The 57,671-nt window shown below is 41.5% G+C and carries 45 protein-coding genes (2 of these 45 cut by a window edge); 19 read left to right on the forward strand and 26 right to left on the reverse strand.

Annotation, left to right across the window (positions count from 1 at the left end; genetic code table 11):
- Positions 1–140, forward strand: partial view of a sulfurtransferase gene (locus tag QYC40_RS11700; protein WP_301990421.1) — the 3' portion only. The gene continues 703 nt to the left of window position 1, outside the view; the window shows 140 of its 843 coding nt (coding positions 704–843); its start codon lies beyond the left edge, outside the window; it ends in the stop codon at positions 138–140.
- Positions 141–182: 42 nt separating this feature from the next.
- Here the strand turns inward: QYC40_RS11700 and QYC40_RS11705 are convergent, their stop codons facing one another.
- Genes QYC40_RS11705 through hutH form a run of 5 tightly spaced genes read right to left on the reverse strand, consistent with a single transcriptional unit; the run spans position 183 to position 6,923 of the window.
- Positions 183–1,061, reverse strand: a complete 879-nt coding sequence (locus tag QYC40_RS11705) for a pirin family protein (RefSeq protein ID WP_301990422.1) — start codon at positions 1,059–1,061, stop codon at positions 183–185.
- Positions 1,062–1,108: 47 nt separating this feature from the next.
- Positions 1,109–2,080, reverse strand: a complete 972-nt coding sequence (gene hutG / locus QYC40_RS11710) for a formimidoylglutamase (protein WP_301990423.1) — start codon at positions 2,078–2,080, stop codon at positions 1,109–1,111.
- Between the two features lie 3 nt (positions 2,081–2,083).
- A complete protein-coding gene (locus QYC40_RS11715; RefSeq protein ID WP_301990424.1) occupies positions 2,084–4,096 on the reverse strand; it encodes a urocanate hydratase in 2,013 nt (670 codons plus the stop codon).
- A gap of 2 nt (positions 4,097–4,098) precedes the next feature.
- Positions 4,099–5,352: an imidazolonepropionase gene (gene hutI, locus QYC40_RS11720; RefSeq protein ID WP_301990425.1), complete on the reverse strand. Its 1,254-nt coding sequence runs from the start codon at positions 5,350–5,352 to the stop codon at positions 4,099–4,101.
- Between the two features lie 2 nt (positions 5,353–5,354).
- Positions 5,355–6,923: a histidine ammonia-lyase gene (gene hutH / locus QYC40_RS11725; protein WP_301990426.1), complete on the reverse strand. Its 1,569-nt coding sequence runs from the start codon at positions 6,921–6,923 to the stop codon at positions 5,355–5,357.
- Positions 6,924–6,997: 74 nt separating this feature from the next.
- On the opposite strand from hutH, the gene QYC40_RS11730 reads away from it, so the two are divergent.
- Positions 6,998–7,906: a LysR family transcriptional regulator gene (locus tag QYC40_RS11730; RefSeq protein ID WP_301990427.1), complete on the forward strand. Its 909-nt coding sequence runs from the start codon at positions 6,998–7,000 to the stop codon at positions 7,904–7,906.
- Between the two features lie 16 nt (positions 7,907–7,922).
- On the opposite strand, the gene QYC40_RS11735 is transcribed toward QYC40_RS11730, so the two are convergent.
- From QYC40_RS11735 to QYC40_RS11745, 3 genes are read right to left on the reverse strand one after another with little or no spacing between them, the layout of a single operon-like run.
- Positions 7,923–9,185, reverse strand: a complete 1,263-nt coding sequence (locus QYC40_RS11735) for an AI-2E family transporter (protein WP_301990428.1) — start codon at positions 9,183–9,185, stop codon at positions 7,923–7,925.
- Positions 9,186–9,191: 6 nt separating this feature from the next.
- On the reverse strand, positions 9,192–10,379 hold the full coding sequence (locus QYC40_RS11740) for an MFS transporter (RefSeq protein ID WP_301990429.1): 1,188 nt from the start codon (positions 10,377–10,379) through the stop codon (positions 9,192–9,194).
- A gap of 5 nt (positions 10,380–10,384) precedes the next feature.
- Complete coding sequence (locus QYC40_RS11745) at positions 10,385–11,140, reverse strand: RNA methyltransferase (protein ID WP_301990430.1); 756 nt, start codon at positions 11,138–11,140, stop codon at positions 10,385–10,387.
- Between the two features lie 7 nt (positions 11,141–11,147).
- Between QYC40_RS11745 and QYC40_RS11750 the strand changes: the two genes are divergently transcribed.
- A complete protein-coding gene (locus QYC40_RS11750; RefSeq protein ID WP_301990432.1) occupies positions 11,148–13,496 on the forward strand; it encodes a BamA/TamA family outer membrane protein in 2,349 nt (782 codons plus the stop codon).
- Here QYC40_RS11750 and QYC40_RS11755 read toward each other — a convergent pair.
- Positions 13,493–14,035 (reverse strand): hypothetical protein, encoded by a 543-nt coding sequence (locus QYC40_RS11755; RefSeq protein WP_301990433.1) that lies wholly within the window; start codon positions 14,033–14,035, stop codon positions 13,493–13,495. The genes QYC40_RS11750 and QYC40_RS11755 overlap by 4 nt on opposite strands.
- A gap of 114 nt (positions 14,036–14,149) precedes the next feature.
- On the opposite strand from QYC40_RS11755, the gene serS reads away from it, so the two are divergent.
- Entirely contained in the window at positions 14,150–15,421 is a 1,272-nt protein-coding gene (serS, locus tag QYC40_RS11760) for a serine--tRNA ligase (RefSeq protein WP_301990434.1), read from the forward strand.
- A 69-nt stretch (positions 15,422–15,490) separates the two neighbouring features.
- Here the strand turns inward: serS and QYC40_RS11765 are convergent, their stop codons facing one another.
- Together QYC40_RS11765 and QYC40_RS11770 are read right to left on the reverse strand one after the other, a co-directional pair.
- On the reverse strand, positions 15,491–16,495 hold the full coding sequence (locus QYC40_RS11765) for an endonuclease/exonuclease/phosphatase family protein (protein ID WP_301990435.1): 1,005 nt from the start codon (positions 16,493–16,495) through the stop codon (positions 15,491–15,493).
- 31 nt (positions 16,496–16,526) lie between these two features.
- The gene (locus QYC40_RS11770) at positions 16,527–17,552 is read right to left on the reverse strand and encodes an endonuclease/exonuclease/phosphatase family protein (protein ID WP_301990436.1); all 1,026 of its coding nucleotides are present in this window, start codon (positions 17,550–17,552) and stop codon (positions 16,527–16,529) included.
- A 207-nt stretch (positions 17,553–17,759) separates the two neighbouring features.
- Between QYC40_RS11770 and QYC40_RS11775 the strand changes: the two genes are divergently transcribed.
- From QYC40_RS11775 to QYC40_RS11795, 5 genes are all read left to right on the forward strand, one after another.
- Positions 17,760–18,935 (forward strand): glycosyltransferase family 1 protein, encoded by a 1,176-nt coding sequence (locus QYC40_RS11775; RefSeq protein WP_301990437.1) that lies wholly within the window; start codon positions 17,760–17,762, stop codon positions 18,933–18,935.
- Positions 18,920–19,957, forward strand: coding sequence for a lysylphosphatidylglycerol synthase transmembrane domain-containing protein (locus QYC40_RS11780; RefSeq protein ID WP_301990438.1), 1,038 nt, complete (start codon positions 18,920–18,922; stop codon positions 19,955–19,957). Before QYC40_RS11775 ends, QYC40_RS11780 begins: the two co-directional genes overlap by 16 nt.
- Positions 19,958–19,984: 27 nt before the next feature.
- On the forward strand, positions 19,985–21,214 hold the full coding sequence (locus tag QYC40_RS11785; RefSeq protein ID WP_301990439.1) for a glycosyltransferase family 4 protein: 1,230 nt from the start codon (positions 19,985–19,987) through the stop codon (positions 21,212–21,214).
- A gap of 243 nt (positions 21,215–21,457) precedes the next feature.
- Positions 21,458–24,154, forward strand: coding sequence for a DNA gyrase/topoisomerase IV subunit A (locus QYC40_RS11790; protein ID WP_301990441.1), 2,697 nt, complete (start codon positions 21,458–21,460; stop codon positions 24,152–24,154).
- A 301-nt stretch (positions 24,155–24,455) separates the two neighbouring features.
- Positions 24,456–25,196 carry a glycosyltransferase family 32 protein gene (locus QYC40_RS11795; RefSeq protein WP_301990442.1) on the forward strand — a complete coding sequence of 247 codons (741 nt, stop codon included), beginning with the start codon at positions 24,456–24,458 and terminating at the stop codon, positions 25,194–25,196.
- 93 nt (positions 25,197–25,289) lie between these two features.
- Here the strand turns inward: QYC40_RS11795 and QYC40_RS11800 are convergent, their stop codons facing one another.
- From QYC40_RS11800 to QYC40_RS11835, 8 genes are all read right to left on the reverse strand, one after another.
- On the reverse strand, positions 25,290–26,420 hold the full coding sequence (locus QYC40_RS11800; RefSeq protein WP_301990443.1) for a clostripain-related cysteine peptidase: 1,131 nt from the start codon (positions 26,418–26,420) through the stop codon (positions 25,290–25,292).
- 17 nt (positions 26,421–26,437) lie between these two features.
- On the reverse strand, positions 26,438–27,481 hold the full coding sequence (locus QYC40_RS11805; protein ID WP_301990444.1) for an endonuclease/exonuclease/phosphatase family protein: 1,044 nt from the start codon (positions 27,479–27,481) through the stop codon (positions 26,438–26,440).
- Entirely contained in the window at positions 27,481–28,836 is a 1,356-nt protein-coding gene (locus tag QYC40_RS11810; RefSeq protein ID WP_301990445.1) for a DUF5689 domain-containing protein, read from the reverse strand. The genes QYC40_RS11805 and QYC40_RS11810 overlap by 1 nt, the downstream gene beginning before the upstream one ends.
- A gap of 9 nt (positions 28,837–28,845) precedes the next feature.
- Positions 28,846–31,599, reverse strand: coding sequence for a carboxypeptidase-like regulatory domain-containing protein (locus QYC40_RS11815; protein ID WP_301990446.1), 2,754 nt, complete (start codon positions 31,597–31,599; stop codon positions 28,846–28,848).
- Positions 31,600–31,682: 83 nt separating this feature from the next.
- Positions 31,683–33,095, reverse strand: coding sequence for a fimbrillin family protein (locus QYC40_RS11820; RefSeq protein ID WP_301990447.1), 1,413 nt, complete (start codon positions 33,093–33,095; stop codon positions 31,683–31,685).
- A 36-nt stretch (positions 33,096–33,131) separates the two neighbouring features.
- Positions 33,132–34,700: a DNA/RNA non-specific endonuclease gene (locus QYC40_RS11825; protein ID WP_301990448.1), complete on the reverse strand. Its 1,569-nt coding sequence runs from the start codon at positions 34,698–34,700 to the stop codon at positions 33,132–33,134.
- A 252-nt stretch (positions 34,701–34,952) separates the two neighbouring features.
- Positions 34,953–35,468: a peptide-methionine (S)-S-oxide reductase MsrA gene (gene msrA / locus QYC40_RS11830; protein ID WP_301990449.1), complete on the reverse strand. Its 516-nt coding sequence runs from the start codon at positions 35,466–35,468 to the stop codon at positions 34,953–34,955.
- A gap of 43 nt (positions 35,469–35,511) precedes the next feature.
- Entirely contained in the window at positions 35,512–36,555 is a 1,044-nt protein-coding gene (locus QYC40_RS11835; RefSeq protein WP_301993706.1) for a N(4)-(beta-N-acetylglucosaminyl)-L-asparaginase, read from the reverse strand.
- A 233-nt stretch (positions 36,556–36,788) separates the two neighbouring features.
- Between QYC40_RS11835 and QYC40_RS11840 the strand changes: the two genes are divergently transcribed.
- From QYC40_RS11840 to QYC40_RS11855, 4 genes are read left to right on the forward strand one after another with little or no spacing between them, the layout of a single operon-like run.
- Complete coding sequence (locus QYC40_RS11840) at positions 36,789–38,000, forward strand: C40 family peptidase (RefSeq protein WP_301990450.1); 1,212 nt, start codon at positions 36,789–36,791, stop codon at positions 37,998–38,000.
- Between the two features lie 34 nt (positions 38,001–38,034).
- Positions 38,035–39,057 (forward strand): dipeptide epimerase, encoded by a 1,023-nt coding sequence (locus QYC40_RS11845; protein WP_301990451.1) that lies wholly within the window; start codon positions 38,035–38,037, stop codon positions 39,055–39,057.
- Positions 39,058–39,098: 41 nt separating this feature from the next.
- Positions 39,099–42,275: a TonB-dependent receptor gene (locus QYC40_RS11850; RefSeq protein WP_301990452.1), complete on the forward strand. Its 3,177-nt coding sequence runs from the start codon at positions 39,099–39,101 to the stop codon at positions 42,273–42,275.
- Positions 42,276–42,295: 20 nt separating this feature from the next.
- Positions 42,296–43,747, forward strand: coding sequence for a RagB/SusD family nutrient uptake outer membrane protein (locus QYC40_RS11855; protein WP_301990453.1), 1,452 nt, complete (start codon positions 42,296–42,298; stop codon positions 43,745–43,747).
- Between the two features lie 38 nt (positions 43,748–43,785).
- On the opposite strand, the gene QYC40_RS11860 is transcribed toward QYC40_RS11855, so the two are convergent.
- From QYC40_RS11860 to QYC40_RS11875, 4 genes are all read right to left on the reverse strand, one after another.
- Positions 43,786–45,294, reverse strand: a complete 1,509-nt coding sequence (locus tag QYC40_RS11860; RefSeq protein WP_301990454.1) for a M14 family zinc carboxypeptidase — start codon at positions 45,292–45,294, stop codon at positions 43,786–43,788.
- A gap of 1 nt (position 45,295) precedes the next feature.
- Positions 45,296–46,342: an LD-carboxypeptidase gene (locus tag QYC40_RS11865; RefSeq protein ID WP_301990455.1), complete on the reverse strand. Its 1,047-nt coding sequence runs from the start codon at positions 46,340–46,342 to the stop codon at positions 45,296–45,298.
- Positions 46,343–46,344: 2 nt separating this feature from the next.
- Positions 46,345–47,679 carry a dihydroorotase gene (locus tag QYC40_RS11870; RefSeq protein WP_301990456.1) on the reverse strand — a complete coding sequence of 445 codons (1,335 nt, stop codon included), beginning with the start codon at positions 47,677–47,679 and terminating at the stop codon, positions 46,345–46,347.
- A gap of 64 nt (positions 47,680–47,743) precedes the next feature.
- A complete protein-coding gene (locus tag QYC40_RS11875; protein ID WP_301990457.1) occupies positions 47,744–47,974 on the reverse strand; it encodes a hypothetical protein in 231 nt (76 codons plus the stop codon).
- Positions 47,975–48,233: 259 nt separating this feature from the next.
- Between QYC40_RS11875 and QYC40_RS11880 the strand changes: the two genes are divergently transcribed.
- From QYC40_RS11880 to QYC40_RS11890, 3 genes are all read left to right on the forward strand, one after another.
- Positions 48,234–49,277, forward strand: coding sequence for a hypothetical protein (locus tag QYC40_RS11880; RefSeq protein WP_301990458.1), 1,044 nt, complete (start codon positions 48,234–48,236; stop codon positions 49,275–49,277).
- A gap of 116 nt (positions 49,278–49,393) precedes the next feature.
- Positions 49,394–49,546, forward strand: a complete 153-nt coding sequence (locus QYC40_RS11885) for a hypothetical protein (protein ID WP_301990459.1) — start codon at positions 49,394–49,396, stop codon at positions 49,544–49,546.
- A 21-nt stretch (positions 49,547–49,567) separates the two neighbouring features.
- The gene (locus QYC40_RS11890) at positions 49,568–51,085 is read left to right on the forward strand and encodes a hypothetical protein (protein WP_301990460.1); all 1,518 of its coding nucleotides are present in this window, start codon (positions 49,568–49,570) and stop codon (positions 51,083–51,085) included.
- Between the two features lie 139 nt (positions 51,086–51,224).
- On the opposite strand, the gene QYC40_RS11895 is transcribed toward QYC40_RS11890, so the two are convergent.
- The 3 genes from QYC40_RS11895 to QYC40_RS11905 form a co-directional block, all read right to left on the reverse strand.
- Entirely contained in the window at positions 51,225–52,037 is an 813-nt protein-coding gene (locus QYC40_RS11895) for an SGNH/GDSL hydrolase family protein (RefSeq protein ID WP_301990461.1), read from the reverse strand.
- 201 nt (positions 52,038–52,238) lie between these two features.
- Positions 52,239–52,592, reverse strand: coding sequence for a hypothetical protein (locus QYC40_RS11900; protein ID WP_301990462.1), 354 nt, complete (start codon positions 52,590–52,592; stop codon positions 52,239–52,241).
- A 467-nt stretch (positions 52,593–53,059) separates the two neighbouring features.
- Positions 53,060–53,944: a serine protease gene (locus tag QYC40_RS11905; RefSeq protein WP_301990463.1), complete on the reverse strand. Its 885-nt coding sequence runs from the start codon at positions 53,942–53,944 to the stop codon at positions 53,060–53,062.
- 660 nt (positions 53,945–54,604) lie between these two features.
- On the opposite strand from QYC40_RS11905, the gene QYC40_RS11910 reads away from it, so the two are divergent.
- The 3 genes in view from QYC40_RS11910 to QYC40_RS11920 are tightly spaced (at most 6 nt apart) and all read left to right on the forward strand, a layout consistent with a single transcriptional unit that may run on beyond the window.
- Positions 54,605–55,342, forward strand: a complete 738-nt coding sequence (locus tag QYC40_RS11910) for an ImuA family protein (RefSeq protein ID WP_301990464.1) — start codon at positions 54,605–54,607, stop codon at positions 55,340–55,342.
- A 6-nt stretch (positions 55,343–55,348) separates the two neighbouring features.
- A complete protein-coding gene (locus tag QYC40_RS11915; protein ID WP_301990465.1) occupies positions 55,349–56,851 on the forward strand; it encodes a DNA polymerase Y family protein in 1,503 nt (500 codons plus the stop codon).
- 2 nt (positions 56,852–56,853) lie between these two features.
- Positions 56,854–57,671 carry the 5' portion of an error-prone DNA polymerase gene (locus tag QYC40_RS11920; RefSeq protein WP_301990466.1) on the forward strand. 2,320 nt of this gene lie beyond the right edge of the window, so 818 of the gene's 3,138 nt are visible here — the first part of the coding sequence; the start codon lies at positions 56,854–56,856; its stop codon lies beyond the right edge, outside the window.

A 57,671-nucleotide genomic window follows, 5' to 3' on the forward strand; every position in this document is an offset into this window, starting at 1 on the left:
TTACATGCGGGTCTGGTATTACAGCGGCTGTATTAGCTTTGGGCGCTTATGAGTTAGGATACAAGAATATTCGTGTATATGATGGCTCTTGGTCCGAATGGGGGTCAGATCCCGACACAATCGTGGATCAACATATTTAGAAATAAAAAAGGGATAGTCTGTCGATTATCCCTTTTTCTTTATTACTTTCTAGGAGCTGGCAATGGCACATAACCATCATCGCCAGGTACTTTGGGAAACTCATGGTTTATCCATTTCTGTTTCGCTTCCTCTATTATTTCTTTACTTGTCGCTACAAAGTTCCAATAAATGAATCGCTCTTCCGGGAATGGCTCTCCACCGAAGATATAAACCGTAGTACCGGCTTTCATTTCAAAAGAACATAAATGCGCGTCTAGGGTGATCAGAATTTGCTTTGGACCATAATTATAACCATTGCTAGCAATTTCGCCCTCAAGGATGTATAAGCCACTTTCTCCATAAAGTTCTCCACGAATATCAATTAGCGCATCTTTCGTTGCCTTAATTTCCATCATGTAAAGTTTGCTATGTACCGGCACAGGTGATTTCTTCCCGAAAGCTTCGCCGGCAATCAGCTTGTAAGCTACGCCGTCTTCTTCCCATGCTGGGATTGCGTCAGCCTCTACGTGATGAAATTCGGGCTCTTGAAACTCTAATTCCTTGGGCAATGCTACCCAGATCTGTAGTCCATGGAGGAACTTGTCTTTCTGTCTTAAATATTCAGGCGTGCGCTCGGAGTGGACAACCCCTTTTCCGGCAGTCATCCAATTGACTGCTCCTGGTTTTATTTCCATTGCGGAACCAAGGCTGTCGCGATGGAAGATAGAGCCTTCAAATAGATAAGTAAGCGTGGATAATCCGATATGAGGGTGAGGACCAACGTCTAAGTTTTCATGATCAGCGAGACAAGCGGGTCCCATATGATCGATAAATACAAAGGGCCCAATGGAACGTTTTTGACGGAAAGGCAACAACCTTCCTACTAAAAAATTACCTATATCGGCCGCTGTTTCTTCTCTGATGAAATCTATATTTGACATGCTTTCTGCTTTAACGTGATTGAAGTATAAAGATACCCAAATTCGGTCTACTTCTGCAATACCCTGAACAGCAAATCCGCACCAAGTTTGGTCGTTCTATTGTCAATATCAAAGTGCGGGTTTAACTCGGCAACATCGATAGAACGAAGATTAGGCAGCTGAAGGATCGTATCGAATATCAGTTGAAAATTATGATCCGGAACGATGCCATGGAAGGCTAAAGCAGACACACCAGGTGCATAGGCTGCCGCGAATACATCTAAATCAATCGTTAAATAAACCTGGTCAACCTTCTTTCCAAAAGCTATTATTTGATCCATAATCTCTCCTAACCGCTCTGCATATATGTCCTTTGCGTGTATAATTTCCACCCCCTTAGAATCGGCATAGTCAAACAAAGCTTTGGTATTGGATATTTCCTGAATGCCAATAGCTAAATAATGGAAAGGCAAATTTTCCCTTTCTACATGTTGTGCAATTTGATAGAACCCAGTTCCGGAATTTCCTTTCCCGTCGACCAATGGACGGATGTCCAAGTGTGCATCCAAGTTGATTATGCCGACCGATTGTTTAGTTGCTGTTTGAATTCCCAGATAGTGTGGATAAGTGATCTCATGGCCACCACCAAGCAAGATAGGAAATCCGCCCATGGAAATTATTTCATTAACCGCAGCATGCAGACAGTCCTGCGCTTCTTCCAAATTCCCATTGGAGCAGAAAACATCTCCAGCGTCGATAAGACGCACTGTATTTGGAAAATGCACTGGTAATCCAGCCAAGACCTTTCGAAAGGCTGTAGGGCCTTCTTTTGCGCCGATACGGCCTTGATTTCTTTCTACTCCCTCCTCGCAACAAAATCCCAATATAACAAAGGCGCCATCCAGGGATTGCTGTTCAGATAAATCAATAGCTTCAATGACTTGATGCCAGCGTAGGAAAGCTTGTTCTGTGCCATCAACTCTTCCCTCCCAGTTCTGCGAGTTCCCAGCCTGATAATATGTATTATCGAGTATTGCCATGTGTTAGTTGAATAATTGATCGATGAGTTGATCATCTACCATAACAGATTCTGTTACTTTAAAGTTTGCTGTTCTTGCTAACTCGGTTTCCAAGGCACTTTTCGCTTCCTTGTTTCTTGCCCAAGCCCGACGAGCAATACCATTATTGACATCAAAAAACAACATCTGTCGGAGTTTCTCTTCACTTTGCGCAGAGCCGTCCAGCAACATTCCGAAGCCGCCATTGATGACCTCTCCCCATCCTACTCCACCGCCATTATGTATGGATACCCAAGTAGCACCGCGGAAGCTATCGCCAATGACATTATGAATGGCCATATCTGCTGTGTAGCGGGACCCATCGTATATATTGCTGGTTTCGCGATATGGAGAGTCTGTTCCTGAAACATCGTGATGATCTCGTCCCAGTACAACCGGTGCCGACAAACGGCCATCCCGTACGGCATCGTTGAATGCTATCGCAATCTTGGTACGACCAAGCGCATCCGCATATAAAATGCGAGCTTGTGATCCAACAACAAGCTTGTTTTGCTTCGCATCTCTGATCCATTTGATATTATCGTCCATCTGCTGAGAAATCTCGGCTGAGGCCTCTTTCTTCAAGTCTTCTAACACTTGAAGGGCTAAATTATCCGTTAATTCAAGATCGCTCTCTTTTCCAGAGGTGCAGACCCAGCGGAATGGTCCAAATCCATAGTCGAAACACATTGGCCCCAATATATCTTGTACATAAGATGGATATCGGAAATTAATATTATCGTCCGCCATGACCTCAGCATTCGCACGAGAACATTCGAGCAGGAAAGCATTCCCATAATCGAAAAAGTAAGTTCCTTTCGCGACATGCTTATTTATGGCTGCGGCATGTCTTCTCAAAGATGCCTGAACTTTTTCTTTAAAAACATCGGGCGCATTGGCAATCATCTGATTTGCATCATCGAAACTGACTCCTACCGGATAATATCCACCCGACCATGGATTATGTAATGAAGTTTGATCAGACCCCACCGTGATAGGGAGGTTGGCCATGTCAAATTGTTCCCACACGTCGACAATATTGCCTAGATAGGCAATAGATACAATTTCTTTATGCGCTATTGCGGTTTTCACACGAGCGATCAATTCGTCCATATCCTCAATCAGAAGATCTACCCATCCCTGCTCGTGACGCTTACGAGCGGCCGCAGGGTTCACCTCAGCGCATACCGTAATACAGCCTGCGATATTGCCTGCTTTTGGCTGCGCTCCACTCATCCCCCCAAGACCGGAAGTAAGAAATACTTTTCCAGCCGCAGTCTCCGTATTAGAAAGCTGCTTTCTGAAGGCGTTCATCACTGTTATCGTCGTACCATGAACAATGCCTTGCGGGCCAATATACATATAGGAACCAGCAGTCATTTGACCGTATTGCGTGACACCTAAAGCATTGAACCTTTCCCAATCATCCGGTTTGGAATAGTTCGGGATCATCATCCCGTTTGTTACTACTACGCGTGGCGCAAAGCTTGATGATGGAAATAATCCCATCGGATGCCCACTATACATGTGCAAGGTTTGCTCATCATTCATTGTTGCCAGGAACTTCATCGTTAGCAGATATTGCGCCCAGTTTTGAAAAACAGCACCATTGCCGCCATAGGTAATCAGCTCATGCGGATGCTGTGCAACGGCTGGATCTAGGTTATTCTGAATCATCAGCATGATGGATGCGGCTTGAATAGAATTTGCTGGATATTCCTCAATCGGACGAGCGTACATGGCGTATGATGGACGAAATCTATACATGTAAATACGTCCGTAAGTATGTAGCTCCTCTAGAAATTCAGGAGCTAAAATGCCATGCCATTCTTTGGGGAAATAGCGCAATGCATTTCTGATTGCTAGTTTTTCCTCATCCTTTGTTAATATTGCTTTACGCTTCGGGGCATGACTTACCGTATGGTCGTATATCGCCGCTGGAGGCAATTCCGATGGAATCCCCTGTAGCAAGGCATCTTTAAAATTTAAGTTTCCCATAATTAATGATTGTCTGAGCATACTAATTGACCTCTTTTCCATACCGCATGCGGCTCAAGACGCCCTTGCAGGTAGGTAATATTCTGATAGTTATCCGTCTGATAGATATTGAAATCCGCTAGCAAACCTGCTACCAATCGACCTCTATCATCTAAATTTAATGCTTTAGCGGCACGGAAGGTGATGGCTGCTAAAACCTCCGCATTACTCAGTTTTTCCATGCTTGCTAATATGCTTGCGCTGGCGACTAGTTTACCCATTGGCGCAGATCCGGGGTTCCAATCTGTTGCAATAGCCAATGATGCTCCAGCATCTAAAAGGCGTCTCGCAGGGGTAAATGCACAGCCTATTCCTAAAGAAGCAGCCGGCAGTGCAACTGCGACCACATCGGAGGCAGCCAACAGTTGAATTTCCTCTTCCGTTGAAGCTTCTAGGTGATCTGCTGATGCAGCGGACAGCTCTACTGCCAACTTTGAACCTGAAGTTGTAAACTGGTCGGCATGCACCGTAAGATCAAAACCTAAAGCTTTCGCTTGTTCATAATACGGTTTTGCCTGCTCTGCAGAGAATGCGCTTCGTTCGACAAAGGCATCCACACGCGTCGTTAAGTGCTCTTCTTTAAGAATTGGGAATAGCTCTTTAGCAATCATATCGAGATATTCCTCGGCAGTACCTTCATAATCCTTTGGCAACATATGCGCTGCTAAGCAAGTACTCAATAAATCAGCTTTACATTCATTATCAGCAGCAGCAATTGCTCTTAGCGTTTTTAGTTCTTCATCGACTGATAGACCATATCCACTTTTTACTTCAATAGTTGTAATGCCCTGGGCGAGCAGATAATTAGCACGTTCTACAGTTAACTGTTTCAACTCTTCTTGCGAGCAGGCGCGTGTGTGCTTCACGGTGCTCCAAATACCACCGCCAGCCTCCGCAATTTCAAGATATGAACTTCCGGCATTGCGCATTGCGAAATCATTCGCGCGATTCCCTCCGAAAGCAATATGCGTATGGCAGTCGATGTAGCCTGGAAGGGCAACAAAATCTCCATTTAATTCAATTAGTTCGACTTGGTCCTTTAATTTTTGTTTGAGCGTATTATAATCAGAAATTTCCTTGATCAACTCACCTTCTAACCAAATGCCCGCAGAAGGTATCACTTCCAACTGCGAATCTTTCAGTGCTCCTTTTAGCGGAAGCTCTGCCATGCTGACCAACTGCTTAAAGGGTCCAATTAATATACCTTGTTTTTCCATGTTTAACATTCAAAATATGAAGCACCTGTTCCTAAATATTCTACTCCTTCTTGACGGGCAACCTGATTCGCTACCTCAACAAGCGCGCCTGATTTAACGAGCTCCAAGGCCGCATCTAGAAGGTCGGTCATTGGCTGATCCTCCTCGATATGTGGAATTGAGGCCCTAAGATGTTGATGTATCGCTTCGATAACGGCCGTTGATTTCAATGGTTGATGGTAGTCCTTTGCTTGCGCAGCGCAAAGCAACTCGATACTTAAAATCTTGTCGACATTATCCAACACCTGTAATAATTTCCTTCCAGCGATAGAACCCATACTGACATGGTCTTCCTGACCTAAAGAAGTAGGAATACTATCTGCACTTGCAGGGAAGCATAATCCTTTATTTTCACTTGCGATGGCTGCCGTACTATATTGCAGAATCATAAAACCAGAGTTTAATCCTGTAGATTTCATGAGTAATTTTGGAACGCCATTGGTTTCGCCTTCCAGAGATAAATATACTCTTCTATCCGAAATATTTCCCAATTCAGAAACCGCCAAGGTCGCATAGTCTAGCGGAAGAGCAATCGGCTGTCCGTGAAATGAGCCACCCGAGATTGTCAATTCGCTATTGATAATAATTGGATTGTCTGTCACAGCGTTGATCTCTGTCTCTATAATCTCTTTGAAATGCAACCACGCATTCCTGGACGCTCCATGAACCTGTGGAATACAACGCAATGAATAGGGGTCTTGGACGCGAGAGCAGTTTTTATGTGATTCTAATACCTCCGAACCCTTTAGCAGGTTAAATATCGTTGAAGCGACGAATACATTTCCTTTATATGGTCTTAACTGATGTAATTCGCTAAAAAACGGCTTGATAGAGCCGTTTAACCCTTCGATCATCAAGGTAGCGATTAAGTCTGCGCTGTCCATTAGTCGTTTCATTTCTACGACCGCCTTTACTCCATGGGCCGCCATAAATTGCGTTCCGTTGATTAATGCCAATCCTTCTTTGGCCCCCAGGTGAATCGCTTCCATCCCGTACTTATTCAATACTTCTTGAGTCGCACATATTCTACCCTCATACCAAACCTTGCCTAGTCCAATTAAGGGTAAGAACAAGTGTGAGAGTGGAGCTAAGTCGCCTGAAGCTCCCACGGAGCCCTGCTTAGGAACAACGGGGATTACATCATTTTCAATATGCCAGATAATACGTTCTACTGTTGTGAATTGAACGCCTGAAAAACCTTTTGCCAGGGCCTGCACTTTCAATATCAGCATCAGCTTACTTAATTCGACGTCAATTGGCTCTCCTACGCCGACCGCGTGGCTTTTCAGAATATTTTCTTGCAGTTTCTTCGTATCGTTCGCACCGATTAAGCTCGTGCAAAGTGGTCCAAACCCTGTATTGATACCATAAACTACCTTACCGGCATCAACAATCTCTTGTACATACTGTGCGCTTCGATTGATGCTAGCAATAACTTCTTCGGTTAAAACGCCTTTGGTTTCACCTTTTGCAATTGAAACAGCAATAGAACTGCTCAATATATCTTGTCCGTAATTGAATGATTTCATCATAAAATGCTTTATATCCAAATTTAGCCCCTATATTTGATAATCAGTAATATCAATTTTATCATCGACTGATAACTATGAATTATCAAATTGAGCTTAGACATCTGCAATATTTTAAGGTTCTCGCGGAGGAACTGCACTTTCGGAGGGCTGCTGAACGCTTATATATTGCTCAACCGGGGCTATCGAGACAAATAAAGCAACTGGAGGAATATTATCAGACTCCACTTTTTATACGAGATAAAAGAAATGTTGCATTAACTGCCGCCGGAGCATATTTAAAGACTGAGGTAGATTTGTTGTTTAATCAGATGGGAATCATCAAAACGCAGATCGAGAAAATCGCTGAGGGAAAACTAACTTCGTTAAAATTAGGTTTCATTGGTTCAGCCGTTCAAGCAATTTTACCACAGTTGTTGGTTGAGCTCAAGCAGCAACAGCCCCTCATTGATATTACGCTAAATGAACTGACCAACGAAGCACAACTAGACATGCTTTTAAGAAATGAATTGGATTTCGGATTTGTCAGAATAAAGGATACGCCCAAAGGATTACGCGCTCTTCCGATTTTGACCGACCATTTTGCACTGGTCGTGCCAAAAACTCATCCTTTAGCGAAATCTAAAAAAGTGAATTTACAGGATTTCAAGGACGAATCCTTTATCCTCTTTTCTAAAGAGTATAGCAATTCCTATTATGAATTGGTCATGAGCATTTTTCAAGATCAGGGGTTTCAGCCGCATGTTGCATTAAAAACCGTAAATGCGCTCAGTATTTTTAACTTAGTTTCTCAAGGCTTAGGAGTGGCGATTGTTCCTTCATCTTTAAAAAAAGGCTACCATACTCACGTAGACTTCCTGGAGTTACAGCATATCCCGCAACGCACGACACTTTCGTTATTATGGAATGAAAACAGCAGAAATCCAGGGATTGATCTGCTGTTAAACATCGTTAAGAACATTGAGAGAAGAAATCTCAAGAAGTAAGTAAGTTAGGAAACTCTTATTTCTCTTCCGTTTGATCGTCTTTATCTAAAGGCAACTCTTCAGACTCGTTTACTTCTTTGTAAGAAACTTCGGTTTTGGGTTCGTTTGTTTTTTCGTCGGTTTTTACTTGCACATCCATCTCTACCTTTTTCTTGTTCTTTGGAAGCCGTACGATGCCCCATTTCATGAGTAATTCTTGCGTAGAATTCTTTTTTAGGTGCATTTTCTCAGGCTCTCCAATCAAAAAGCCCACGGCCGACATGCCAGGTGAAGCGTCAAAGATTACTTTTAACGTGGCAATAAAAGGTAATGCAAGGATTAAACCTGCTAGTCCGAAAAGCATACCACCGAGTAAAATACCTATAATCGCCATGAGTGGATTAATACTAACCTTACTTCCAACGATATTCGGAGTGATAATGTTACCTTCTAAGAATTGAACAACCTGAAACCAAGCAATCACTCCCACAGCATACCATGCACTATCTTTCACAGCAAGAGCAAATAAAGCCGGAAGTATAGATCCGATAGCAATTCCGATATAAGGCAATAGCATTAAGAGCGAAGCTAAAGATCCAAAGAACCAAGCGTATTCAATGCCCATTAACATTAAACCTCCTGTGTTCAACACAGCGACGATTCCCATTACGGTCACTAATCCGACTAGATAGCTTTGTACAACCTCGTATATTTTGTTTAGCACCTCATTTACCTTGTGTTGAGGGGATTTACGAAATGCTTTGAAAAAGAATTCGCGGAAGAAATCTCGGTAATACAGTAGAAAAAACACGTATAAGGGCACTAAAATAGCGCTTGCAAGCATATTACCAATCGATCCGAACATGCCTGTCACCATACCTCCAGCATTTTCTAATGCTTTGTTTCCTTGCTCTTGCAACTGTTGCATCACTTCAGAGCGTTGAATTCCGAACTGCTTCTCTATCCACTCTTGTCCGCGTTCTAAAACGGATAAGACCTTGTCGGTAATTGCACTCGCATCTTTCCCTATAATGATACTCTCATGAACGATAAACCAAATAAGTCCAGAAATAATGGCAATTGCAACAATCACCGCCAAAATCGATGAAAATGCCTTGCCTAGATGGAGTCTTTCAAAAAATCGCGCCAGCGGAAAAAGTGAAATCGCTAATAATATCGCGAACAAGAGAGGGAGCAATACCCCCTGGGTTACATACATCAGTCCTATAATCAGGACAGTGGCAAAGAGTGAGGCTGCAAGTTCAAAGGAGTAGGGTCTTTTCTGCGAGCTGTTTTCCATAAAGTTTTATTCGTTGATTAATGTGTTTTTACGCCTTTTGTCCCAGTAAAGTACATATGCGAATGCCAGGAACACGATGATGGCATCGCCATACATGATGTAAGGAATTCGTGTAATATGGTCATGGAAAATGTATCCTGCAAATAATGCGCCAGCTCCAATCCCTGCTTCAAGCGCTATATACATGGTCGCCATGGCTTTACCGCGATATTGTGGAAGGGAGAGATCGATGGTCCAAGCGTTTACTGCCGGTGAGAAAATTCCAGTTCCAATACCGTACAAGCAAGCACCGATAACTAAATTAAGAATCGAATCGCTATAACCGATGTAAAAAATAGAAATCGTGATGATGATTAATCCGACTTTCATCACGGAGATACGTCCATATCGATCAGCAACTTTTCCTGATACAAACCGGATGGCTATGGACGCTAAGGTGTAAGCCAGGAAGAACATGCCCTTATTTGCGATGCCCAGATGGTCGCTCCAATCCGGAATCAAGGTTAAAATTACCCCATAAGCTGTGTAAGACAATAACGTCACGATTGCAGCAGGAATTACACGGACCTCAATAATATCTCTTCTGGAGATCTTCAGCATCTTTGGCGAAAAGCGTGCAGGGGTATGCAGCGTTTCTTTCATATTCATCACGATGATAATTGAAAAGAACGCAAAGGCTGAAGACGCATAAAACATGCTGTTTAAACCGAAGTCCATGGCGATATAAGATCCAATTGCCGGACCGATTGCCCCGCCTATGCTAAAGCATAATCCATGCATCCCGAGAGCTTCGCCCCAACGAGTGGATGGAATAATATCTGCGATATAGGCTGAAGTCGCGGTTGGTTTAAATCCGGTAGAAAATCCGTGAACTAATCTTAGGAGAAAAAATCCAGAAATACTGGTCAAGATTGGATAGAAGAATCCACATAACACACAGACGATAGAACCGATCGCCATAACGGGAACTCTGCCCCATTTGTCGGTTAATCGTCCCGAGAAGGGCCGCGAAATTCCAGCCGTTAAAGTAAATAGAGAAATAATGAGCCCTTTATGTTCCGCGCCTCCCAAAGAAGATAAATAGGCCGGAAGCTCCGGTATGATCATATTAAAGCTCGCAGAAAACAGCAGAGAGCTTAAACAGAGCAAGCCAAACTGTAAGGTATATAACTTTTGATCTTCCGGGACGTCCATGCTTTTTATCTTTTCAAAAGTCCTTGCCTAGCGACTTCCGAACAGAAAAGTGTTGTCGCGATCGCTACATTTAAAGATTCTGCCTTACCTATTCGTGGAATCGTTACGGCCTGGTCTATCCGATCTAACAAAGTTTTCCGAATTCCATTTCCCTCATTCCCCATAAGAATCAATCCGGCATCAGAAAAGTTTGTTTCATATATGGATTTTCCATCGAGCAAGGCTCCAAAAACAGGAAGGGGTGATCCTTGTAGGAACTCGTCAATATCCAGATAATATATTTTGACACGCGATAGCGAGCCCATGGTAGCTTGTACTACTTTTGGGTTGTAACAATCTACCGTTCCAATAGAACAAATGATATGTTCAATTCCAAACCATTCTGCGGTACGTATGATAGTACCTAAATTTCCTGGATCTTGAACATCGTCTAACACTATAGTATGTTTGTCTTCTAAAGCTTTTGCATCCAATTCCGCTCCCGCAGGCAATTGAACCAACGCTAATGCACCTTGCGGATTCTTCAGTTGGCTAATTTTACCCAATTCCGTCTCGTTCAGTTCTTCGAGTTTTATATTTTGAGGGATTTTGCCCAATTTTGCAAGAGCATCTGCTGTAGCATAGATTTTTTGTATCTTGTAATTAGAGTGTATAAATTCTAATACTGATTTTATTCCTTCTACAACAAACATCTGCTGTTGGTTTCGGAATTTTTTATGCTGTAATGATGCGATTAGACTGATTTGTGCTTTTGACAACATAGGGTGAATGACTAAAAAACGAAGTATTTTATTTTTTGCAAGTATAACATTTTTGTTGCTATTTTTTGCTTCCTGTCGTTCTGCAAAGTACCTGGAAGATCAACAAGCTTTGGTCACAGACATCGATATTAATGGCGTCACTCCGGAGCTAAAAGAAAATACGCAGATGTATATCGCCAATGAAATCAGACCGAATTCTCCCCTCTATCTGACGATATACAACCTCTTCAATACGAAGGATGGACGCTATAAAACTGAAAGAATAAAAAATGTTGGTGAAGCTCCACGAATTCTCGACTCCGCGATGGTTGAACTTTCTGCTACTCAGATACAACGCTATTTGCAGACCAAGGGATATTTTAATGCTTCTGTCACTCCATCGATAAGCATCCACAAGAAAAAAGCTCAGATTGATTTTAATGCCGTATTAGGGACACCATACCTTATCAACGAGATCGACCGTACCGTTAGTGATCCAAAAGTTCGTGAACTTTATGAAAGTAAGGTATTGCCGAAATCGACGATTCAAAGAGGAAAGCAATACGATGCTGCTGACTTTTATGCAGAACGTGAAAACATGTATACCCAAATGCGGGAGAATGGTTACTACGATTATCTCCGCCAATATATGCGCGTTGGGCTTGATACCTTAGGAAAATCCTTTAGCACAGATATTAGATTGCAAATTAGCGACCCTTCAGATTCGACAAAGCACCAAATCTACACAATCGACGAGGTGCATTTTCGCATTGAAGCCCCCGAGGAGGGCTTGAAGCGCAATGAGACAGCGCAATTTGACAGCCTAACCAAGATTAGCTTTACAGATGAAACTGAACGCTTCAAATTGAGGCCGCTTGCTCGTTATGCGTATCTTCGTAGAGGACAAGTTTACAATAGCGACAATGAAGAGCTCTCCTATGATCGCTTATATGAAACTAACGGATTTAGATCCGTTAAGATCAATTACGAGAAAAAAGATTCTTCAAAATTAGACGTCTATTATAACTTGATTCCTCGCGCGGCGATGAGCAATCAGATTGAGGGTGAGTTTACATTTTCCTCCGGGATGAGCGGTTTCAATATTGGAAACACCTTCTCCCACCGCAACGTTTTTGGCGGTTCGGAAACCATTGAGGTCAAACTTCGCTATGGGGTGCTTTTTGATACGCGACTGCCAGGTAATTTAGCAGATAAAATATTCAACAACGACTTGCAATTTGGTGTAAATCTATCTTTTCCACGATTATTAACGCCATTTGGAGTTCGCAGTGTCGGACGATACGGAATCCCAAGAACGACATTCTCTTCGAGCTTGCAGCTTTTCTTCCAAGATCAGACTTATGCAAACAGATACTGGATAAATAGCTTAAACTACATGTGGTATCAATCGAGCAATAGCTTACATAGCTTGACTCCTGTTGTGATTGAGTATAGAGATGGACACCTGAATGAAGCTTTTAGACAGCAATTACTGGAAGAAGGTTATCAACTATACGTCGAAAGTAACCACCGACAATATTTCGGATTGGGAGCACAATATGCTTACACCTTCAATTCTCCAAAACTGACGCGTAAAGAAACGTTTAATTATTTCCGCGGTGGTGTCGATGTTTCCGGGAACCTACTGGGGCTACTTGGAAATGTTGTCAATTTCAAACAAAACGAAAGTGGAGAGAAACTGATTTTCGGAGTACCATTCTTACAATATATCAAAGGGGAAGTTGATTATCGATGGTATAAATATCTCGGAGGAAATAAGCAGTTTGTTTTTCGCTTTAACTCCGGAGTTGCTGTTCCTTACGGCAATAACTCGAGATTAATGATCTTTGAAAAGAGTTTCTTTGCCGGTGGTATGAATGGAATACGCGCATGGCAGGCAAGAACCTTAGGTCCTGGTGGCTATAATCGCGAGGTAGTACGCGAAGAGCTGAGGGTTAACTTAAGAAACCTAGATCAATTGGGAGAAATTAAGATCGAGAGCAATGCAGAATATCGTTTCAGGTTGTTGAACAATTTCTTTGGCGCGAAGCTAAATGGTGCAACCTTTGTTGATGCTGGTAACATTTGGAACCTCAGAGAGAACAACATTAACCTGGATGGCGAATTTAAATTCAACAAATTCTTATCTCAAATAGCGATAGGAACAGGTTTTGGACTTCGGGTTGATATGGACTACTTCATTATCCGTTTAGACGCAGGCTTAAAAGTCAAGGATCCGCAATTCAAAGGAAAGGAACAGTGGGTAATCCGAAGGCTATTTAACGCAAGTGAATTCAAACAAGTGTATTACGACGCCCATAAGCCCGACCGTTATAATTTTATGCAATATAACTTCGGTGTGGGCATGCCTTTTTAGATCAAATCCTTAAGGCTCATAATGCTACTCTCAATCAATTGCTTGACGTCTAAGCCTTTGCTGTAGTTAAGGTATAGGTAGACTGCTGCAAGAACCAAAAGTGTGACTAAGAAGCGTTTAAACTTATAGGCTATAAATAAGATCAGTAGCGGAAGTACAATCAGCAGAAAGCCAGAAATCTTAAAAGGGCTGATTCCTTTTTCAGTTACACGCAAGAAATACAGTTTACCGATTTCTTTCGCTGGGCTTTTGTGTTTAAAAAATACGAATGTTGATGATTCTATCGGATTTGCTGTAACAGCTACGCCGTCATTAAATTGAAGGTCTTGCTGGAAACCATTAATGGTGAATTTATAATTCCCTTGTATGTTGTTATTGGTTTTATCCAAGCTATCCACAGCAATAATCGCAAGTTTTCCGTTTTGGGATAGATTTTCTTTAACATCGAAATCTGCAATATTAAACTGCTGAGCCCACACACTTTGCCATAGCAATTGGGTTAAGCTAATAAACAACAATAGAGTGAACAGCTTTTTCATGATGCAATGATACAAAATTGCTAGGATTCTAAAAATGTCATGGCGCAATTTCGACTTCATTAATTACCTAGGTCTTCTTATCTTTGTGCATTATTTTAACGAAAGTAAAGTTATATGTTGCAATTAAATTACATCCGTGAAAAAAGGGATAAGGTAGTTGAAAGACTTGCTATTAAGAATTTCAACGACGCTGATTTGGTAGACCAGATCATAGCATTGGATGAACAACGTCGTAAAGTCCAAAACCAGTCTGACTCTATTGCTGCGGAAGCTAATTCGTCGGCAAAACAGATTGGAGATCTAATGCGTCAGGGCAAAAAAGAAGAAGCTGAAGCTATCAAATCGCAATCCGCATCATATAAAGAGCAATTAAAAGAATTTACAGAAGAACTGGAACGCGTTGAGATCGAGTTGCATAATAAGCTAATCCAACTTCCTAATCTTCCCCATACTTTAGTGCCCAAGGGAATTACTCCGGAGGAAAACGAAGTCGTCTTAGAAAATGGAGATAAACCTGCGCTTGCCGAAGATGCATTACCGCATTGGGAGCTTGCTGCAAAATATGACATCATTGATTTCGAGCTTGGAACCAAGGTTACTGGTGCTGGATTTCCTGTTTACAAAGGAAAAGGGGCAAGACTTCAAAGAGGATTGATTAACTTCTTCCTAGACGAAGCTACTAAGATGGGATATCGTGAAGTTCAAGTGCCTATCGTGGTCAATGAAGCTTCAGCATATGCTACTGGACAGCTGCCAGATAAAGAAGGCCAAATGTATCATGTTGTAAACGATGATCTATATTTAATTCCAACGGCTGAAGTGCCCATTACGAATATTTATAGAGATACGATTGTAAAAGCAGAGGATTTCCCGATTAGACATTGCGGCTATACACCTTGTTTCCGTCGTGAAGCAGGTTCATACGGAGCTCATGTACGTGGCTTGAACCGTCTTCATCAATTCGACAAGGTCGAATTAGTGCAGATTGTTCATCCTGATCAGTCCTACGCTACTCTTGAGGAAATGAGCGCATATGTTCAATCTTTATTGCAGAAATTAGGACTTCCTTATCGTGTGTTACGTCTTTGTGGCGGTGATATGAGCTTTACATCAGCTATGACCTACGATATGGAAACCTACAGTGCCGCACAAAAAAGATGGTTGGAGGTTTCTTCTGTATCAAATTTTGAGACCTATCAAGCAAATCGTTTAAAAGTCCGTTTCAAGAATGATGAAGGTAAAACACAACTTGCACACACGCTAAATGGTTCTGCACTAGCATTGCCACGCATTGTTGCAACACTATTGGAAAATAACCAAACAGAGAAAGGAATAAAAATTCCGGAGGTATTGGTTCCTTACGTTGGTTTTGAGTATATCGACTAAGAAAATAATGTAAAAATAGAAAGGGCTATCCAAAGCGGATAGCCCTTTTTTTTCCAAGAATGTATGTTTTTAGGCTGTCGCCAATACCTTTTGTTCAATGAGTGGTTTCGATTCATGCGCTGGGACCGATCGTTCCACACTCCATGCCCATTCAAATTGCATAGAAACAGCTAAGTGATCGGATAATGCTTGATTCTTTGTATTAGTAAACAAAACACTTTCAACCTGATAATCCTTCGGCTGGAATTTCAAGTTTTCGCTATCCCTAAAGAAAATCTTATCCAGACTCTCTGTCTCATTATTTAAAGAGAGCATATGTTGTGCAACAAATTTCGGAATGATCTCAGGGAATTCGTTCTTCCGCAAGTAGTTCACCCATCCATCAGTTAATCCTGTCGACTCAATAAATTCATAAAGATTATCGCGTTTATATGCGTAATGCGCATTGAAATCACCCATCACTATCAATGGCTTTTCCTCAGAATGTTCATTGATATATTTTGCAAGCTGTCTAAAATTTTCCCGACGAGCTCTCGTAGCTCGAGCAACATCGCTCGAATTTGCATGTACATTATATACATCGACAATGATCCCTGGGGCCAATTGAATTTGTGTAATACTGAAACCCTTGACAGTCCAACAATCGGGTCCTGAACAATGCCGCCAAGGGATACGGTGATAGGATAGAATCGGAAAATGAGATAGGGTATTTAATCCATCTCCGACCGGTATTTTCCCTTTATGACTTGTCTTATATTCGTGTTCATTGCGGGAATAAAACGAGTTGTTATAATTAAAATCTTCCTGCACATTGACGATATCAAAGGGTTTTATTTTCTCTCCAATTTCAGCTATAGCTTCTTTTCGAAGAGTTTTCGCAGCGGAAATCCCTTGGGGCAATCCGGCGATATTATATGTAAGCACACTAAATTCTCCTTTGATGACCAATGCGTCTTCTTCTTCTTCTTCTTGTTGTTTTTGCGGAAAATCAACCGATATAAGTTTGTTTTTCAAATTATTAAAAACAAACAAGAAAGCGATTATTAAACCTACAATAATTAATAGTATAGTCATTTATCTATAATTTGGCGTCAGCAAATGTTTTTTAACTAGCGGCATCGCGTTGCGACCCTTCTGATGTTATGGACTCAGTTTGTCCTTCAATTATCTTCCACTGAAATACCATTGATATGGCGCAATGATCGGAAAGTGCAGCCCCATCTTTATTTTGAAAAAGCTCCTTCTCAACGCGATAGCCTCTCGGAATAAAACTAAATTTCGAACTTCCACGAAAGTAAATCTTATCAATACTTTCACAGGCCTCATCAATGTCTAAGGCTACTCGCGCCTTAAATCCTGTCACCACACCTGGTATTTCTCCCCTATTCCAGACTTCAACCCAACCGTCTATCATTCCCGTTTCTCTCTTGAAGTCGCGGATATTATCTTCTGAAAATGTATAATGAGCATTGAAATCTCCCATGATCAGCACGGCCTCGCCTTCCGAATGCTGCTTCACATAATTTGCAAATTGAATAAGATTCTGCTTTCTCGCTTTAACCGCATCCTTGTTATCTTGTGCGGTAGCATGTATATTATAAACGTCTAGAAACACGCCTTTGCTAAGCTCCATGCGAGTATAGCTAAAGCCTTTGGGAGTAAAGCAATCAGCGCCGCTACAGTGTTTCCAAGCAACACGGTCCACATCAACGATCGGATATTTAGATAAAGTACTAAGTCCATCGCTAAAAGGAATTGTCCCCATTGCTTCTGTACGATAAGGGTGTGAATTGTCTGCATACAGAAATTCATTATAATTAAAATCCTCTTGCACATTGACAATATCGAAATGATTGATTCGCTGCCCTATGCTTCGTATGCTGCTTGCTCGCGGAGTTTTCGCCGAGGATATGAGTTGTGGGAGGCCAGCAACGTTGTAGGTCAGGACATTTAACTCCCCCGACTTCGCTTCGGTCAGGTTAGGAGTAGGAATTGTGAGGAGCTGTTGGGAATTCTTGTCAGGTTTAAAACTAAGGATAAAACTAAGGCTGCAAAAAAGTAAGGTGAGTAAACCAAACAACCTGAAATTCCAAGCTCTACTTTTTCGTGGATAAGGAAGATTGATCAGCATATGTATCTAAACTTTGCTCTATTACAAAATTAGAGGGGCATTGTAACCTATACCTTTAATTAAGATTAAACATTTGTTTATTGAAATAAAGGAAAATATTAACACATAACATCGGGGCAATACCATCTTTATAATTCCTTAATAGAATCTTCTCAATGACTAAATATGAGGCTCTTACCTTTACCGGAACCCTTTAAACGCTACAATATGAAAAAGGTTGCTTTTTTCTCAGAAATGCTAATTGAAGATTTCGATGGAGCTTCAAGAACGATGTTCCAGCTAATTAATCGCATAGATCAATTTTCGTATTCCTACTTTTTCATTTATGGCGTCGGTCCGGAGGAATTCGGTAATTTCAAAAGTCTTAAAGTGCCAACACTTCGAATCCCAATTAATGACGATTATTTTATTGCGGTTCCACAGCTGGCGAAAAATAAGATCGAACAAGCCTTAGATAATTTTCAACCCGATGTGATCCATATCGCAACACCTTCGATGCTTGGTTTTTTTGCTTTAAAATATGCCAAACGAAGGAACATTCCTGTGATCAGCATCTATCATACACATTTCATATCTTACATTGCTTACTACCTTAGAAACTTCAACGCATTAATTCGTCCGACGGAGCAGTGGATGAAGAATACCATGCAACGTTTCTACAATAATTGCCAACGTGTCTATGTTCCTACAGCCAACATCATGCAGGAACTACAGCAGCTCGGCATTGAAGGGGAAAGACTCTCGATATGGCAGCGAGGGATCGATTGTGAGCTTTTCAATCCAACAAAGAGAAATATCGCTTACCTACAGCGATTGACACGAAACAATAAACCAACCATTCTTTTTGCAAGTCGTTTAGTTTGGGAGAAAAATATTGAAACGTTGATTGCGATATATCGACACTTGGAACATGAAGGCATGCCATACAATCTCGTTGTTGCTGGTGATGGCGCAGCAAAGAATGATGCAATGGAACATATGCCCCAGGCCCTTTTCCTAGGTAAATTGTCGCATGAAGAGCTTTCGATGCTGTATGCATCATCGGATGCGTTCGTTTTTACTTCTACCTCAGAGACCTATGGAAATGTCGTGATTGAAGCGATGGCATCCGGCTTACCTTGTGTAATTGCCAACGGAGGTGGAAGCGGAAGTTTAGTGGATCATGGCAGAACGGGATTCAAATGCACGCCAAATAATGCAAAGGAATATGTGCATTATCTACATAAACTATTGGATAACAAAGCACTGCATCACGATATTTCAGATGCTGGCCTGCAATATGTTCAAAGATTAGATTGGAGTAGTCTGGCTGACATCTATTTCGCAGAAATAGATAGCCTTGCAGGATACGCATCGAATGATTTGATATGGGCAGCAAGCTAGTTTATCAAAAATGGATCAAGCTGTTGGTGCTGCTCATCGTTCTGAGCTTTATCATCGTCTTCATCTTAAATACGGATATCGAAAGCACCATGCAAGCGGTACGTTCAATTGGATTCAAATTTATCTATCTAATGGCCATCACTTATGTAGCCTATTTCTTCGGTACTTGGTCCTGGCATGTTTGTTTGGGTGAAGACAGAAAGAAAATAACGCTATTCCAATTATTCTCCGTTCGACAAGTTGGTGAAACCGTTGGACTATATAATCCCACAAGCATCGTAGGGGGGGATATTCTGAAAGCGCGGCTGCTCCAGTCCTATCGGATAAACAACAGTAACGCACTAAGTTCTGTTGCGGCTTCTAGGATGACTGCTGTGCTTTCACAAATTCTCCTATTCCTAATTGCGGGTCTATTCCTCGCATTTCATAGCAAACATTTGGTATTTTCCTCAGACTGGTGGCCTGCTTTTGCTGCTATCAGCATAACGCTCATACTGATTCAAGCTCTATTTATTCGTTGGATATCTAAAACGAACGACTTAGAACGAGTACAAACTTCGCCGGATGCATCATTCATTAAAAAATTTAAAAGTCGGATCCAAAACTTAGTTATCGACCTGCGGATCTTTTATAAAAATGATAGAAATATGTTTTGGTATTCCTATCTGCTTGCAGCAATACATTGGATAATCGGAAGCCTAGAATTCTATCTAATTGTTGTTTTTCTAGGTTTTGATATCAGTATCATGGACGGCCTATTGCTCGATATGAGCGTTATTGTATTCAAGAGTTTTGGCGCGTTCATTCCAGGGCAACTTGGAGTAGAAGAACTTGGAAATAAACTTATGTTGACTTTAGTGGGCATCAGCTCCGCCTCCGCTTGGGTAACAGTTTCCATACTGCGTAGAGCAAGACAGATTATTTGGATAGGCGTCGGATTCATACTTTATCTTTTCATCAAAAAAAATATTCGAAGCTCGGCGGAATCGACATCAGAATTAAAAATGCTCGACAGTCTTTAAGTCGGGCTATACCCTTTAAACAATGCTATGAAACTGCTCAAACCTGAAATCCTGTTCGTCAGTCATAAATACCCGCCAGCAACCGGCGGCATGGAAAAGCAAAGTTATGAGCTTATTCATGGAGTCGCTAAGCACACTAAAGTGCATCTGTTAGTTTACCGAAAGGACGAGCAGCGACTCTTGTCATTCTTTATAGGGCTAAATAGGAAAATTCTACAAATGCTAAGGGATAACCCGGATATTGAAGTTATCCATTTTAATGACGGATTAATAGCCTCCATGGCCCTCTTTCATAAAGGATATGAGCATATAAAAAAAGTCGTCACGCTTCATGGCTTGGATGTCGTTTTTCCTCTTCGATATTTTCAACAGAAGATTATCCCCAAGTTTAATAAGTATGATTTAGTCATTACTGTAAGTCATGCAACGGCGAAAGAAGCTGTATATCGGGGTATTTCAGCGACTAAAATAAAAGTCATTGCGAACGGAGTCGATCATCAGATTGCAGAGCAACCTGAGGTGACATTGGAACAGCTGACAGTAAAGTATCCCATTCTTCAATCTAAACCCAAATATTTCATCACTTTGGGTCGGCCAGTGAAAAGGAAGGGCTTTTCATGGTTACTCGATCATGTCGTCCGCGAATTACCCAACAACTTCCAACTAATAATGCTCGGCCCTTTTAATAAGAAACCGAAATGGACAGAGAAGATGCTTAGGCTTCTACCAAAGAAAATTTATCACATCATTACCTTATTTCTGGGATATCCCTCTGACGAAAAACAAATAAGACAATTATTGAAGAATCCTCAAATAGCAGCGAAGGTTGTTCATTTTGGGAAAGTCCCATTTCCAGATCTGAAAGCCTTGCTTGCAAATAGTACTGCCTTTCTCATGCCGAATATTCATGTTCCAGGAGATATGGAGGGATTCGGCTTAGTCTGTTTGGAAGCGTCCCTGTCCGGCACGCTCGTCGTAGCTTCTTCAACTGAAGGAATTATCGACGCCATTAAAGACAAGAAAAATGGCATCCTCCTGCCCTCCTCAGATAAAGAAGCCTGGAAAAGGATGATCAACGAATTACTTGAAGAATGCTCTTCTTTTAATGAAAAAAAAATTAGTTACCAGAATTATTCAAGAGCACATTATAGCTGGGATAAGATGGCAGGCGAGTATTGGGATGTCTTTCAGGAACTACTGAATCAAGATGAAGAATCCCGATCTGATGTAAGACAATTGAAGCTTAACAAGGCTTAAATTTCTGGCATGCCTACTAGCAAATAGTATAGGATAGAATATTAAATGATCATGTGCTAAAGTTTTGGCAGCTATAACATTTTTTCTATTTAGAAGTCCCTGATCGATCACATGTACGTCCTCTTTCTGGCTAACGCGACCCCATTGCAGGGAGAGCTTCATGCCTAGAAGTGAAATCATTTTTGTATTTTTACAAGGTTCGCGAGCATATCGCAAACAGCATTAAAATTGATCGATTAGTAAATGAGTGACGAAATCAACAACACAGACGAGAACAACGAATCGACCCAGAACCCAGACCAACAAAGCAGCACTGTTGCACTTTCTGGTTTATATGAAAATTGGTTCCTAGATTATGCATCGTATGTTATTTTAGATCGCGCCGTACCACATATCAATGACGGCTTCAAACCTGTACAACGACGCATTCTGCATTCCCTAAAAGAAATGGATGACGGGCGGTATAATAAGGCTGCAAATGTCATAGGTAATACCATGAAATACCATCCTCATGGCGATGCCTCTATCGGAGATGCCATGGTGCAAATTGGGCAAAAAGATCTGTTGATTGATTGCCAAGGAAACTGGGGCGATCCGATCACCGGAGACTCTGCTGCCGCCCCTCGTTATATTGAGGGTAGATTATCAAAGTTTGCAAACGAAGTAGTCTTCAATCCAGATACGACTGATTGGCAACTGAGTTATGATGGCCGGAATAAGGAGCCCGTAACTCTACCTGTCAAATTCCCTTTATTGCTTGCCCAAGGAGCGGAAGGTATCGCGGTTGGTCTCGCTACGAAAATTATGCCGCATAACTTCAATGAATTGATTGAAGGCTCTATACAAGTTTTACGTGGCGAACGTCCTTCAATTTATCCAGATTTCCCTACCGGTGGTCTAGCAGATGTTTCTGCGTACAACGAAGGTCGACGTGGTGGTAAAATACGTGTGAGAGCGAAAATTGAAGAGCGTGATAAGAAAACCCTAGCCATCACAGAAATACCGTATGGAACAACTACAGGAAGTCTGATTGATAGTATCGTAACGGCGAACGAAAAGGGTAAGATTAAGATTAAAAAAATTGAAGATAACACAGCCGGAACGGTTGAAATCATGGTTCATCTTGCACCTGGAATCTCTCCAGATGTAACCATAGATGCACTTTACGCATTTACCGCTTGTGAGACGTCCATCTCTCCAAATACCTGTGTAATCAAGAATAATAAGCCGCTCTTTATGAGTGTCAATGATATCTTGATCGAAAATACGAAGCAGACAAAAAGCCTCATAAAACAGGAATTAGAGATCTGTCTGCATGAGCTGCAAGAAAAGATATTCTTTAGCTCGCTCTTGAAGATATTCATTCAAGAAGGGATGTATAAACATTCAGACTATGAGAATGCTGGAGATTTTGACACCGTTGTTACGGTTTTGAACCGCCTATTCGAACCTTTCTTCCCCCAGTTCTACAGAACCATCGAGCCTGAAGATTATAAACGTTTGATCGACAAACCGATGAGCAGTATTACGCGATTCGACGTGAAGAAAGCCGACGAACAGATGAAATCGCTTGAAGATGAAATCAAAGAAGTTCGAAAGAATCTTAGAAACCTAACAGAATATACGATTGAATGGTTTGAGTATATCCGTGGCAAGTACGGGAAAGATCGCGTTCGTAAGACGGAACTGCGAGTATTCGATCGCGTAGAGGCAACACAGGTAGCACTAGCGAATGCGAAACTTTATGTCAACCGGGAAGAGGGTTTCATTGGTACCAACATGAAGAAAGATGAGCTAGTAGGCGATTGTTCTGATATCGACGACATCATCGTGTTCCGAGCAGATGGAAAATACTCTGTTGTTAAAATTCAAGATAAAGTCTTTGTTGGTAAAGACATTATCCATGTCGCGGTATTCAAAAAAGGTGATGAGCGAACAGTTTATAATGTAATATATAAGGATGGCGGCACTGGGACAAGTTATATCAAACGATTTGCAGTGACCGGTGTTACGCGCGATAAAGATTATGATATAGGTAAGGCGACGAAGGGTTCTAAAATTCTATATTTCACAGCGAATTCTAACGGAGAAGCTGAAGTAGTAAACATTCAATTAAAGCCACATTCTAAACTTCGTAAGCTAACGTTTGATATGGATTTCGCGGAAATCGCAATCAAGGGTAGAGCTTCTCAAGGAAATATTGTAAGCAAGTATCCAGTTAAGAAAGTGTCGTTCAAAAGTGCTGGTGTTTCTACGCTTGCAGGTCGCAAAATCTGGTATGATGATGTGTTGAAACGACTAAATGCAGACGAAAGAGGTCGCTTTCTAGGTGAGTTCGATGGTGATGATAAGATTCTATTAACGATGAGCGACGGAAGTTATGAATTGTCTAACTTTGACCTAAGCAATCACTTCGATGACAAGATGACGCGAATGGAGAAGTTTCATCCGCAACAGGTTTATACAGCAATCCACCAAGATAGCAAAGGAACTTATTACGTGAAACGTTTCAATTTTGATGATTTGCCTGTTGGGAAAAGAATGAAGTTTATCGGCGAAGACAGCAAGCTCATTCTACTTACTAACAACGACGAACCTTTAGTAGCTTTAGATATACTTAAAGGCAAGTCACAAACCAAAGAGCATATCGATCAACCATTGAATGAAATCGTTGATGTAAAAGGCATGAAAGCACAAGGAAATAGGCTGTCTTTTCATACGGTCAAAAAGATCAAGTTAATGACTGACGAAAAAGACCTTTCGACTTCTATCGATCCGATAGTAGAAGAGACATCGAATGTAGACTCAACAGAAAATCTTAATAAGTCGGCAGAGAATCCTGAAGCTACAGAAAAGAATGACGCATCGGATATTTCATTCGAAATAACTAATCCGGACGACATACAAATGGATGATTCTGGACAAATGGGATTATTCTAAAATTAATACAAACGAGCAAACTCCTTACCATATGACTGCTTTGTTCGTTTGTATTATTAAAGTTTCTACTTAAATATGTTCCAAGTAACTTAAAGACTACATTTGATACGAACGATCAAAAAAACGAATTCTTTTATACTATTTTTGATGACAATGGGATTTATCAATGGTTTTTGTGAAATAGCAATCCGTTAGAGAATTCGATAAATTATCTTTTAGAAAAATAATACTATTCTTTCTCACGATTAGAATTAGAAAGACATAAAATATTATCTTAAGACGCTCATTTAAGTCATTGAACATGATACCTAAAAAAATACACTATTGTTGGTTTGGTAAGGGTGAAAAATCAAAACTAATTAATAAATGTATAGAATCTTGGAAAAAATTCCTTCCCGAGTATGAGATTAAAGAATGGAACGAATCAAATTTTGACTTAGAAGAATTCAGTTATGCGAAACAAGCATATGAAAATAGAAAGTTCGCATTTGTATCTGATGTCGTGCGTTTATATGCCTTAAAAAGTGAAGGTGGAATTTACTTAGATACAGATGTCGAGTTTATTAAACCCTTAACTGAAGATATACTCTCTCAAATTGCATTTTCAGGTTTTGAGGACAATAATAACGTTACGACTGGAATAATGGGAAGTGTGAAAAATTCTCAATGGATAAGCGACCTTCTGGAAGGTTATTACCAACGTAGTTTCGTTTCTGAAAATGGCGAAATTGATACTACAACTAATGTATTTTTCACGACTGAATTGATGAAGCAAATAGATGGTTTCACTTTGAATAACACATTTCAGATCATTCCAAATTATTGCACCTTATATCCTAGCGATTATTTCTGTCCGAAAAGCTGGGAAACATTAGAGATCAATTTGACGGATAACACGTACTGTATTCATCATTTTGCAGGATCCTGGAAGCCTGAACCCGTGTATAGCTTTGGATATAAAATCGCAAATGCATTGTTAGGGAGAAGAAACGCAAAAATAGCTTTCGATAAATATCAAAATTTTAAAAAAATATTCAGGTAATTCATGCTGTAGGATCATAATATTTTCGCTTAGGAGCACTCTTTATTTCTCCAGCAGAAAAGCAAAAGTCCAAACCTTTATTTAACCAAACTCTTATTCCCACCAGAATAATTGATTAAAGCCCGACCTCTTCGTCCACTTTAAAGATTTATAATAACGTGAATAGTTGTATTGGTGTTGATCTGGAATATAACAGGATAAACCGGAAAAGCGCTTTAACGGAAAACCCAGAAAATGACTGGTATAGATTTTAAACAGAACGACTTTGTTAATAGCTTCCTCCAGTTTTTTAGCATTTTCAGAGCTCAAATGTCGTTGTCCGAAATCCAGGAAGTCAAAGGCTGCGATTGGCGAAGTTCGATCTAAATCCAATCGCTGAATTCCATCGCGTCGAACCCTTTCCACATTCATCTCAGAGATCAAACTCCTTGTTGTTTCTGCTAACATTTCCAATTTTTTCATGTCAATAAGAGAAAATGTTGCCGAGCGCAAGATTCCATCCTTTTCGTTATAATATTCATATGTTGATCGAGCTACGTCCATGAGTCCCGATAGTATGTCGGGGTCAAACAACCCATTCAAGACCTGGTGGTAGGGCATACCGGTATTGATAATCTCCGTTGGAGATGCCAACACGAACGGAGTTATATCCTTTAGTTCATATAGTACTTCTACAGATGCCATCGAACAAGCGTCAAAAACAAGGAAGTCCAAATTTTGTGGGAGAGCAGCTCTCAGCGCTTTGATATCCATTGTCTTCCCGTCATCATCACCAAAAGATCTCGTTTTTTGTTTCGCTGTTCCCGGCAACCAATTGGAGGCATGCGACCAAAGCACCAGTCCGTAAGACTTAGCTGGTGCAAGGTTCTGCATATCCTCCATCACCATTTTCATGATTGTTGGATCGGAAGAGTCATGGTCAGGATAGCTTTTCAGAACCGCACTCCTTATCTCTCTGGAATCGTCAAAACTAATGCGATAGATGCGAGGAGATTGACCGAATATTTTTGCATACACAACTAACGAACCGTCGATGTTTCGAATGCCTTCCTCCATCTGATTGATGTTATCATAAGCATTCGACGCAAGGTTATTATTGGCCGCCATGTAAAGCATAACAGTACGTTCAGCTAATATTTTATGTGGTTCCTTTTTACAGGAAATCAATACCGTGAACAGCAATAATGCAAAGAACCGAAACAACCAAATGTTAAATATGCGCATACTGAACAGTTTAAACGTCAATTTATAATTTCCTTAATTAGGTAAAGAATAACAGGAAAATGGTCGGAGTAGCCGTTTTGAAACATATTACCTGAAAACGTCCTGAATGGATAGCCCTTATAGCGACCTTCCTTACTGATTAAAAAATCAGGATTAAAGATCTCCGACTTCCAAAACCTCAACTTCCCTCTATCTGCATTGAGCAAGGGTGATGAGATGATCAATTGATCAAACAAATTCCATTTACCCAAATATCCTAAAGTCCCTATGCCTCTTTGATAGAAGCCGTACATAGTATTGAATAGCCCGCCCTCGATTACATCCTGTTTTTTCACTCGAGCTCCCAATTCTTTCGTCAAACTCTTATCTACTGGGTCATCATTGAAATCACCCATGATGATGATCTTAGCATCTGGACTTATACGCTGCAACGAATCTACACTGGATTTTAAAATAGTGGCAGCATGCCCTCTAAGTTTCCATGAGTCTGCTGTAAACCGAGATGGCCAATGGTTCACATAGACATAGATTGTCTCTTCCGACAGTCTTCCTTTCACAAAGAGTATATCCCTAGTTACATAAGTAGCTTTTTCAGGCATCTTGAAAGGAATTGCTCTAGACTCTAACAGCTCGAACTGTCTGGCATCATAGAGCATCGCCACATCAATCCCCCTACGATCTGGAGAATCAAAATGTACAATTTGATAGTTATTTTCACGAATCCCTGGGTCAGCAACTAGATCTTGTAAAACCCTCTTATTTTCGATTTCACATACTCCTATAAGAGCTGGTCCTGACGGACTATATTGTTTGCCTAGTTGAGATAACACATGCCCTAACCTTCGTATTTTCTTGGCATACTTTTCTTCCGTCCATTGCAATGGCCCCATGGGTGTAAATTCAGCGTCATTCCCAGACGTGTCTGCAAAGGCATCAAAAAGATTCTCCAAATTATAAAAAGCGAGAGGGAAAACTTGGAACTGCTTCTTCTGGGCAAAGGCAGAAGTTACCAGCTGGACATAAAGCAATAAAAACAGCTTGACAATAAATAATCGCTTCATCAGTGAATTCTTTTACCGCTTAAGACAATAATTTCTTCTTTTTTCTCTATAGCACTCCCGCTTAGTTCAATATTATCTAATCGGAAACCAATCTTGTTCGATTGCGAAGACGAAATGAATTCAATAATAAGATTAGAAGATTGCGGCAAGTTTTTCAATTCAATCGTATAATATTTGCCATTGTCTCCCGCCGCATTAGAAATAACTTTACTCGGAACCACCATCATATTGCCGTTTACTCGAATCTGAATTTGATCAAGATTTGCCGTAGATCCCGCATCAAATAGATTCGCTGTCAAATCATATTTAAGATTGACAACACCCTTATTAAGGCTGTTGATGCCAGAAATCTTAATGATCGCATCCCTATTTGCCGGTAACCAGATATGTGCGCCAGTTCCACTTGAGATGCTCCGAATATCAGCGTTTTTACTTGCATCCTCATATTTGACTGGAGCTTTCATATCGAAGTCCGTAAAATCATTAATCTTTGGTCTGTTGCCCGAGCCGTAACGCTGGTTACCAAACGTCTCCTTAAAGAATATTGCTGAATTCGGCGCGACAGTCTCTTCTTCCGATCCGTCAAAATCACCGATATCTGATTTCGTTCTTAAGACCAATTGCCAAGCACCATTAAAACGCCCCAATACACCAAACAATTTCCCTTTTCCTTTCGGTAATGGTTCTCGTGAGAAATCCGCGTAATTACTCGTCCGAACATCGAGAGTTTTCCCAGACGCATCTTTGATACTCTCATTTGTTGTACGATCGCCGGTAATAAACGCACTCTTTCCACCATTGACAAAGCGGATATCGTTAAATTCAACAAGCTGATGTAGATATTCTTCTGACATATCTTGAATTGCGATTTTCTTAGCCTCGACATTCTTCATGTTGGGCCAGGAATTAGCGAAGGCACGTGTTTGGAAATCGTCCCAACGAATACGGTTTGCTTGTGTGCTGGCCATTCCTAGCTGCAATTCATCGCCGTATTTTAACATAAATAAGCCTTTCAAATGCAGGAAAATCTCTTGCCCTACTTGATACGTTCCGTAGATTGCGTTCTGATCGATGCCAATATTCAATCCCGCGGTCTCATCTTGGATATAAATCTGTTTATAGATATTGCCAGATTCATCATTTCCTACGACGATACCTCTAATGATGAACTCATCCGTAACTTCCGTCGGGGCAGTAATATTCTTAAACTGTGTCTTTAGCTGTTTAATACTGATATTGTTCAGCTTTCCAGTGTATTTAGGTTCTGTTAAAGGTGGCGGAGAATAATCACGCTCACAAGCAGCAATACACAAAGCCACTAACAGCAATAATAGGATATGTATCTTCTTCATCATTTTCATCTTTTAGAATCTATAACTCGTGTTCAAAAACACATTTAAACCCTGCATGTAAAAGTATCTTGGCGCGAATTGATTTGGCCACTTGGTGCTTAGTCTTCCCTGTTCAAACCCTCCAGTACGAATGCTTTTATCATTCATAAAATTGACGATAGAGAAATTAACGCTTAACGACTTTCTATTCTTCAGGTAGAGCAACTTGCCAATGGACCCATCAAAGGTAATAGCGTCCGTTAAGCGCTCTTGCGCACTTAGTTGTAGGTATGCCTTATAATTCTGTGGATCGTTAGGATTTATGTTCGCATAATTGGAAGCAATACGGCGTAGGGGTGCCGCCGACAAATACATCCTACCTGCATAATTACCGCTAATCTCGAAAAACCAAAAATCATAAAAATAACGTGCCGCCAATATTCCAGCAAACTGTGGCGTCCCTGACACATACACATTTTTTAAATACACCTTTTCCTGCACATTCACCAATTTTCCATTTTCCGAATTCATAGTCCCCATGGGATTGCCAGAATAATAATATTCTCCCAAATTCAAAATCGCATCAATGCTCCAATGTCGGTCGGGTGTAAATGTTGCAGCGCCTTCTACGCCACGGTGTACCTTCGATACGCCCGATAACTGGTGGAAGACAAAGGTTCGCTCCGAATCATGGTAGTATTGCGTTCGCTCAACTTGGTCGTTAAAATTTGTCTGGAAAAAACTAATTCGTCCGGCTATTTTCGGAGTCGAGAAGATATAATTTAAATCACTTTGAAAAATTCGAGCGCTTTTCAGGTTTAATGCGGTTTGATCGGTCGACCGGGACATAATATACGCTCGGTCTGGAACGGGAGCCTCTGTGAGCAAGCCCAGATTCATCGATAGAAAATGGCGGCCGGAAAACTTGTAATTTATCCCCCCTTTTAAAGCGAAATCAAAAAACTGATGCTTCCGACCCTTACCATAAGAAGAATTGGGGAATCGTCCATTTTTCATCCTTCCGCTTCGTCGAAAATCGGTATACGAGAACTTACTTCCATAATAAAAATCAAAAGACTTTTTTTTATGCTGATTATTAAACCAGATACTCGCCGATTGGATACCGATCTCAAAGTCATATCCAAAGATGTCACCAACATAAACCTTACGATCTGGGAATACTAAATCATTCTGCTTTCGCGTTTCGAAATCTGAATACTCTTTCTCGCGTTCGGCAAACTTGTCATAGTCCGTCACAAAGTCTGCTCCCAAAAGATCATTAACAGTTTTATACTGAAATGAAGTCGATTTTCTAGCCTCCACTCCCGCGGTAATAGACATATTATTATCGTAAAGTTTATGAAAATTAGCGTTCATGGTACCCTCTAATAGATCAAAATGCCTACGTTCGACCATATACAGGGCTTCTCCGCCATATTTTCTCCGATGTTCCGGGTTTCTGTTCTGTGCATAGAGATCATCCCAATCAATTTGTGTGGTTCGCGAATCCCCGGAAGTCCACCTATTCGTCAAACCACTAATATCTAAGGAAGCACGCGTACTGTCCAACAGTTGGTAGGACGGTAGTTTCCGGTAATAATCAGGACGGGGATCCATCGCGTCATACCAGTTCAAGGCTGAATTGCTATAACGGCCATAATGCAGCATCGCCCCACTGCTCAAGGAAGTTCGATCATCCACACGCCACACATGTGATAAAATTACAGTGGGATCATAAGCTTTTACAATTCTTGAATTCCGGACTTTCCCATTTTGATAACCCCAATTCGGGTTGTAGAGATTATTCTTTGTTAGATCGTAGGCTTCCTGAAATGACGAACCTTGTTGCCCTCGGACGACCGGTGAGCCATAGGTGACAAGAGCGATGGAATGCCTTCCTTCATCCCATTGTCTTTCGACAGAGAGCGCATAAGAGACATTTTCGTAAGACGTTCCTTCAATATATCCACGGTCGGAAAATCGTCCACCCAAAGCGCCGACAAAAGCCCAGCCCCGATCAGACATCCCTGTCGCATAGCTTAAAATACTACGCGCATAATAATTCCTGTTTGTATAAGACAGTGTAACCCTAGCACCGGGAGCATAAGATCCTGCCCGCATATTGATATTTTCAGACCCACCAATAGATCCGAAGGTGAAAGTGCCAGCATTATTGTAATTGACCACATCACCGTTACGCGTTAGGTCATTCAATGCACCAATGGATGCGTAATTAAAAACTCGACGGTATTGGTCATTCGCCAATACCCCATTGATAAAAGTCTGCTCGTAGATCGGGTCATAACCGCGAACACGATATCGAAATGGAGATAATTTAAAACCAACCTTATTTAGGTAAATGTCATTTGATAAAATAACGGAGGACTGAACCTCCTGATTAGAGATATCCGCTTCGCCAAGCACATCTTCATCAATCACCCCTAACAGCATTTGATAATCCACTTTCGGTTCAGGAACAAGTTCGATTGTATCCAAGCGCAAAGTCTCGCCCTCCTGAATAATCAAGTTCATTTGAAAAGGCCGATAACCCGCCGCTCGGATGCTGAGTTGTTCCGATCCTGCATCTAAGTTGACAAACAGGAACTGTCCCTGCTCATTACTGATTGTTGATTGCTGATTATTCGTTAGGTCGATCTGTATCCCAACTAATGGTGCTTGCGTTCCGGCTTCCAAAACAACAGCACGGAGTTGTGCTTTCTCTTGAGCAATAAGTAGTATGCTGCTTTCAAAGAGAAAGAATATGATAATAAGTAGCGTTCTACACATATGCCATTTATTGAACAAATAAAAACTGAAAGAATGAGGCTAGAGAATTAGCCTCACTCATAGAATCAAACCTGGTTTTTAACCTATTTTGTTCCGAATATTTTGATGTTATCGATGCGATATCCAGTTTTATTCTCTGCAGCTTGGGCTGAAACCTCTACGGTTAAGTTTGCAGCGCTTGCAATACCATCGATTGCAACTTCACTAAACTGATTTTGCCCACCTAAAGTTCCACTTGTTGGATAGTTAACCCCATTGATTTTGATCTTCAGAGCAGAGATATCAGCATTATTTCCATTAGCAGCTTGCTCATAGGTCATTCTCAACTTCGTATAGCCCGCAGCATTGATATTTTCAATCTTCATACCCGTTGTTCTATTGGCTGGAAACCAAACGTGTGTATCCATAGTTGATGTTTGACGAATATCAGCCCAACTGTCCGTGTACAAATCACTATACTTAACCGTTTTATTTTTGAAGTCTGTATAGGTTGCAAATCTCCCACGTGGATTTGCTCTAGGTCCTTGTTCACCAAAATCTTCTTCAAAAAACATCTGTTCAACGCCAACCGGATCGATAGGTTTAATAGGCTCCTTATCTTTATCTATAACATGTGAACTACCTGGAACGATTATCCAGTCCGTTATGGTTGTCTCACCTATCGCAACAGCTTTCGTTATTCCTGCTTCCGTACGTAGTTGAATACTGTGGCTGTACTTCATTCCAGATTCCAAAGTCATGTTAGCTGGCAACTTCCATGTAAAGGTATTTCCGCCCACCGTAAAAACAACATTTTTACTTCCATACGCGCCAGGAATCAATATCGCTTCAACTAAAGTACCAGTAGCACCTGTAGAAACTTTTGCAAGAATATTTGCCGGACTATTCGAAGGTGAGAAACTTCCATTCGATAAATCCAATGTCGTTTGTGAGAATATATCCTGATACGCTACGGTCAATCCAGCTAAACTCGAAACTCCTGGCCCTGCAGTAATGTTCAACTCCACTTTTGATAGCATATGCTTGAAATCAAGTTTCGCTATACCAGAATCTTTGTTATAGCCTGTCGCATTATTAGAATATAAAAGATCGATGGCAGACTGATTGCTTTGATTCGAAATATTGACTTCAGCAATACCATTTGAAAGTTGTTCAACATATGGATAATAAGCAATAAAGTCTACTGCTCCTTCATTTGGGTAATTGATTATATCGCTTCCTGTTGCGCTGAAATTACTATTCCCACTCGTGACATACTTCTTATTTCCCGCAATTACATTGCTAAAACCTGTACCCTGCTTCATAAACACACCTATCGCATCATCCTTGTCCCAAGAATTTCCGGACACGCGAGTGGTACTATTTCCTGCTATGGTAGATGTAAATTGTACTCCATTTTCCGCCGTCTCTTCTAGATCACGGTAGGCGTCGTTCTTACACGAGCTCCCTAGCAATAAGGCCAAGAAAGCAACGCTCAATAATTTTTTTGTATTCATTGAATTAGTATTATGTGTAAAAAAAAAAGTAAAAATTTATCGCCAGATTTGATTGTTTATTGTCCGTTTGATCGAGGGATCTAAGCCTGGAAAAAATGTCAAGCCGGTTAACTCCTCGAGGTCCGCCACACTTAAGCGGTGGCTCATAAAGTTATTGTCCGTGGGGAAGTATTTATTATCCATCTTGAATCCGATGGAATAGTAATTATCCCCTCTTTTGACCGCCAAAGCCTTATAATAGTACTTCGGCCGTGCTATTCTGTTCTGCCCCCTATCCATAACATAGTCAATGGTTTGATCTTCTTTTGTTTGTACCACAGCGCCCGTCACTACATACATCGTATCAACAGCAGCTTGAAAGGTCCAATTGCGTATCTTCTCCTCCAAATGCATCCAAAGTCCCTGATTCAAGAAAGATTCCTGAGCAGTCATATTCGTATAATAAAAGGTCGTGGCATTTTCAGCGAAGTTCTTCGTGCGATCAGCGCTGGGGAGTTGATGCCCACGATCCACACCAGGTATACCAAAACCGCTGGAAAGGAAAGGTTGTGTATTTTGAGGAAAAAGCGGGTCATAGCTCCAAGCATTTGTGCGCCGCTGAGATCCTATATAGTCTCGGCTCAAAGGATAAGCTACCCAATGCGCCAGTCTATTCGTTTTATCATACAACATGGAGAAGTTTCTTTTTGAACCATCCGGGGTCATACGGAATTTATACTCCAGGTTTGCGGAGGATTCAATGCGTGGAACTTCTAGATAACTGGTCTTCACCTCGGGTAGCACCTCGCCTCCACGTAACGAAAGCTCATATTGATAGCGGTTGCCCGCCAAAAGCCGCAGGTTCATTTCGCCAATATTCCAGGTATAGGTGCCGCCCTTCGCATCCTGAACAACCAATTGTGATGTTCGAGGTAATTGCTCGGGAAATAGCATCCACTCCACTGTCGTCTGTTGCTTGCTATTTTTCGAAACATACCCCTCAATATCCTTAAGCACATGATACAGACTAAGTTCTTTTGTTGGCAGGTGATAGGTCGCCTTCGTCGGAACCTGCTTCAAAGTTGCTTTGAAACCGGAACTTTCCGTATTGCTAAGCGTAATTTGAAGCTTAACCATTATACGCTCGAAAACCAGTGAAATAGGGCTCTGTTGAAATACATGAGCAGAATCGCTCTGTCCATGTAAAAAGTCAAGCGCAGATTGATCTTGCTGATCTTCTATATCTAATAACCGCGTAACGACTTGCCCGCGTTGAAAAGGATGAAAAGCTAAAAAACGAACCTCTTTATCTTCCGGAAATTGAAAGGATTCATTTAGGTCGGCAGGACGCAGATTCCCAGCTCTAGAAGCAATAAACTTTTTATTAAATGCCTGCGGAAGAATGCTATTGATACTAAACTGATCCGACTCATACATATAGATACTCAATGAGTCTTCAAGATCCCAAATATTTCCAGACACCCTCGTGATGTTTTCGCCCGAGATCCTCGTACTGAACAAAACAGAATTAATCTGCTTTATCTCTGTAGGAACGTTCAATTCTTTCCGACAGGATTGCGTTATAGTTAAAATTAATATTAAACAAATGATACCTACTCTTTTCATTTTTAAGCTATTCTCGTTTATAGGTCATTCATACCACCTGCTGTGTTATGAACGCTCGATACTAAATTAAAAATGAAATGATAACTATAAATATTTTATCTATTAAGTAATTGTTATTAATCAATAGTTTCGAATAGACGTTAATTAGGAAAACAAAATTGTTAGGGTACAAAAAGAAGGGAAACGCAGAAATATTAGGTTGTATTATCTTAACCTAAACCGATGAAAAACGATAAAAAAAAATCACTATTTCTAGTGATTCAAACTTTTTAAGTATTTGCTGAGCTTAGGTGCGATGACGACCTGACAAAACTGATTTTGAGGGTTTTGATTGAAGTAATCATGATGATAAGCTTCTGCCTCCCAAAACTTTGACGCTGGCTCAACCGCAGTGACAATCGGACTCTCAAAAACTTGCGCCGATTCTAATGCCGCAATAAAATCAATCGCCGCTTGCTTTTGCGCCTCATCGTGATAGAATACGACCGAACGATATTGCGTTCCTACATCTGCGCCTTGGCGATTTAAAGTTGTAGGATCATGCGTTTTAAAAAACACTTCCAATAGCTTCTGAAAACTGATTTGAGACTCGTCAAAATCAATTTCAATCACCTCTACGTGGCCCGTCGCTCCGGAGCAAACCTGCTCATAAGTAGGATTTTCGCGCTCTCCGCCCATATAGCCCGGAAGAACGGAATTGACGCCTTCTGTATTTTGAAAGATTACTTCTGTACACCAAAAGCATCCTCCGCCGAATGTTGCTTTCATTTCTTGTCCTTTATTTTTTCAATACAAATTTACAAAGAATTGCCTACTGAACTCCTTCGCTTTTGTAATGGAATTTTCCTTTTTCAATCAGATCTTGCTTATCCACATCGCAAACGGCAAAGGTGAAACCATCTTGTAGCGCGTATGAACCATATTCACCCTGCTTATTCAATGCCAGAAAGCCCACTTGTATATCCTTAGCAATATCCGGTTTTTTCTTAACGATACGTAGCACCGCCTCCTTGCAGGCATCCTCAGGAGAATACCCCTGACGCATTAACTCAACGACCAGAAAACTACCCACTGTACGTATCACCTCCTCGCCAACACCAGTGGAAGTAGCGCCGCCAACTTCATTATCTACATATAAGCCCGCCCCAATAATCGGACTGTCGCCCACTCGACCATGCATCTTAAAAGCCATTCCACTCGTAGTGCATGCGCCTGACAAATTTCCATTTGCATCCAACGCCAACATCCCAATGGTATCATGATTATATTGATTTCCAGGCAAACGCTCTGTTGCAAAAGACTTATTTTCGATATTCATCACCGGCTCATATTTCTTCTCTTTCAGCCATTCCTTCCAAGCCTTATCAGCCTCCGGGGTCAATAAATTATCTTTCTGAAATCCACTCTCCAACGCAAATTGCATCGCCCCTTCGCCAACTAGCATGACGTGCGGCGTCTTTTCCATAACTAAGCGTGCAACGGATATAGGATGCGCGATATGCTCCATCGCAGCCACAGATCCACAATTCCCAAACTCATCCATGATACATGCATCTAATGTCACATGTCCGTCTCGATCAGGATAGCCCCCTTTTCCAACGGTATGATTTGATAAATCCGCTTCCGCAACCTTTACACCCTGTTCAACAGCATCCAAAGCACGACCATTCTTCCCCAGTACCTCCCATGCCGCTTGGTTTGCAGCAACGCCAAAATCCCAAGTCGAGATGACGATAGGCTTTCTCCCCTTCGAATTGGAGGAAGTAGGCTGCGCACATGAAACAGCGGACGCCAGCGTACCTAAACTGGCAGCACCAAGGACGCCCTGCTTGATGAATGTTCTTCTGGAATGCATAAAGTTTCTATTATTCATAATGGTTACTGAAACAACAAATATAGAGCTTTCAATCGAAATTAAACGTTTTAGTAAAATGTCAATTAATGCAGGAATTCTAAAATAAACTTGCAAGAAATTGCACACTTTTTTGCCAATGTTGATAAATACATAGGGAAATCCAAGGTTATAAACAGATTTATTCGCATATTTATGCACATTTACCTTAGGTTTAGAAATTTTAATAGATACCAATGAACAAGAAAATTATTCATATTGTTTGTTTATCCCTGTTCGCTACGCAGTTCAGTTATGCACAAAGCGATTCCACGATTTTTAAAAAAGTACAGGCGGTCGTCGCTCAAGCAAAACAAAACTTCGCTCCTGACAAGCGGACAAAAATAGTGGCTATTACGAAAGCAGACGCCGAAAAAAATCAATACTTTATTGAATCCACAGAAGCAGCTGCAAACAATTATATCCTTCAACAGGTAAAAGACCTAAAAGCAGAAGTAAAAATTAATAATCTGCCGGATAGTTCAGTTGCAGACAAAACTCATGGAGTAATCAATTTATCCGTTGCGAACCTGCGCACGCAGCCAGGACATGCTTCTGAAATGGCAACACAAGCGATATTGGGAACTCAGGTCGATATCCTTCAAAAAGATAAGGGTGAGTTTCGCGTCAGAACACCGGAGGGTTACATTTCTTGGATACCTACCTCTTCCGTGGTTCCTATGGATAAGCCTACTTTCGAAAAATGGAAAAAACAACAGAAGATTATATACACCCAAGATTTTGGAAAATCCTATTCCAAAGCTGACAATCAAAGCGTTCGCGTGTCGGACTTAGTATATGGAAACATCCTTAGCTTATTGGGTAAAGAAAAAGGATTCTACAAAGTTGCATATCCGGATAACCGTATTGCCTATATTCCGACGAACGAAGCTGTCAGCTTCGATCAATGGATATCAACAAGAAAACTAACACCGGATAATGTTTTGGAAAGCGCAAAAACGATGATGGGGCTTCCCTACTTGTGGGGGGGTACTTCTGTAAAAGGAGTGGATTGTAGCGGATTTACAAAAACTGCATTCTATATGAACGGTGTGGTTATTCCTCGCGATGCATCTCAACAAGTATTAGCGGGAGAAAAAGTCGACATACTGGATGCTGAAGGTCATTTTGAACCGGCAAAAGCGCTAAAAAATTTAAAACCTGCCGACTTATTATTCTTTGCGTCTGGCAAAAATAGCAACCCAAATGCTCGCGTCACACACGTCGCAATGTATATAGGCAATGGCGAATTTATTCACTCCGCAGGAACCGTTCGAATCAATTCCATGTTGAAAGATGCTGCAAACTACGACGATTTCCAAACACGTACTGTTGTTGCTGCAAAACGCTATATCGGAGTCGACGATCCACAAATACAAACGATAAAGAACAATCCGTATTATAAATAACAAACCAATGAGTGCAGCTTGGCAATCAAAAAAAATGGGAAAATTCACCCTACGCTACAGACCTTACACATTAGAATTAAGACATGTTTTCACTGTAGCATCTTTCAGCCGTTCAACTACACCAGTTGTACTGACCGAGCTTGAATATGATGGAATAATCGGATACGGCGAGGCAAGCATGCCTCCCTATTTAGGCGAGTCACAAGAAAGCGTAATTAACTTCCTGAGCAAGCTAGATCTATCTGCTTTTTCATCACCTTTTGAAACTGCGGAAATTCTAAGCTATGTGGATCAGGTCGACAATAAAAACACAGCGGCAAAAGCCGCTCTGGACATCGCCTTGCATGATCTATTGGGAAAAATCATGCAGCAACCATTCTATAAAATCTGGGGATTAAACCCTGACCTTATTCCAGCAACATCTTATACCATAGGCATTGATACAGAGGATATGATCCGAAAGAAAGTCGAGGAAGCCCAACAGTTTAAGATATTAAAAGTAAAGCTGGGATTGGATACTGACAAGATGATTATTGACACCATTCGTTCGGTAACTGACGTGCCGCTATGTGCCGACGTGAACCAAGGATGGAAAAATAAAGAAGAGGCCTTAGAGATGGCTAACTGGCTTCATGAACGCAATGTTGTGTTTTTGGAGCAACCCATGCCTAAAGAAATGATTGATGAGAATGCCTGGCTTACTGAGCATTCGCCAATTCCTACGATCGCAGATGAAGGCTGCCAACGTCTAGCTGATGTAACCGCATTACAGGGGGTATATACGGGAATTAACATTAAGCTGATGAAATGCACAGGCATGCGTGAAGCAAAACAAATGGCCGAACTAGCGAGAGCATTGGACATGAAAGTCATGCTAGGCTGTATGACGGAGACGTCCTGCGCCATTTCTGCAGCGGCACAATTAGCGCCTTTAGTAGATTGGGCGGATCTTGACGGAGCATTACTTATCGGAAATGACATATACGAGGGGATGTCTGTAGAGGATGGACTCTGCAAACTACCTGACCGACCGGGAATCGGTATTATAAAAACTTAAAAAAACAAAGATTACCTAAAAACAATTTAAACACCTACATTATGAAACATCAATTACTCACTTCACTGTGCGTAATGGCCTGTAGTAGCCTACAAGTCGTTAATGCACAACAGATTGCAGTAGCCGGTAAAGTTTCAGACCAAAACGGCGCTCCGATAACGGGCGTCACAGTTACTGTAAAAGGAACTTCCATTAGTACCTCTACGAACGAAAATGGTCTCTTTACTTTAAATGCGGATCACAACGCTACATTAATTATTTCTGCAATCGGTTATCAACGCCAAGAAATCCCTTTGGCGGGCAGAAAAACAATCAACATCAATTTGAGTAGCGCCGATGAGGCTATAGACGAAGTAATTGTAGTCGCTTATGGTACGGCCAAGAAAAGTGCATTCACCGGATCAGCAACACAGGTTGACTTTGGAAAAGAAGCCGGCGATGTGCCGGCAAACTCTTTTGAACAAGCATTGGTCGGAAAGCTACCTGGTGTACAGATCAATACCACAACGGGACAGGCGGGAGCAACATCAAGCATTCAGGTTCGTGGTATCGGATCGATGAATGCCGGGACAGAACCTTTGTATGTAGTCGACGGTATTCCGGCACATAGTGGAAACACTGGCCAAATGCAGTCCGCACTAGCAGGTACATCCAACAACATTATGGCAACCATCAACCCGAACGATATTGAATCCATTACGGTTTTAAAAGACGCTGCGGCTTCATCACTATATGGATCGCGTGCAGCAAATGGCGTCATTTTGATTACCACCAAATCTGGAAAAGCTGGAAAACCGAAAATCGACTTCCGTACATCTTTGGCAACCACGCCAGACTGGGCGGTAGAAAATTATAAACCGGGTAGTGTACAGGATCAAATCCAATATTTCTACCAGATTTTCCACGACTACAGAACCTCCAACGGCAAAACAGAGGCCGAGGCAAATAAATATGCTTTAGACCGCATGAATACCCGTTTTGGAATACATGGATATAGCTTTTCCAGTGAAGGCACCGGTCTATATGATAAAATCATTATTACAGGAAAGACCGACGGCGTGGAGAACAGAGATGGTAAATACTTCGACTGGAACGATGCTTTATTCCGCACAGGGAGACATCAATCCAACGATCTCTCTTTTTCGGGGGCAAACGAAAAAACAAGATATTACTCTTCGTTAAACTATACGAAAGAATTAGGGAGAGCAATTACCAACGAGTTCGAGCGGATCAGCGGGCGGGTCAATATTACTCAAAAGCTCCACGATATCGTTGAATTTGGTGCTAACATCAATATAACACACAACAATAAAGAGGGATATAACGATACCCGAAATACGGGAACAAACTATTTCTATCTGGCGAACAACTTAATGTTCCCTTTTTATTGGCCAACCGATTATAAGACAGGAAAGGAATACAACACCCGGTATAATTCCTTAGGATACAACCCATTATTCTATGATCAACAATGGGAAAACAATTCCAAAACGTTTCGTGTAATCGCTTCGCCTTCATTAACGGTAAACATCTTGCCGGAATTAACAGGAAAGACAATCTTCTCGTATGATAATGCCGAGGTGAAAGATCATTTATACTACAGCCCGCTTCATTATCATCCAACCTACGGAGCGACAGCAAATGGTTCTGTTTTCGAATACAGCACCAACTACCGCATTTTGGTTTCATCATCGACTTTAACCTACGACAAAAAGTTCAACAACCATAATCTAAACGCCTTGTTGGGTTTTGAAGCACAGAAAAATGAAACAGACTACCAGTATGCGGCAGGTTCAAATCTTCCAAACTCAGCCTTGCATACTGTAGCTACTGCAGGGGTAAAAGATGCTAATGCCTATTCCTGGGGACACAATATGATGTCTGTGTTCTCTAGACTGGAGTACAACTATTTAGATACCTACTACCTATCGGGATCTATCCGTCGTGATGGTTCATCGAGGGTGGGACCAAAAGATCGCTGGGCAAACTTCTGGTCTTTGTCGGGAGCGGTGAACTTGAAAAATACAGCTTTCTTAACCGATGTAGACGAGGTTAACTTCTTGAAACTAAAAGCGTCATATGGAACAAACGGAACCCTTGCAGATTCTAACTTTGGTTGGCGATCGCTTGCAGGTTTTGGTCTGAACTATATGAGCCAACCTGGAGGATCCATCAACACGATCGCCGATGAAAACTTACGTTGGGAGCAAAACTTAAACTTCAACGTAGGAACAGAATTCGGATTGTTCAATAGCCGTCTTAACGGTTCCATCGAATATTTCTCTAGAACTTCCAAAGACCTATTACAAGCCGTAAATATTTCACTCATTACAGGTTTCTCAAGCACCTTGAGAAACATCGGTAAAATTAACAATAGTGGGGTGGAAATCGCGTTGAGCGGAGATATCATAAGAAATGATAATTTCCGTTGGTCTGCAAATGCAAACACTTCATTATTGACATCAAAAGTGAAGTCCTTATATGCAGGTCAGGATATCCTTTGGTCTGACCCGACAGGCGGTGATGCTCGTGTGCCATTTATATACCGTGAAAACGAGTCTGTCTACTCCTTTTATATCAGAGAGTGGGCGGGTGTCGATAAAACGAATGGAAAACCGGTATGGTATGTTAATGATCCTGAAAACCCAGATGGCGACTTCTTATATAACGGCCGAGGCGCGTCTAATTCAGTATCAAAAGCGAAGCAAATTATTGCTGGAAGTCCAATTCCGAAAGCTTACGGTGGTTTTGGAACCGAACTGGAATATAAGGGTATTAGCTTAGGCATGACCTTTACCTACAAAATCGGCGGCAAGCTATATGATGCAGGTTCTAAGGATGTAGCAGAAGACGGTTACTACTGGGAGCGGATTCGTTCGGAACACGGTATCAAGGAAGTGTGGAGACCTGACTATACGGATGCCTTGTTGCCTAAAGTAAGTGGAAATGACCCCGAAGATGGGATTACCAATTCCACTCGCCATCTTTACGATGCTTCATTCTTACGATTAAAACAAATTAACCTAGCTTATCGAATTCCTGCATCGATCACCGAAAAAGCAAGAATCAGTAATGCTAGAATCTTTTTCAATGGTACAAATCTATTGACCTTTTCCAAATTTAAGCTTGCGGATCCCGAAGTTAACCAGTACGGAACGCGTGGATGGGAAACCCCATTCGGGAAGACTTATTCCTTTGGTTTAGAATTTAGTTTATAACCTATCAATTATTATCAATCATGAAAAAGAAATCAATATTCATCATAGCGCTTGCAAGTATATCCCTATTCTCATGCAAGGATTTTCTAGATGTAAAACCAACAAACTCCATTGACTCCGGAGAAACGATCAGCACGGTAGCAGATGCTAAGGTGATGACAAACGGCTTATTGCGTAGCTTAGTAACAACGAGTTATTACGGCCGAAACTTTATGATCTATGGAGACGCAAAAGGTGGCGATGCAACGATAGTTTCACAGGGGCGTGGCTTAGACGCGCTGTATGTATTCAATCATACCGTGACAAACAATAACTACAGCGGCTTCTGGGCTGAGGGATACAACGCCATATTGCAGGCAAACAATATTATACAAAGTATAGATGATTTAATTGCCAATGGCTCTACTTTGGATTTCAACACTTATAAGGGGCAAGCATTGACCTTGCGTGCATTAGTTCACTTCGATTTGGTTCGCCTTTACGGTAAAACCTATACAGATGATCCTAATTCGTATGGTGTTCCGATCGTGACCGAAAAATTGAAACACGATGCTAGATTGCTTAGGAATTCCGTATCGGAGGTTTACAAACAAATCTTGAAGGATTTAAAAGATGCCGAAGCCTTGTTGCCGAAAACAAAAACAAATGGCTATGTGAATTACTACGCTAATAAAGCTATACAGGCTCGTGTATATTTGACGATGGGCGACTTTACAAATGCATTTACTGCGGCAGAAGAAATCATAAATTCCAAAGTATACACCTTATACAGTAATAGCGAGTGGGTCAATTCATGGGCAGCTCAGTTCGGCAAGGAATCTATTTTTGAAATTGCCCTTGCTAAAGATCAAGGCGATCTAGGTTCAACCTCATTAGGGTTCTATTACCTCAAAAGTAAGCAGAACAATGCGCTGGGTAACTTCACCGCCTCAGATTATTATGTAAATCGTTTAGGCGAAGACGCTAATGACGTACGTTGGGGCGTTATGACGGAAGATGAGTTGAATAGAAAGGCTGCAGTCTACAAATATGTTGGCGGCTTAGCAATGAAAGGTGACGGGAAAGACGTCTTTACTGCAGTAAACATCAAAGTTATTCGCTTATCAGAGGTTTATTTAATTGCGGCAGAAGCAGCCTTGAAGAAATCGGCACCTGATGCAGCAAAAGCAGCAACCTATTTAAATGAGATCCGCAAGCGCTCACCAAGTTTAGCAGCCGCAACAGCCGCAACAGTAACACAAGACATGATCTTGAACGAGAAAAGTAAAGAACTTTACGGCGAAGGACAGCGTTATTGGGATATGATTCGTAACAACAAGACAATCACCTTCAATGATGAGCACGTAGGTGTATCGCTTCAACATCGAACGAAAACCATCGACCGCAGCTTCTACAAAACAATTCTTCCAATTCCACAGGTTGAAATCGATGCCAACCCGGAACTTGAAAAACAACAAAATCCAGGATATTAATCCCATATATAAAAAGAGCTGGCACATGCCAGCTCTCTTTATTGTATCCTATTCTTTAACAATCCTATATCCTTTACGGACTTTGACAAATCAATCAAATAGCCATTTAGGATGGCATATTTCAGGTTGCCTGCAGAATCGCCTATATAGAAATTAGTCGTTCCACCCAAATCAATAAATGGCGTTGCTGCAAAAGCAGTCTTGCTGAACACTTGAATTGGCAGGTTATGGAGCATGCCTTCTTCGGTTGGCAAGAGCTTCGCCACCTGCACCCCCATATATCCCTTTTTCAATAGATCATAGGCCAGTTCGGGCGTTAGTTCCGTTAATGTCGGGAGAGCTTGCGGTGCTATCTTCCCTGCTATAAATCTTAAACCGTCCGCATCCACTTCATCGTATCCATACGATTCTGGCAAGTCGCCAATATCCTCTACGCGACCCCGTACAAAATAATCTGCTCCTACGGTCGTTTCACCTCTACGAATCGCAATATCGCTCTTTAGCGGAATCGAGTCATTCCCGAAGGAAAGTCCACGGACAACGATATCATGCATCTGGCTCGCATTGAATGGAATTTCCTCATAACCCTTTGCTTCATAGTTCTCATAAGTACCTTGCGCAATCTCCATCAAAGCATTGAGGATAATGATAAAGTTGAGTTTCCGAATCTGTTGTTTTTCCGGATCGCCTTTCAGTCCTCCAGATTCGATTAGTACAGTACTCGCTCCCCATGACTGAAAGTTATCGCCAAATCCGCGCGGAGTATAGGTATCGTCGTATTTGGCAACCGCATCAGGAACGTACTGCTGCAAAATCTTATTCATCCCAACAATAATCTGCATTGCTCCTTCCCGCACATCATTGATTTCTCGTTCCGTATTGTAAGCCGGAGCCAACAACGAAATCGTCACTGGATTCTTGGTTTCCGGCACATTATAATAAATATTCTGATCATGAAGATTGAATCCATAACGAGGATTAAACTCCTTTGCCCGCGATTTTAACAAAGCTCCCTCTACCGTTTGACCCGCACGCGCATCTCTATTCAAGTCTATACTTTGCGCATTCCGACGTAAAAAGCGCTCTGCGCCGTCCGGATTGAGCATGGGGATAAAACGAATATTTAGATTGTCTTGAAGCAGATTCCGAATGCTATCAAAGCCATCCCCCTTGCCTTCCAAAAAGTTGAAAATATCAAACAGCGCCATGGTCGCTGTCGGCTCATCGCCGTGCATTTGCGACCAAAGCATTACCTTCTTGTCTCCTTTGCCATAGGCAAGCTCATAAATTGCTCTACCCTCCACAGATTTTCCAATTTGCGAAATATTAAACAATCCGCTCTTACGATGCACTTGGATTAGTGAATCGACATCTTTGTGTTTAAATCGCCTGTGAAACAGAGCAGATTCCTTGAATGAGGCATGCATGGTATTCCATTGGCTGCTATCCACCTGCATTCCCGATTTTACAGTTCGCGTTGAACTGCTGAATGGATTACTACAGGTTGTCGCGGCCAATAGACCTAAGGAAACTAAGAATAACTTCATATTAAATCAACGCTTTTTCTAGGATTTCTATTGTTCCCTTCGTCGCATCTAAGCGAACTTTCACACCTACAGGCAACAGGAACTGATCATCAATATGGCCAATAACCGCGCCAGTGTAAGCTGGGATATTTAACGGTTTAATAAAATCACGAAGGATTTGATCCAAGTTCAATGAACCATAGCCTGCTGACGGTGAACAACCTGTACACTTACCGAAAACAAAACCCTTGATCTGCGAAAGGATACCCGCATTCATCAATTGACAGAACATCCGATCCACCTTCTCGGGGCTCTCGTTGATCTCCTCTAAAAACAAGATGCTGTCTTTAAAATCCGGAAGATAAGGAGAACCGCAAAGGCCGGAAATCAATGTTAAGTTACCCCCTAAGAGCTTTCCTTCTACCACACCGGGATTAATCGTCGTTATGCGGTCCTTATATTGCACAATGTTGTCACCCTTTTTATCAGGGTTTGAAAAAGTGACCAGTTTATTGTCAATAAACTGATCGTTAAAAGTTTTGGCTACGAAGTTGCTCCAGTTCGACGTACCAACAGGACCATGGAAAGTAACCAAACCTACTTTTGCTTGGAACGCCATGATTAATGCCGTAATATCACTGTAGCCCAATAATACTTTCGGGTTATTCGCAATAAGCTTATAATCTATTTTTGAAAGTAATCGAGATGCTCCCGCACCTCCACGTATACAAAGGATTCCGGCAACAGATTTATCGGCAAACATAGCGTGCAAATCTTCGAGTCTTTGCGCGTCGGTACCTGCCAGGTTACCATAGCGCTCGCGAATATATTTTCCTTCCTTGACCTTGAACCCGAAATAAGTTAACACTTCTTTGGTCAAGGTGATCGCATCCTCATCGCCTAAGGCACTAGCTGGCGTAATGATACCAATGGTATCGCCAGCTTTCAACACTTTACCTTTCAATAAAGGTTTTACCTGCGCTGCCATAGCGATGGCCTCTGAACTGCCCGCAAACGGGATGGCAGCCATCCCCAATCCTAAAGATTTTAAGAATGAACGTTTATCCATTATTATCTATTAAAAAGTAAACGATGTCCTGAACCAACTTCTAAGATAGCACCATTGCTATAGGCAATATTACCTGACACCAAAGTATGCTCAATCGTAGAAGAGAAGGTATAATCCTCGAATGGCGACCAGCCACATTTCGAAAGTATATTCGATTTATTTACCGTATAAGGTTTATTCAAGTCTACCAAAACTAAATCTGCCCAATAACCTTCACGTATAAAACCACGTTGTTCAATCTGGAATAAGGTTGCTGTATTATGCGCTGATTTTTGAACTAATTGTTCCAAAGTCATCTTGCCTTGTTTTACTAAGTCAATCAATGCCTGTAAAGCATGCTGCACCAATGGCCCACCAGATGGCGCTTGCAAATAAGCTTGCGATTTTTCTTCGATGGTATGCGGCGCATGATCTGTTGCAATCACATCAATATGCCCATCCAATACCGCTTTCAAAATGGCGTCGCGGTCATCGGCAGTTTTCACCGCAGGATTCCATTTAATAAAATTCCCTTTCGTTTTATAGTCGGCATCCGAAAACCAAAGATGGTGTATACAAGCTTCCGCCGTGATGCGCTTCTGCTCCAATGGAATCGCATTATCAAACAAGCCAGTTTCTTTGGCCGTTGAAATATGAAGAATATGTAATCGCGTATTATTTTTCTTGGCCAACTCCACCGCTTTGGATGAAGAAAGATAACAAGCCTCTGCCGAGCGGATCAGCGGGTGCATTTCAATCGTTACGTTGTCGCCATACTTTTCTTTATAGGCCGCTAGATTTGCTTGAATCGTCGCTTCATCTTCACAATGCGTGGCAATTAATGTGGGCGCCTGACTAAAGATTGCTTCCAGCGACTGTTCATTATCGACGAGCATATTCCCAGTAGAAGAACCCATAAATATTTTAATACCACATACATCGCGTGGATTCGTTTTCAATACTTCATCCAGGTTATCATTTGCCGCCCCCATAAAAAACGAGTAATTGGCTAAAGAACTATCCTGTGCGATATCATACTTATCTTGCAATAGTTTTTGTGTCAATGTATTTGGCACGGTGTTCGGCATCTCCATAAAAGAGGTCGTCCCGCCGGCAACAGCAGCGCGACTTTCCGTAAAAATATTCGCCTTATGCGTTAATCCAGGCTCGCGAAAATGAACCTGATCGTCGATCAATCCCGGAAAGAGATGCAGACCCTCCGCATTTATCTCTTTATCAGCAGAAACATCAATCGTCCCAGCGATTTTTTCTATACGACCATTTTTAATCAATAGATCTTGCGCCTTGACCTCCCCTTCATTTACTACCTGCGCATTTTTGATAAGTATTGTAGACATGTATATTTATTTTAGGATAAACAAATATACTAAATAGGAATTCCTAAAGCAGATTAATTGCGTATTATGGTTCAAATGTCCCTTCCGGAACATAAAACATTTCCAACTCTTCTTTTTTCGCCAACTTTCTACATGCGCCATGGTCCATCAGAATGATTTGATCGCTACTTTCCAAAACATTGTGGTAATCATGATCGGAGATTAAAATGCTCTTCGAATTGCGAAAATTGAGAACCAATTTCTCGACATTTTCCTTTAATAACGGTGAAAGTCCCGTAAAAGGCTCGTCAAACATCAGCACTTCTTTCGGCCGCAGGGGTTTGTCAATTTATATCGTTTTAAAACAAATTCTGAATCAAACTCCTAGGTCTTCTGTAGATATTCCACTATAAAGTTGATAATCACCATGTTTCAATTTTCGAATTTTACTATTTTTAACCAATAATAATATAATATCATATTATTTAATATAACCATATAACGCTTAGAGTAATGAATACCGAGGTTAACCTCTTGATTGGTCATTAATAATTCCCATTATAATATATTCTGCCATGCTTAATAAATTCTGGAATCACATTTCCTATCGACATGTACCCCAAGAAACTGTAAATCAACCAAGATTAATTCAACTAAAGATTATTAACCGCCTCACGCTGGGCACCTCAATAATCATTTTCTTACATGTAATTCGCGATTACTTTTTTTTAAACTTTCCTTGGACCTGGCTAACAAGCAGCAGGATCATCCTGGCTGCATTTTTACTCTACTGTTATTTTCATTATAAGGCACGCTTCAGGGCAATTTTCCAATTTAGCCTCTATTTTATTTTGGCGGCCTTAATATTCACGATGAGCCTCTGCTATGGAGTAGACAGCGATTTCTATCTTTTCTTTTTCCCTTATTTGGGGAGTTTCAGCTTATTATTTAATGATAAAGACAATTTCAAATACAGTATTCTCCTTTACAGCCTTACCTTTCTGATTGTTCTATCACTAAATAAATTTCAGATTGAACCTTATCACTTTAATATAGAGGAATATAGTCATGCCCAGCAGACGATCCGCATTCAGACTATTCTTGAGGTGTTGATACTCACGGGTTTTCACAGCTATTATGTATTCGAAAAAAATATGAAACTCATTTCACTTAATAACAACTACCAAAGCAGCAATAATGAAATTGTTGCATTGAAAGCGGCAGTTGAAGATGAGAAGATTAATAAATTAGAAGAACTTCTCGAATTAGCGAAATCCTGCGACCCTGGCTTCCTCTCCTTATTCCAACATATATTTCCAAAATTCCGCGATGCGCTGTATGAAATCAATTCAAACTTTGGCCAGGAGGACTTTCGCCTTTGCGCCTATATAAAATTAGGTTTTAACACCAAAGAAATTGCCCATTATAACCATCTATCCATACGTACGGTGCAAACGAAGAAGAGTAGATTAAGGAAGACATTTGGTGTTGCGTCAGAAAAAAACCTTTACGTGTGGGTTTCTGAAATCGTTGACCAGGCCACTTCTACTTTTTTAAGCACGAGTGAAAGATGTAATGATGCGTCCACAAATCACTTTGAATCAATAAAAACCATGTAAAAATTACTACAAAACGTAGTTTATACGTATCATAAATCGAACTTTTGGTGTAGCCCAACTTTCTCATTTACCCTGCTTTTCAGCATATGTTTGACGGCGTTAAACACCTGAAAAACATGAAAAAACCAAATTACCAAGGTCCGCTGATCAAGCTGGAGCTCATTGAACTAGAATGCGGAATTGCCGCCCAGTCGACAGAAGGGGTTGACATCGGAACCCCAGGCGTAGAAGATCCGCCAGAAGACATTGATGAGCAGGAGTTATTTTAAATTAATTGAGAACAAAAAAAAATGAGGAAATTGAATTTCATTAAAAAATGCATGGTTGCCAGCCTGATCGCAGGATCAGTCTTTATTCAAGGTTGCGAGAAAAGTGAATCGGCAGCAGATACGGACGGAAACACGACCGTATTAATTAAAGTAGTCGATAAAGCGAGGATTCAAGCATCGACAACACTTCCTAAGATAAAATCTTATCAGATGGAAGTTCAAAGTGATAAGAACGACGACGTTCCGATGCAGGTGACTGCAGAGTCAAGTGTTGAGGAAGGAATTACCCCGAATCAACCCAAACTTATCAGTTCAACCATCCGCTCTTCGGCGGGAGGACTAAAGGCGTCTACAAATGCTGCAAAGGGCGCAAAATATCGCATGATGATCTATTATAAGGATAGCGGTCTATTCTATAAATCGATGATGATGAATGCTGATGAGATGGCTAAAGTGGAACTACCTAGCCATAACACTTTTAATTGGATAGCTTATACCTACAACGACGACAGTGAGTTAGAAGTACCCAGCGACTTGGATAATCCAAAAATAGAATCACTGATCGACAGACCGCTTTTGTATGCTAGTGGTGAGATCGAAGTAGAGGGAGGCCAAGCGTCGATTGACATTCAATTTAAGTACTTACAGGCACAGGTTGTTGTAGAATTAAATTCCACACAAATGTATGGAACTGTCGTATCGGTGAAGGCTAAATTTGACAAGACAGACTACATCAAAAACGCTACATTAAACTTAAAAACGGGGAAATTCGAAGATGTACAAAGCAGCAATATCAGTGACCTGACGTTTCATACCGATGTAGACGGAAAAACAAAATACACATCATACTATACGATCGAACCTGAAAGATTGACAAACATGGGCGTTATCTTTTCCGAGATTCAGGTGAAGCTCGATGAGACGGGAGAAATACGTTCAGGATTAACCAACGCAGGCGTCCCACAGCTCGTAAATTTTGAATTTGTAAATCCTGCCTCCTTTAAGACGTTGAGAGCAAGACTGATGGTTACAGGCGGTTATTATCTTGTGCGCGGCATAAAATGGTCTCCAGGATACCTGTATATTCATTCTGACGGCAGCTACCGCTTCCGTTCTGAGCAAAAGTATCTTGGCTATTATGACTGCGATTTCTATTGGAACTGGAAGTCAACAACACCTAGAGGACGAACAGGAAGCGGCGATCCTTGCGCAAAGGTTTATCCGGAAGGCAACTGGCGACTACCTACATATGCTGAAATCAGCAAAATGGCAGGTACTTATTTGTCGAGCGGTTCTAATTTCGTCGCTTACCCCGACGAACGTACAACAAATCGTTATATGTACTTGATGGAGCATGGAATCATGTCCGGATATTACTGCAACGCAACATGTACGGGTTATGGAAAAATTTGGTCGAGCACTCAAAAATCCAGTTGCGCAGCCTACATCTTAGAGATCGAAGCTTCATGCCGAAAAGCCTGGGTGACGCATCTTTCAACAAGCTACAGGCTTCCTGTACGCTGCGTAAGAAACAATTAAACGATACAGAAAAGTTAGAAAAGCTTTTTCTATATAGGTTTCAATTTATAATTGTTTTTTCAAGTTAGCTTTCCATTTACCTATGGAAAATTGACTATTGCTTTACAACGCTCCCCCTCCGGGGGAGCTGCGTTTTAGGTTAATGATAACCTTCATAATAGGCTCCACCGCAGGTCGGTTGTTTGGGATCAAATATCGATAGTGCTTTAAATAAGGAAATCGCCATCTCTTTATGGCCTTGCCCATTTGGATGCAGTGGATCGTTCAATAGTTTCTTTGACCATTGATGGCTATACTTTCTTTTTAATTCGCCATTCCAAATTTCCCATTGATCGACGAAAATAACCTGCTCCTTAGCAACAAGGGCCTTCATTTCAGCAACGTAATCTTTTAAATTGGCGCGCTCTGGCGCATGCGATTCAAGAATCGCTGTTGGACTGAGCAATACCGGAATAGCAGCAATTGCACGTATTTTTCGAATCAAATTCCCTAGATTTTCTCCATACTGCTCTACAGAAATGGCCTTGTCTTTCGCCGCGTCGTTCGTGCCGATCATTAGAAAAACGACCTGTGGCTTACTATGCGCGACTCGCCAATCAAAATCGTCTAGAATATTTTTGGTTGTATTTCCGCTCACAGCAGTATTAATGATCAAATCGCGCGATCGCCCCATCTCATACCGCACGCGTTCAAAAAATATTTCGGAGTAGGTACGCATACCATGCGTATGTTTTGCCCCTTGAGTGATACTATTTCCCGTAAATAGCCAGGTAATAGGGGTTTTGCTTTTCAGCATTTCTGCAATTGCTCGCTTATCTTTTTCGAGCGAATCACCTAACAGTTCATTGCAAACGACTTCTGGATTTCTCAACGTTAAACTAGCAGGCGTATTGCTTGCAGGATAAAGAAATAGAGAGGTGAAACAAGTTAAGAGTACATTGTTCAGGATCATTTTAGGATTGATTTTTTGATTGAACTTAAGATACGATTTTTTGTTAAAGTTTCGAGCTTCTGACGAATCGCGGATTTACAAAAAAGCTATCCTTCGAATGATCAATCCTAAGATGTCCTATTTTTTCGGAACGTGCCTGCTCCCAATGCCCATCAAGTAACTTGGGCCTAATACTCTCTCATTGGAAACTGGAAAACTTTTTTATAGTTTTTTTAAGGTGACCCAGTTCTTTGGTTCAATCTCAAATTTTAGAGTAGAGCCACTGACTTCAAACGGCATTTTAAAGTCTCCATCCTCAACGATTACCCCCTTATTGGTTTTCGTATCAAACGTATAGGTTCCGGTCCAGTTGTTGGGCTGATAATATCCTTGGATTTTTCCACCAGCCTCAAATGCAAGGGTAATTTTAACCGGTTCTGGAAGCCCCCCGAATGTCCCCTTCCCTTCCCATTTGGTATCAACCAAATTGACGATTTCAATTTCATTCGAATCTTCCTTGCTACAGGAAACTAGGGTAATAGACAGCAAAAAAAAAGCATAGATTAATTTTTTCATAGTGTGTGATTTATGTGTGTGTGATGAGAAAAAATAATCAAACACTATGCCGCTTGAAGTCTGCTTTTATCATCAGCCCTTTCACTCCCAATGAATAGCCCTTTCAGAGCGGGTCTGATACGGTTATACATTGGGTATGAAAGGGGTTTGAATTGGGTTTATGTTGTAGTTAGTGTTTAGTAGTTAGTATTTAGTAGTTAGTAGTTAGACCTATGTCGGGATTAGATGTTAGACAATTAGATTTTAGGCAATGTGTATCCTTGAAAAGAGAGATATAAAGATGGAAAGGATATTTCGCCATAGGTCTAACTATTAAATACTAAGTACTAAAAACTATTCCTGAACCAGGAAAGGAAGGGTTTAAGACAGCACCAAATCTAATTTCTAAAATCTGACATCTAAAATCTAACGCTTGCGCAAAAAAAAGAGGTCTCGAGGACCTCCTTTATGATGAATTTTTTTTGAATTTAGTTGATTAATTCTTTCAAAGTAATCACTGGTTTTGTGCCTTTTACGACCATCTGTAAATCTCTTTGTTGGTGTGGGTTGTAATAGATGGAAGATGTTGTTGATACAGTTCCGATCAGGTTTCCTTTATTATCAACGACAGGTGCACCACTGGATCCGGCGGCATAGTCTGCTGTGATTTCCATTTCGGGGTATTTTGTGCTATTGCCTGAACGATCGCTCTTCATGTAGTTTCTAGCAACGATACCTTTTGAGAAGTAGAACAACATATTGTTTGGATTGCTTAATACAAACACATCAGCGCCTAATTTTGCGGTATTTCCTAATCCAAATGGTTTCAATTTATCTCCTTTTGTATCCACACGTAGGATGGCTAAGTCATTTTCTTTTGAATTGGTCAGCACCTCCATCACAGGGTAGACTTTCCCGTTCGCGGTCATAATCTGTAGCAACAATTTGTTCCCTGCCGTATCTGCATACGCTTCTACCACGTGATGATTCGTTACGATTAAACCGTCTTCATCGATTACATAGCCTGAAGCAGCATTCACATGTGTTTTATCACATTTACCACATAAGTATGCTTCACTTACGACCACGGTTGATTCTAAAGCGCGCTCAGCGATCGCTTCGGCACTCAGTTCCTTTGTTGCTGGTTTTACGGATTGTACTTTTACTCTTTTATTCGCATTGGCTTTCAATTGTGCAACGGCGTCTTGCGGTGTCAAGAATTTGCCATTGCCAATGTTTGCGGCTGCTTCTTTTTCCATTAAGTCGAAGTATGCTTGATTGTCATGGAAAGTATGATCGACTTTCTTTTGTTGAGCCTGCACGTTTAAAGCGAGCAACAAGGCAATAATGGATAATTTAAATTGGGCTTTCATTTGTTTTTAATTTGGTTTATTGTTTTTATTTATCTTTTCAATAAAGTCTTTGCGAATATATTAATAAAGGCGCGATTATATCCTCATAATTAATATAGTTTCTGTTTTGTATAGAAAATAATACAAACAATTATAATATTAGCAATAGTTTACACTCTTTATTTAATTTATTACAGCGAATTAAGAGCTTAGTTTCGAGAATGTTATAGGTTTTGGATGGCATTTTATTTTTCGTAGGCTGACTGTCTATTGCTTTGTGGTAAAATGTTTCTTTCTACTGTTGGAAGACTGCCTATTTTGTGCGAAGATACATTGATCAATCGTCGAAAGGTAGCCTATTTTATTGTGAGAAGACGTGCTGTTCTGATGTGGAAAGATATACTATTCTCCTGCGGAAAGACTTGCTATCTGGAACCCTTTAGCGAAAGGACTTCAATAATACAGTCCACATTAGAGTTCTACAATATATTTCTCGCATACAGTTCTACAATACTTTCCAACTATACAATCCAATGCATATTTCACAGAATATTTCGATGTATGGATAATTACTACTCTTCTTATCCGTCTTATTTTTACTAATAAATTTAGTTTTAAACATTGCTTGTTTGCTAAATATTTTAGTATTAATTTTGTTTTGAAAGCCTTGAATAAGGAGGTATGATGTTAAAAAACAGAGAAGCGTTAATCAGTCAGTTAAAGAACGATATGTTGCTTTGGCAGGGGGTAAAACCTCGGGATAGCCAAGAGGAGCGTCTTGGTTTAGGACCTATTGAGGAGGCTTTTCCCAATGGCCTTTTTCCTAAGGGCAGCATTCATGAATTTATTAGTAGCGGTCGCGAAGAGGGGGCTAGTTCTTGTGGTTTCATGAGTGTTTTGCTGGGGAAGCTGATGAAGAGCAAAGGTGTCTGTCTGTGGATCAGCAGCTTTAAATCTTTATTTCCTATTTCGATAAAAAGCTTTGGTGTTGAACCTGAGCGTGTTGTTTTTATCTGCATGCAGAAGGAGAAAGATGTGCTTTGGGCGATGGAGGAGGCATTAAAATGCCCGGGCATTGCGGGGGTTATTGCGGAGGTTCATCAACTGGATTATACACAGACCCGTAGATTACAGCTTGCTGCAGAAAAAACGCAAGGTGTGGGTTTTATTTTACGTCATAATCCGCGCAGTTTGGCGGCGACTGCTTGCACAGCCCGTTGGCAGATTAAGCCTTTGGCGAGCGCTGCCGAGGAGGGTTTGCCGGGCATCGGTTTTCCGCGTTGGGATGTAGAATTGCTGAAGGTTCGAAATGGTAATCCCGGGCGTTGGGAAATGGAATTTTCCCACCTAGGTCTACGTCCTGTTTTTCAAAAATCGAATACATCTATTTTATCCGGCAAAACTCAGCAGACAGGTTAATGTATCATGAAAAAAAGGTATGCTTCCATCTGGTTCCCCTATCTGACGACAGATTGGCAAAGCAAGCGTCGCCCCGCTTTGCGAGATACTCCTTTTGTGTTTGCCCATCCGGTGCATGGGCGTATGTTGATCAGTGCGGCTAATGCTGCCGCAGAGAAGCATGCCGTGGTACAAGGGATGGTCGTGGCTGATGCGAAAGCCTTTCTCCCTTCGTTGGAGGTGCTGGATGAGCGTATCGGTCTTCAGGAGAAATTACTGAAAGCTATCGGTCTTTGGTGCATTCGCTTCACCCCTATTGTTGCCTTAGATGAGCCTGATGGACTTATCCTAGATATCAGCGGCTGTGCGCACCTTTGGGGCGGCGAAGAAAAATACCTGCAACATATTATTTCGCGCTTTGCACAATATGGTTATCAGGCGCGCATGGCTATCGCCGACAGCATAGGAGCGGCCTGGGCCGTAACCCGCTATGGGAAGAGCAACTGTATTGTTGACAGCAATACCCAACTGGAGGCGCTATTGAACCTCCCTCCTATGGCGCTACGCCTGGAGGTGCCCATCGTAGAACGCATGTATCGTTTGGGTTTAAAAAAAATCAAAAGCTTTGCGGGGATGCCTCGTTCGGTGCTTCGGCGGCGCTTCGGCGATCATACGGTTTTACGATTAGCGCAAGCCATAGGTTCTGAGGACGAATTTATCCTTCCCCTAAAACCTGTTGCGCCCTATGAGGAGCGGCTTCCCTGCTTAGAACCTATCAATACCGACAAGGGAATTGAGATTGCTATCGAGAAACTGCTGGAGGCTCTTTGTGGGCGCTTGGCCAACGAAGGGAAGGGCATTCGGGAAGCCAGCTTGATCGGGCATCGTCTGGATGGCAAAGTGGAGCAGATCAGCATCGGCACCAGCCGTTCGACCGCCCATATACCGCATCTTTTCAAATTATTTGCGTTGAAGATCTCGCAGATTGAGCCTGCCTTAGGAATTGAGCTCTTTATTTTACAAGCCCATAAGGTAGAAGATGCAGAGGCGAATCAGGAGATTTTATGGGATACCCGCACGGGGCTGGAGGATAGCAATTTGACGGAGTTGCTGGATCGCTTGAAGAATCGGGATGCTGCTTGCGAGATCTTTCGCTACTTCCCTGATCAGCATTATTGGCCGGAGCGCTCCATGCGTCAAGTTTCTTCCATCACAGAAAAGGCGGGCTTCGACTGGCCTTTGGATCGGCCACGTCCGACTCGGCTGTTGGCCCGCCCTGAGCGCATCCATGTTACAGCTCCTATCCCCGATTATCCGCCTATGGTTTTTCAGTACAAAGGTGTCCGCCATCCCGTTCGAAAGGCAGATGGACCAGAACGCATTGAAAGAGAATGGTGGATCGACCCGGGGGAGCACCGGGATTACTATGCGGTAGAAGATGATCAGGGGCAGCGATATTGGCTGTACCGTTCGGGGCATTATGGGAATAAGGAGTCGGATGAGTGGTTTATACATGGATTTTTTGCATAGCGATGGGTTATATAGAATTACAAGTGACCAGCAATTTCAGCTTTCTGCGCGGCGCCTCCCATCCGGATGAACTGATGGAGCAGGCTGCGCTTTTGGGCTATCAAGCTCTTGCAATCAATGATCGTAATACTTTTGCGGGCATTGTTCGTGCACATGTTGCAGCCAAGAAACATGGCATCCGTCTGATTCCCTCCTGTCGTTTAGATTTATTGGATGGTCCTAGTCTGCTCGCTTACCCTACCGATCGAGCGTCTTATGGGCGGCTATCGACCTTATTGAGCGTGGGGAACCTGCGCGCCGAGAAAGGACAATGTCATCTGTATAGAAAAGATGTGTATGAACATGCCGAAGGGCTCAAGTTTGTGGTATTACCGCCGGAGAAGCTGGATGCAGCTTTCTGTTTGGACCTGACCTACATGCAGGATATTCGCGATTATCGGGATAATTTAGGCTCAGATCTTTATCTCGGCATCAATAAACTGTATCGAGGAGATGATGCTAAGATGATTTTCCGCCTGCATCAATTGGCGAAAGAACTGAAAATCAAACTGGTTGCCTTGGGCGATGTCTATTATCATAGTCCTGAGCGACGGGAGCTACAGGATGTCTTGACCTGCATACGGGAGAAATGCACAATTCACAATGCCGGTTTTAAGCTGCATGCGAATGCGGAGCGTTATTTAAAGCCTGCTGAAGAGATGGAACGTTTATTTCGGCAGTATCCGGAGGCTATTGCCCATACGGAGGAAATTGCTGAGGCTTGTCGCTTTTCGCTAGACAGCCTGGAATACGTCTATCCGGCGGAGTTGGCCCCTGACGG

The organism is Sphingobacterium sp. BN32 (assembly GCF_030503615.1).
In the GTDB taxonomy this organism is placed as follows: domain Bacteria; phylum Bacteroidota; class Bacteroidia; order Sphingobacteriales; family Sphingobacteriaceae; genus Sphingobacterium.

Excerpts from the sequence above, each read along its gene's own strand:
- QYC40_RS11705 (WP_301990422.1), bottom strand. The coding sequence starts at position 1,061 with ATGTCAAATATAGATTTCATCAGAGAAGAAACAGCGGCCGATATAGGT.
- hutG (WP_301990423.1), bottom strand. The coding sequence starts at position 2,080 with ATGGCAATACTCGATAATACATATTATCAGGCTGGGAACTCGCAGAAC.
- QYC40_RS11715 (WP_301990424.1), bottom strand. The coding sequence starts at position 4,096 with ATGGGAAACTTAAATTTTAAAGATGCCTTGCTACAGGGGATTCCATCG.
- hutI (WP_301990425.1), bottom strand. The coding sequence starts at position 5,352 with ATGGAAAAACAAGGTATATTAATTGGACCCTTTAAGCAGTTGGTCAGC.
- hutH (WP_301990426.1), bottom strand. The coding sequence starts at position 6,923 with ATGATGAAATCATTCAATTACGGACAAGATATATTGAGCAGTTCTATT.
- QYC40_RS11730 (WP_301990427.1), top strand. The coding sequence starts at position 6,998 with ATGAATTATCAAATTGAGCTTAGACATCTGCAATATTTTAAGGTTCTC.
- QYC40_RS11735 (WP_301990428.1), bottom strand. The coding sequence starts at position 9,185 with ATGGAAAACAGCTCGCAGAAAAGACCCTACTCCTTTGAACTTGCAGCC.
- QYC40_RS11740 (WP_301990429.1), bottom strand. The coding sequence starts at position 10,379 with ATGGACGTCCCGGAAGATCAAAAGTTATATACCTTACAGTTTGGCTTG.
- QYC40_RS11745 (WP_301990430.1), bottom strand. The coding sequence starts at position 11,140 with ATGTTGTCAAAAGCACAAATCAGTCTAATCGCATCATTACAGCATAAA.
- QYC40_RS11750 (WP_301990432.1), top strand. The coding sequence starts at position 11,148 with ATGACTAAAAAACGAAGTATTTTATTTTTTGCAAGTATAACATTTTTG.
- QYC40_RS11755 (WP_301990433.1), bottom strand. The coding sequence starts at position 14,035 with ATGAAAAAGCTGTTCACTCTATTGTTGTTTATTAGCTTAACCCAATTG.
- serS (WP_301990434.1), top strand. The coding sequence starts at position 14,150 with ATGTTGCAATTAAATTACATCCGTGAAAAAAGGGATAAGGTAGTTGAA.
- QYC40_RS11765 (WP_301990435.1), bottom strand. The coding sequence starts at position 16,495 with ATGACTATACTATTAATTATTGTAGGTTTAATAATCGCTTTCTTGTTT.
- QYC40_RS11770 (WP_301990436.1), bottom strand. The coding sequence starts at position 17,552 with ATGCTGATCAATCTTCCTTATCCACGAAAAAGTAGAGCTTGGAATTTC.
- QYC40_RS11775 (WP_301990437.1), top strand. The coding sequence starts at position 17,760 with ATGAAAAAGGTTGCTTTTTTCTCAGAAATGCTAATTGAAGATTTCGAT.
- QYC40_RS11780 (WP_301990438.1), top strand. The coding sequence starts at position 18,920 with ATGGGCAGCAAGCTAGTTTATCAAAAATGGATCAAGCTGTTGGTGCTG.
- QYC40_RS11785 (WP_301990439.1), top strand. The coding sequence starts at position 19,985 with ATGAAACTGCTCAAACCTGAAATCCTGTTCGTCAGTCATAAATACCCG.
- QYC40_RS11790 (WP_301990441.1), top strand. The coding sequence starts at position 21,458 with ATGAGTGACGAAATCAACAACACAGACGAGAACAACGAATCGACCCAG.
- QYC40_RS11795 (WP_301990442.1), top strand. The coding sequence starts at position 24,456 with ATGATACCTAAAAAAATACACTATTGTTGGTTTGGTAAGGGTGAAAAA.
- QYC40_RS11800 (WP_301990443.1), bottom strand. The coding sequence starts at position 26,420 with ATGCGCATATTTAACATTTGGTTGTTTCGGTTCTTTGCATTATTGCTG.
- QYC40_RS11805 (WP_301990444.1), bottom strand. The coding sequence starts at position 27,481 with ATGAAGCGATTATTTATTGTCAAGCTGTTTTTATTGCTTTATGTCCAG.
- QYC40_RS11810 (WP_301990445.1), bottom strand. The coding sequence starts at position 28,836 with ATGATGAAGAAGATACATATCCTATTATTGCTGTTAGTGGCTTTGTGT.
- QYC40_RS11815 (WP_301990446.1), bottom strand. The coding sequence starts at position 31,599 with ATGTGTAGAACGCTACTTATTATCATATTCTTTCTCTTTGAAAGCAGC.
- QYC40_RS11820 (WP_301990447.1), bottom strand. The coding sequence starts at position 33,095 with ATGAATACAAAAAAATTATTGAGCGTTGCTTTCTTGGCCTTATTGCTA.
- QYC40_RS11825 (WP_301990448.1), bottom strand. The coding sequence starts at position 34,700 with ATGAAAAGAGTAGGTATCATTTGTTTAATATTAATTTTAACTATAACG.
- msrA (WP_301990449.1), bottom strand. The coding sequence starts at position 35,468 with ATGAAAGCAACATTCGGCGGAGGATGCTTTTGGTGTACAGAAGTAATC.
- QYC40_RS11835 (WP_301993706.1), bottom strand. The coding sequence starts at position 36,555 with ATGCATTCCAGAAGAACATTCATCAAGCAGGGCGTCCTTGGTGCTGCC.
- QYC40_RS11840 (WP_301990450.1), top strand. The coding sequence starts at position 36,789 with ATGAACAAGAAAATTATTCATATTGTTTGTTTATCCCTGTTCGCTACG.
- QYC40_RS11845 (WP_301990451.1), top strand. The coding sequence starts at position 38,035 with ATGGGAAAATTCACCCTACGCTACAGACCTTACACATTAGAATTAAGA.
- QYC40_RS11850 (WP_301990452.1), top strand. The coding sequence starts at position 39,099 with ATGAAACATCAATTACTCACTTCACTGTGCGTAATGGCCTGTAGTAGC.
- QYC40_RS11855 (WP_301990453.1), top strand. The coding sequence starts at position 42,296 with ATGAAAAAGAAATCAATATTCATCATAGCGCTTGCAAGTATATCCCTA.
- QYC40_RS11860 (WP_301990454.1), bottom strand. The coding sequence starts at position 45,294 with ATGAAGTTATTCTTAGTTTCCTTAGGTCTATTGGCCGCGACAACCTGT.
- QYC40_RS11865 (WP_301990455.1), bottom strand. The coding sequence starts at position 46,342 with ATGGATAAACGTTCATTCTTAAAATCTTTAGGATTGGGGATGGCTGCC.
- QYC40_RS11870 (WP_301990456.1), bottom strand. The coding sequence starts at position 47,679 with ATGTCTACAATACTTATCAAAAATGCGCAGGTAGTAAATGAAGGGGAG.
- QYC40_RS11875 (WP_301990457.1), bottom strand. The coding sequence starts at position 47,974 with ATGTTTGACGAGCCTTTTACGGGACTTTCACCGTTATTAAAGGAAAAT.
- QYC40_RS11880 (WP_301990458.1), top strand. The coding sequence starts at position 48,234 with ATGCTTAATAAATTCTGGAATCACATTTCCTATCGACATGTACCCCAA.
- QYC40_RS11885 (WP_301990459.1), top strand. The coding sequence starts at position 49,394 with ATGAAAAAACCAAATTACCAAGGTCCGCTGATCAAGCTGGAGCTCATT.
- QYC40_RS11890 (WP_301990460.1), top strand. The coding sequence starts at position 49,568 with ATGAGGAAATTGAATTTCATTAAAAAATGCATGGTTGCCAGCCTGATC.
- QYC40_RS11895 (WP_301990461.1), bottom strand. The coding sequence starts at position 52,037 with ATGATCCTGAACAATGTACTCTTAACTTGTTTCACCTCTCTATTTCTT.
- QYC40_RS11900 (WP_301990462.1), bottom strand. The coding sequence starts at position 52,592 with ATGAAAAAATTAATCTATGCTTTTTTTTTGCTGTCTATTACCCTAGTT.
- QYC40_RS11905 (WP_301990463.1), bottom strand. The coding sequence starts at position 53,944 with ATGAAAGCCCAATTTAAATTATCCATTATTGCCTTGTTGCTCGCTTTA.
- QYC40_RS11910 (WP_301990464.1), top strand. The coding sequence starts at position 54,605 with ATGATGTTAAAAAACAGAGAAGCGTTAATCAGTCAGTTAAAGAACGAT.
- QYC40_RS11915 (WP_301990465.1), top strand. The coding sequence starts at position 55,349 with ATGAAAAAAAGGTATGCTTCCATCTGGTTCCCCTATCTGACGACAGAT.